Source organism: Rhizobium sp. T1470 (assembly GCF_042140505.1).
GTDB lineage: Bacteria > Pseudomonadota > Alphaproteobacteria > Rhizobiales > Rhizobiaceae > Rhizobium > Rhizobium favelukesii.
Genome location: NZ_CP148092.1, coordinates 57,672 through 115,342, shown reverse-complemented (window position 1 = coordinate 115,342; position 57,671 = coordinate 57,672). Strand labels below are relative to the sequence as shown.

Annotated in this window: 50 protein-coding genes (2 of these 50 cut by a window edge); 15 read left to right on the top strand and 35 right to left on the bottom strand. The window is 60.0% G+C overall.

What is annotated here, in order from left to right; translation table 11 throughout:
• The 4 genes from WGT02_RS21755 to WGT02_RS21740 all read left to right on the top strand — a co-directional run.
• Window positions 1-956, top strand: partial view of a sugar ABC transporter substrate-binding protein gene (locus WGT02_RS21755; protein ID WP_024314405.1) — the 3' portion only. Its footprint begins 283 nt before the window's first position; 956 of the gene's 1,239 nt are visible here — the last part of the coding sequence; its start codon lies beyond the left edge, outside the window; the stop codon is at window positions 954-956.
• A gap of 285 nt (window positions 957-1,241) precedes the next feature.
• A complete protein-coding gene (locus tag WGT02_RS21750; protein ID WP_024314404.1) occupies window positions 1,242-2,144 on the top strand; it encodes a carbohydrate ABC transporter permease in 903 nt (300 codons plus the stop codon).
• Window positions 2,141-2,968, top strand: a complete 828-nt coding sequence (locus WGT02_RS21745; RefSeq protein ID WP_208246782.1) for a carbohydrate ABC transporter permease — start codon at window positions 2,141-2,143, stop codon at window positions 2,966-2,968. The genes WGT02_RS21750 and WGT02_RS21745 overlap by 4 nt, the downstream gene beginning before the upstream one ends.
• Window positions 2,965-4,035 (top strand): ABC transporter ATP-binding protein, encoded by a 1,071-nt coding sequence (locus tag WGT02_RS21740; protein ID WP_024314402.1) that lies wholly within the window; start codon window positions 2,965-2,967, stop codon window positions 4,033-4,035. The genes WGT02_RS21745 and WGT02_RS21740 overlap by 4 nt, the downstream gene beginning before the upstream one ends.
• A gap of 42 nt (window positions 4,036-4,077) precedes the next feature.
• On the opposite strand, the gene WGT02_RS21735 is transcribed toward WGT02_RS21740, so the two are convergent.
• Genes WGT02_RS21735 through WGT02_RS21725 form a run of 3 tightly spaced genes read right to left on the bottom strand, consistent with a single transcriptional unit; the run spans window position 4,078 to window position 8,855 of the window.
• The gene (locus WGT02_RS21735) at window positions 4,078-5,109 is read right to left on the bottom strand and encodes an aldo/keto reductase (protein ID WP_024314401.1); all 1,032 of its coding nucleotides are present in this window, start codon (window positions 5,107-5,109) and stop codon (window positions 4,078-4,080) included.
• Window positions 5,110-5,137: 28 nt separating this feature from the next.
• Window positions 5,138-7,036, bottom strand: a complete 1,899-nt coding sequence (locus WGT02_RS21730; protein ID WP_208246780.1) for an ABC transporter ATP-binding protein — start codon at window positions 7,034-7,036, stop codon at window positions 5,138-5,140.
• Between the two features lie 10 nt (window positions 7,037-7,046).
• A complete protein-coding gene (locus WGT02_RS21725; protein WP_024314399.1) occupies window positions 7,047-8,855 on the bottom strand; it encodes an ABC transporter ATP-binding protein in 1,809 nt (602 codons plus the stop codon).
• A gap of 448 nt (window positions 8,856-9,303) precedes the next feature.
• Here WGT02_RS21725 and WGT02_RS21720 point away from each other — a divergent pair, with 448 nt between their 5' ends.
• Window positions 9,304-10,710, top strand: coding sequence for an FAD/NAD(P)-binding protein (locus WGT02_RS21720; protein WP_208246778.1), 1,407 nt, complete (start codon window positions 9,304-9,306; stop codon window positions 10,708-10,710).
• Here the strand turns inward: WGT02_RS21720 and WGT02_RS21715 are convergent, their stop codons facing one another.
• The 5 genes from WGT02_RS21715 to cyoA are packed head-to-tail and all read right to left on the bottom strand — an operon-like array spanning window position 10,711 to window position 15,751.
• Window positions 10,711-11,466 (bottom strand): SURF1 family protein, encoded by a 756-nt coding sequence (locus tag WGT02_RS21715; RefSeq protein ID WP_024314397.1) that lies wholly within the window; start codon window positions 11,464-11,466, stop codon window positions 10,711-10,713.
• Window positions 11,467-11,511: 45 nt separating this feature from the next.
• Window positions 11,512-11,913 carry a cytochrome o ubiquinol oxidase subunit IV gene (cyoD, locus tag WGT02_RS21710; protein ID WP_024314396.1) on the bottom strand — a complete coding sequence of 134 codons (402 nt, stop codon included), beginning with the start codon at window positions 11,911-11,913 and terminating at the stop codon, window positions 11,512-11,514.
• Window positions 11,910-12,530: a cytochrome o ubiquinol oxidase subunit III gene (gene cyoC / locus WGT02_RS21705; RefSeq protein ID WP_024314395.1), complete on the bottom strand. Its 621-nt coding sequence runs from the start codon at window positions 12,528-12,530 to the stop codon at window positions 11,910-11,912. Before cyoC ends, cyoD begins: the two co-directional genes overlap by 4 nt.
• 4 nt (window positions 12,531-12,534) lie before the next feature.
• Window positions 12,535-14,538 (bottom strand): cytochrome o ubiquinol oxidase subunit I, encoded by a 2,004-nt coding sequence (gene cyoB, locus WGT02_RS21700; protein ID WP_024314394.1) that lies wholly within the window; start codon window positions 14,536-14,538, stop codon window positions 12,535-12,537.
• A gap of 46 nt (window positions 14,539-14,584) precedes the next feature.
• Entirely contained in the window at window positions 14,585-15,751 is a 1,167-nt protein-coding gene (cyoA, locus tag WGT02_RS21695) for a ubiquinol oxidase subunit II (protein ID WP_208246776.1), read from the bottom strand.
• A 380-nt stretch (window positions 15,752-16,131) separates the two neighbouring features.
• Between cyoA and WGT02_RS21690 the strand changes: the two genes are divergently transcribed.
• On the top strand, window positions 16,132-17,463 hold the full coding sequence (locus WGT02_RS21690) for an MFS transporter (RefSeq protein WP_024314392.1): 1,332 nt from the start codon (window positions 16,132-16,134) through the stop codon (window positions 17,461-17,463).
• Between the two features lie 73 nt (window positions 17,464-17,536).
• Here WGT02_RS21690 and WGT02_RS21685 read toward each other — a convergent pair whose 3' ends face one another.
• The 10 genes from WGT02_RS21685 to WGT02_RS21640 form a co-directional block, all read right to left on the bottom strand.
• A complete protein-coding gene (locus tag WGT02_RS21685; protein ID WP_024314391.1) occupies window positions 17,537-18,004 on the bottom strand; it encodes a cyclic nucleotide-binding domain-containing protein in 468 nt (155 codons plus the stop codon).
• A gap of 93 nt (window positions 18,005-18,097) precedes the next feature.
• Window positions 18,098-20,812 (bottom strand): ABC transporter ATP-binding protein, encoded by a 2,715-nt coding sequence (locus tag WGT02_RS21680; RefSeq protein ID WP_208246774.1) that lies wholly within the window; start codon window positions 20,810-20,812, stop codon window positions 18,098-18,100.
• 195 nt (window positions 20,813-21,007) lie between these two features.
• Complete coding sequence (locus WGT02_RS21675) at window positions 21,008-22,156, bottom strand: glycosyltransferase family protein (protein WP_208246765.1); 1,149 nt, start codon at window positions 22,154-22,156, stop codon at window positions 21,008-21,010.
• Window positions 22,138-23,385, bottom strand: a complete 1,248-nt coding sequence (locus tag WGT02_RS21670) for a glycosyltransferase (protein WP_208247891.1) — start codon at window positions 23,383-23,385, stop codon at window positions 22,138-22,140. Before WGT02_RS21670 ends, WGT02_RS21675 begins: the two co-directional genes overlap by 19 nt.
• An 11-nt stretch (window positions 23,386-23,396) precedes the next feature.
• The gene (locus WGT02_RS21665) at window positions 23,397-24,605 is read right to left on the bottom strand and encodes a glycosyltransferase family protein (protein WP_208246763.1); all 1,209 of its coding nucleotides are present in this window, start codon (window positions 24,603-24,605) and stop codon (window positions 23,397-23,399) included.
• An 89-nt stretch (window positions 24,606-24,694) separates the two neighbouring features.
• Window positions 24,695-25,867 (bottom strand): ABC transporter permease, encoded by a 1,173-nt coding sequence (locus tag WGT02_RS21660; RefSeq protein ID WP_208246761.1) that lies wholly within the window; start codon window positions 25,865-25,867, stop codon window positions 24,695-24,697.
• Window positions 25,868-26,866 (bottom strand): ABC transporter permease, encoded by a 999-nt coding sequence (locus WGT02_RS21655; protein WP_208246759.1) that lies wholly within the window; start codon window positions 26,864-26,866, stop codon window positions 25,868-25,870.
• A 3-nt stretch (window positions 26,867-26,869) separates the two neighbouring features.
• On the bottom strand, window positions 26,870-28,780 hold the full coding sequence (locus tag WGT02_RS21650; RefSeq protein WP_208246757.1) for an ABC transporter substrate-binding protein: 1,911 nt from the start codon (window positions 28,778-28,780) through the stop codon (window positions 26,870-26,872).
• Complete coding sequence (locus tag WGT02_RS21645) at window positions 28,774-30,666, bottom strand: ABC transporter ATP-binding protein (protein WP_024314383.1); 1,893 nt, start codon at window positions 30,664-30,666, stop codon at window positions 28,774-28,776. The genes WGT02_RS21650 and WGT02_RS21645 overlap by 7 nt, the downstream gene beginning before the upstream one ends.
• A 154-nt stretch (window positions 30,667-30,820) precedes the next feature.
• Window positions 30,821-32,164, bottom strand: coding sequence for an adenylate/guanylate cyclase domain-containing protein (locus WGT02_RS21640; protein ID WP_024314382.1), 1,344 nt, complete (start codon window positions 32,162-32,164; stop codon window positions 30,821-30,823).
• Window positions 32,165-32,598: 434 nt separating this feature from the next.
• On the opposite strand from WGT02_RS21640, the gene WGT02_RS21635 reads away from it, so the two are divergent.
• Complete coding sequence (locus WGT02_RS21635; RefSeq protein WP_208246755.1) at window positions 32,599-33,951, top strand: nucleotide sugar dehydrogenase; 1,353 nt, start codon at window positions 32,599-32,601, stop codon at window positions 33,949-33,951.
• Here the strand turns inward: WGT02_RS21635 and WGT02_RS21630 are convergent.
• Window positions 33,941-35,119 (bottom strand): DUF3095 domain-containing protein, encoded by a 1,179-nt coding sequence (locus WGT02_RS21630; protein ID WP_024314380.1) that lies wholly within the window; start codon window positions 35,117-35,119, stop codon window positions 33,941-33,943. The two genes, WGT02_RS21635 and WGT02_RS21630, sit on opposite strands and share 11 nt — an antisense overlap.
• A 124-nt stretch (window positions 35,120-35,243) precedes the next feature.
• Here WGT02_RS21630 and WGT02_RS21625 point away from each other — a divergent pair, with 124 nt between their 5' ends.
• Window positions 35,244-35,723, top strand: a complete 480-nt coding sequence (locus WGT02_RS21625) for a class I SAM-dependent methyltransferase (RefSeq protein WP_024314379.1) — start codon at window positions 35,244-35,246, stop codon at window positions 35,721-35,723.
• Here WGT02_RS21625 and WGT02_RS21620 read toward each other — a convergent pair whose 3' ends face one another.
• Together WGT02_RS21620 and WGT02_RS21615 are read right to left on the bottom strand one after the other, a co-directional pair.
• Window positions 35,724-36,602: an FkbM family methyltransferase gene (locus tag WGT02_RS21620; protein WP_024314378.1), complete on the bottom strand. Its 879-nt coding sequence runs from the start codon at window positions 36,600-36,602 to the stop codon at window positions 35,724-35,726.
• Window positions 36,599-38,320, bottom strand: a complete 1,722-nt coding sequence (locus tag WGT02_RS21615) for an adenylate/guanylate cyclase domain-containing protein (protein WP_024314377.1) — start codon at window positions 38,318-38,320, stop codon at window positions 36,599-36,601. The genes WGT02_RS21620 and WGT02_RS21615 overlap by 4 nt, the downstream gene beginning before the upstream one ends.
• A 192-nt stretch (window positions 38,321-38,512) precedes the next feature.
• On the opposite strand from WGT02_RS21615, the gene WGT02_RS21610 reads away from it, so the two are divergent.
• Both WGT02_RS21610 and WGT02_RS21605 read left to right on the top strand, forming a co-directional pair.
• Window positions 38,513-39,601, top strand: coding sequence for a glycosyltransferase family 4 protein (locus WGT02_RS21610; protein WP_208246753.1), 1,089 nt, complete (start codon window positions 38,513-38,515; stop codon window positions 39,599-39,601).
• Window positions 39,598-40,347, top strand: coding sequence for a polysaccharide deacetylase family protein (locus tag WGT02_RS21605; RefSeq protein ID WP_024314375.1), 750 nt, complete (start codon window positions 39,598-39,600; stop codon window positions 40,345-40,347). Before WGT02_RS21610 ends, WGT02_RS21605 begins: the two co-directional genes overlap by 4 nt.
• Here WGT02_RS21605 and WGT02_RS21600 read toward each other — a convergent pair.
• From WGT02_RS21600 to pcaD, 11 genes are all read right to left on the bottom strand, one after another.
• Entirely contained in the window at window positions 40,344-41,174 is an 831-nt protein-coding gene (locus WGT02_RS21600; RefSeq protein ID WP_208246751.1) for an MBL fold metallo-hydrolase, read from the bottom strand. The genes WGT02_RS21605 and WGT02_RS21600 overlap by 4 nt on opposite strands.
• 360 nt (window positions 41,175-41,534) lie before the next feature.
• Window positions 41,535-42,251: an ABC transporter ATP-binding protein gene (locus WGT02_RS21595; RefSeq protein ID WP_208246749.1), complete on the bottom strand. Its 717-nt coding sequence runs from the start codon at window positions 42,249-42,251 to the stop codon at window positions 41,535-41,537.
• Window positions 42,232-42,975 (bottom strand): ABC transporter ATP-binding protein, encoded by a 744-nt coding sequence (locus WGT02_RS21590; RefSeq protein ID WP_208247887.1) that lies wholly within the window; start codon window positions 42,973-42,975, stop codon window positions 42,232-42,234. The genes WGT02_RS21595 and WGT02_RS21590 overlap by 20 nt, the downstream gene beginning before the upstream one ends.
• Window positions 42,930-43,946 (bottom strand): branched-chain amino acid ABC transporter permease, encoded by a 1,017-nt coding sequence (locus WGT02_RS21585; RefSeq protein ID WP_375679629.1) that lies wholly within the window; start codon window positions 43,944-43,946, stop codon window positions 42,930-42,932. Before WGT02_RS21585 ends, WGT02_RS21590 begins: the two co-directional genes overlap by 46 nt.
• A gap of 2 nt (window positions 43,947-43,948) precedes the next feature.
• Window positions 43,949-44,812 carry a branched-chain amino acid ABC transporter permease gene (locus WGT02_RS21580; RefSeq protein WP_208246747.1) on the bottom strand — a complete coding sequence of 288 codons (864 nt, stop codon included), beginning with the start codon at window positions 44,810-44,812 and terminating at the stop codon, window positions 43,949-43,951.
• A gap of 110 nt (window positions 44,813-44,922) precedes the next feature.
• Window positions 44,923-46,095, bottom strand: coding sequence for an ABC transporter substrate-binding protein (locus tag WGT02_RS21575; protein ID WP_208246745.1), 1,173 nt, complete (start codon window positions 46,093-46,095; stop codon window positions 44,923-44,925).
• A gap of 126 nt (window positions 46,096-46,221) precedes the next feature.
• Window positions 46,222-47,274, bottom strand: a complete 1,053-nt coding sequence (locus tag WGT02_RS21570; RefSeq protein WP_208246743.1) for a 3-carboxy-cis,cis-muconate cycloisomerase — start codon at window positions 47,272-47,274, stop codon at window positions 46,222-46,224.
• A gap of 75 nt (window positions 47,275-47,349) precedes the next feature.
• Complete coding sequence (gene pcaG, locus WGT02_RS21565) at window positions 47,350-47,964, bottom strand: protocatechuate 3,4-dioxygenase subunit alpha (protein WP_208246741.1); 615 nt, start codon at window positions 47,962-47,964, stop codon at window positions 47,350-47,352.
• Complete coding sequence (gene pcaH, locus WGT02_RS21560) at window positions 47,964-48,713, bottom strand: protocatechuate 3,4-dioxygenase subunit beta (protein ID WP_208246739.1); 750 nt, start codon at window positions 48,711-48,713, stop codon at window positions 47,964-47,966. The genes pcaG and pcaH overlap by 1 nt, the downstream gene beginning before the upstream one ends.
• A gap of 10 nt (window positions 48,714-48,723) precedes the next feature.
• Window positions 48,724-49,125 carry a 4-carboxymuconolactone decarboxylase gene (gene pcaC / locus WGT02_RS21555; protein WP_024314369.1) on the bottom strand — a complete coding sequence of 134 codons (402 nt, stop codon included), beginning with the start codon at window positions 49,123-49,125 and terminating at the stop codon, window positions 48,724-48,726.
• Window positions 49,122-49,931 (bottom strand): 3-oxoadipate enol-lactonase, encoded by an 810-nt coding sequence (gene pcaD, locus WGT02_RS21550; RefSeq protein ID WP_024314368.1) that lies wholly within the window; start codon window positions 49,929-49,931, stop codon window positions 49,122-49,124. The genes pcaC and pcaD overlap by 4 nt, the downstream gene beginning before the upstream one ends.
• Before the next feature lie 144 nt (window positions 49,932-50,075).
• Between pcaD and pcaQ the strand changes: the two genes are divergently transcribed.
• From pcaQ to WGT02_RS21535, 3 genes are all read left to right on the top strand, one after another.
• A complete protein-coding gene (gene pcaQ, locus WGT02_RS21545) occupies window positions 50,076-50,999 on the top strand; it encodes a pca operon transcription factor PcaQ (RefSeq protein WP_024314367.1) in 924 nt (307 codons plus the stop codon).
• A 61-nt stretch (window positions 51,000-51,060) separates the two neighbouring features.
• Window positions 51,061-51,489, top strand: a complete 429-nt coding sequence (locus WGT02_RS21540) for a lipocalin-like domain-containing protein (RefSeq protein ID WP_024314366.1) — start codon at window positions 51,061-51,063, stop codon at window positions 51,487-51,489.
• Between the two features lie 232 nt (window positions 51,490-51,721).
• Entirely contained in the window at window positions 51,722-53,314 is a 1,593-nt protein-coding gene (locus WGT02_RS21535; RefSeq protein WP_208246736.1) for an adenylate/guanylate cyclase domain-containing protein, read from the top strand.
• Between the two features lie 122 nt (window positions 53,315-53,436).
• Here the strand turns inward: WGT02_RS21535 and WGT02_RS21530 are convergent, their stop codons facing one another.
• Complete coding sequence (locus tag WGT02_RS21530; RefSeq protein ID WP_225039569.1) at window positions 53,437-53,721, bottom strand: LexA family transcriptional regulator; 285 nt, start codon at window positions 53,719-53,721, stop codon at window positions 53,437-53,439.
• Between the two features lie 28 nt (window positions 53,722-53,749).
• On the opposite strand from WGT02_RS21530, the gene WGT02_RS21525 reads away from it, so the two are divergent.
• Entirely contained in the window at window positions 53,750-54,865 is a 1,116-nt protein-coding gene (locus WGT02_RS21525; RefSeq protein WP_208245192.1) for an IS630 family transposase, read from the top strand.
• Between the two features lie 16 nt (window positions 54,866-54,881).
• On the opposite strand, the gene pobA is transcribed toward WGT02_RS21525, so the two are convergent.
• The gene (pobA, locus tag WGT02_RS21520; protein WP_208246734.1) at window positions 54,882-56,054 is read right to left on the bottom strand and encodes a 4-hydroxybenzoate 3-monooxygenase; all 1,173 of its coding nucleotides are present in this window, start codon (window positions 56,052-56,054) and stop codon (window positions 54,882-54,884) included.
• A gap of 115 nt (window positions 56,055-56,169) precedes the next feature.
• Between pobA and WGT02_RS21515 the strand changes: the two genes are divergently transcribed.
• Window positions 56,170-57,057, top strand: a complete 888-nt coding sequence (locus WGT02_RS21515) for a helix-turn-helix domain-containing protein (protein WP_208246733.1) — start codon at window positions 56,170-56,172, stop codon at window positions 57,055-57,057.
• Here WGT02_RS21515 and WGT02_RS21510 read toward each other — a convergent pair.
• A protein-coding gene (locus WGT02_RS21510; protein WP_040680863.1) for an IclR family transcriptional regulator C-terminal domain-containing protein crosses the window boundary here: on the bottom strand, window positions 57,054-57,671 show its 3' portion. It continues 138 nt past the right edge of the window; 618 of the gene's 756 nt are visible here — the last part of the coding sequence; its start codon lies beyond the right edge, outside the window; the stop codon is at window positions 57,054-57,056. The two genes, WGT02_RS21515 and WGT02_RS21510, sit on opposite strands and share 4 nt — an antisense overlap.

The following is a 57,671-nucleotide window of genomic DNA, read 5'->3' as shown; positions in this document are numbered from 1 at the left end:
TGTTCGCCTCGCATGGCGCGTTCCTCGATCTCACCGACATGATCGCCAAGTCCTCGGTGATCAAGAAGGAAAACTATTTTCCTGGTCCGCTGAACTCGGTCACCTGGGACAGCAAGCTCTTCGGCGTGCCGAAAGCAACCAATACGATTGCGCTCTACTACAATGTCGACATGTTCAAGGCCAAGGGCCTCGATCCCGACAAGCCGCCGCACACCTGGGATGAACTGGTGGATACGGCCCGCAAGCTGAACGATCCGGCCAAGAACGTTTATGGTCTGGCTTTCTCGGCCAAGGCGAACGAGGAAGGCACTTTCCAGTTCCTGCCTTGGGCGCAGATGGGCGGGGGTGGCTATGACCACGTCAATACGGCTGGCGCCGTCAAGGCGCTGGAAACCTGGAAGACCATCCTCGACGAGAAGCTTGCTTCGCCTGACACCCTGACCCGCGGACAGTGGGACTCGACGGGTACCTTCAATTCCGGCAATGCGGCGATGGTGATTTCCGGTCCGTGGGAACTCGACCGCATGTCGCAGGAAGCCAAGTTCGACTGGCGCGTGACGCTAATGCCGGTGCCGAAGGACGGCGTCGAGCCGTCTTCCGCGATGGGCGACTTCAACTGGGCGATCTTCGCCAGTACCAAGCATCCGGCCGAGGCCTTCAAGGCGCTCGAATACTTCGCCTCACAGGATGACAAGATGTTCAAAAACTATGGCCAGTTGCCGGCCCGTTCGGACATCGCCATTCCGCCGACCGGCAATGAGAAGAAGGATGCTGCACTCAAGGTATTCCTCGAGCAGCTGAAATATGCCAAGCCGCGTGGTCCGCATCCGCAGTGGCCGAAGATATCCAAGGCGATCCAGGACGCCATCCAGTCCGCGCTGACGGGGCAGGCCACACCGCAGGCTGCTCTCGACCAGGCAGCCCAGACCATCAAGGGTATCCTCGGCGAAGGCTGAGATCGGCCTGACGTGCCGCCGGATTGTCGTCCGGCGGCACCGCCAGGAACACGGATTGTCGTGTTATTGTTCTTCGGACATCTTCCTCTCAAGGGAGAGGGTGGAGACTGTGGTGGCGCTCCCTCCCGGCACTCTCTGCTCTTGCTTGCGCGGCACGGATCTTGACGTCGCGGTTCGGCAAGCATCTGCTCTCTTCCTTGAGAGGAAGGTGCCCGGAGGGGCATTCAGAAAATATGGACATTCGAAGCATATCGCGTCGAATGTATGGGTCAGGAGCCTTGGAGTATGCGCACTGTTGCCAGCGGAATAAGAGACGGAAAGGGGTTTGACGTCACACTTGCGGCGATTCCCTTTGCATTTCTGTTTTTCCTGTCTTTCCTGCCGCTTGTCTACAACGTGCTGATGAGCCTGCAACAGGTCGATATGTTCAGTCTCGCGCAGGTATTCCGCCCCTTTGTCGGCTTGAAGAACTATCAGGAAGTGTTCGCGCGGCCGGAAGCCTGGCTGGTGATGAAGAACACGGTGGTCTTCGTCGTAGCGTCGATCGCCGGACAGTTTCTTATCGGCTTCGGGCTGGCGCTGTTCTTCTGGATCGGTTTTCCCGGATCGTCCTGGCTGCGCGGTCTGTTTCTTGTTTCGTGGGTGATGCCCGGCCTCGTCGTCGGCGCGATCTGGAATCTGATCCTGTCGGGCGATTTCGGCGTGCTGAACTACCTGCTCAAGAGCCTGTCGATCACAGATGCCAACATCTTCTGGCGCTCAGATCCGGCCTATTCGCTGTGGGCGGTGATTATCGCCAATATCTGGCTCGGTGTGTCCTTCAATATGATCCTGCTTTCGGTTGGTCTCTCCTCCATTCCCGGCGACCTCTACGAGGCGGCCGAACTCGACGGCGCCAATGGCTGGCAGCGGTTCTGGACCATCACGCTGCCGATGATGCGTTCAACGATCGGTGCCGTCGTCTCGCTCGGCATGATCTTCACATTGCAGCAATTCGATCTCTTTGCGGTTATCACATCAGGCGGCCCGAACAATTCCTCCAACGTCGCGCAATACTGGGCGTGGCTTTGGTCCTTCAAGGAGTATGATTTCGCCAAGGGCGCAACGATTTCAGTGGTGATGATCATCGTCGTGATGATCGCCTCGGTCATCTATGTACGTTCGACCCGCCATGAGGTGCGCGGATGAGCGAGACCATGAAGTACCGTCTGCTTTTCGTGATTGCCGTGGTGCTGGCAATCATCTACCTCTTTCCGCTCTACTGGATGTATCTGAGCAGCCTCAAGACCACGTCGGACATGTTCGCGACGCCGCCGACTTTCCACGCCAGCAATCCGCAATGGCATGTCTATGGTGACGTCTGGTTGGGCCTGAAGATGGGCCACTACATCTGGAATTCGGTGGTGATCGCCACCGGCAGCGTCGCGCTGGTGACGATACTGGGCACCGGGCTTGCCTATGTGCTGGCGCGCTACCGCAACATCTGGATCGATATCGGTCTTTTCCTCGTGCTGATGCTGCAGGTGTTACCCGCCTCGCTGATGATTACGCCGATTTTCGTCGGGTTTTCGCAGATTGGCGTTCTCGACTTCCCACGCTTTGCTGTAATTTTGGCGACAGCGGCGAAAACCATGCCCTTCTTCGTGGTGCTTGTGCGAGCCACTTTCATGAGCGTGCCCCAGGAACTCGAGGAGGCGGCGCTGGTCGACGGAAATTCGCGTGTCGGCGCCTTCTTCAACATCGTCCTGCCACTGGCGCGCAACGGCATCCTGGTCGCCGCGATCCTGATCTTCATGCAGGCCTTCGGCGAATTCGTCTATTCGAAGTCGATGATCCAGAACATCGAACTCCAGCCGTCGAGTGTCGGCCTTTATTCCTTCATCGGCCCAAATACCAGCGAGTGGAACAAGATCATGGCTTTCGCGGCGATGTATGTGACGCCGATCCTCGCCATCTTCGTTCTTCTACAGCGCCGGATCGTCTCCGGCCTGACTTCCGGAGCTTTGAAATGACCACACAGATCGAATTGACCGGCGTCAACAAGCATTACGGTGCCTACCATGCGCTGAGGGATATCAACCTTACGATCCCAAAAGGCAGTTTCGTGGCACTTGTCGGTCCGTCGGGCTGCGGCAAATCCACGTTGCTCCGGTCGCTGGCGGGGCTGGAGAAGATTTCCGAAGGCACCTTGCAGATCGCCGGCGAGGTAATGAACGACATGCCGCCGCGCAAGCGTGACATCGCCATGGTGTTCCAGTCCTATGCGCTTTATCCACATATGACGGTGGCCGAAAATCTGACCTATTCGTTGCGCATGCGTGGCGTATCCAAGGATGAAGCGAGAAAGAGGGCGCACGAGGTGGCGCAGATAACCGGTCTTACCGGACTGCTCGACCGCTATCCACGTCAGCTTTCCGGCGGCCAGCGCCAGCGCGTCGCCATGGGCCGCGCAATCATCCGGCATCCCAAGGCCTTCCTGTTTGACGAGCCGCTATCCAATCTCGATGCGGCACTGCGCGTGTCGATGCGCAAGGAAATCCGCGCGCTGCACGACCGGCTCGGCGCGACGTCGGTCTATGTCACCCACGACCAGATCGAGGCGATGACCATGGCCGACCATGTCGTCGTCATGCGCGAAGGTATCATCGAGCAGCAGGGCAGGCCGCTGGACCTTTACGACAAGCCCGCCAACAAGTTTGTCGCAGGTTTCATCGGTTCGCCCGCCATGAACTTCATTCCGGCTGTTGTCGCCGACGACGGCAAGAGCCTGACGATCGATCTTGGCAGTGTGAAGCACAAGATCGCGATCGACCATCAAGTCCAAGCCGGCCGCAAGGTCACCGTTGGCCTTCGCCCGGAGCATATCGGGATCACGGCAGCAGGGCAGGGCACGTTCGACGTGCCGGTAGCCGTGGTGGAATCGACCGGTTCATCCACCTTCGTCACGGCGGCGACCACACCCGAACTGACGATCGTCGAGACGGGCCGAGGCATCGCGCGGGCGCGCGAGACGATTGGCGTGACCGTCGATCCGTCGCGGCTACATCTTTTCGACGAGACAAGCGGCGTGCGCCTCTGATCAAAGTGGCAGCCGAAATGCCTTCCGGCCGCCACGACCAATTTACCGTCCGCCTTCGATTTTTCGATACCGCTGGTTCGTGCCGCCGGCACCATAGGGGTAGTCGGCCACATGGGGCTGGCTGACTTCGCTCAGCTTCGTCATCTCCTCTTCGGAAAGCAAAAGCTTTGCCGCAGCGAGATTGTCCGCAAGCTGCTCACTCGTGCGCGCGCCGAGAATGACCGACGTCACCGCTGGTCGCGCCGCCGTCCAGGCAAGCGCCACCTGCGCCATGCTGACGCCACGGGCCTTGGCAATCTCCTCCACCGTGTCGATGATCGCCCAGGTGCGCTCCTGCGCATTGCGCGCGGCGTAAGATTCCATACCCCTGTTCGGGTTCTCGCCGAGACGGGTCGCACCCGTCGGCATCTGGTCACGCCGGTATTTGCCCGTCAGCCAGCCGCCGCCAAGCGGTGACCATGGCAGCAGGCCCATGCCGGCATCCTGGCATGCCGCGATAATCTCCAGCTCGATGTCGCGCACCAGAAGGCTATATTGCGGCTGCAGCGTTACTGGTCGCGTATAGCCGCGCGACTTGGCGATTTCCACGGCTTTGGCGATGTGCCATCCCACATAGTTGGAGAAGCCGTAATAACCGATCTTGCCGGCCGATACGGCATCATCGAGAAAGCGCAACGTCTCCTCGATCGGCGTCAGCGCGTCCCATGCATGCATCTGATAGAGATCGATATGCTCGACACCGAGACGCGAAAGCGAAGCGTCGAGCGCCTGGTTCAGGTGGCGGCGCGAAAGGCCGATGTCGTTTGGACCGGGGCCCATCGGGAAGCGCCCCTTGGTTGCGATCACGGCCTGTTTTGCCTCGGTCGGCCGTGTCTTCAGCCACTGGCCGATGATCTCTTCGGACTTGCCGGCGCTGTAGACATCGGCGGTGTCGACGAAATTGCCGCCCCAGGCGAAATAGTCGTCGAGAAGCTTGTGCGATGCCGCTTCATCAGCCTCGGCGCCGAATGTCATGGTGCCGAGGCAGTAGGCGGCGACGACCGCTCCACTATGGCCAAGCCTGCGATAATCCATGGAAGGTCCTCCTCTTCAATTAGTAACGTTAAGTGGCTGAACCGTTCGCCGCCGTTTCTTCCAAAACCGTGTCGGGAATATCGTCGAACGACGCGTAGTTCAGATTGTAGAGCCTGGAATAGAGCTTGCGGTTTTTCATCAGCTGTTGATGGTTCCCGGTCTCGATCAGTTCGCCGTTCTGCAAGACGATGATGCGATCCGCCTCCCGGATGGTGGCGAGGCGGTGGGCTATGACAAGTCCCGTGCGGTTTTCGAGGAGCTTGACCAGCGCCTTCTGGATCAGCATCTCCGTATAGCTGTCGATATTGGCCGTCGCCTCGTCGAGGACCAGGATTTTCGCGTCAGCCACCAGCGCGCGGGCAAAGCTCAGAAGCTGACGCTGACCAAGAGATAGATTGCCGCCACGCTCGCCAAGCATGCTGTCATAGCCCTGCGGCAAACGCATGATGAAGTCATGGGCGCCGACGGCCTTCGCAGCCTCGATGACCTGCTCGCGGGTTGCCTCCGCCTTGTGGTAGCGAATGTTGTCGAACACCGTGCCGGTAAACAGGAATGGTTCCTGAAGAACCATGGCGATCTGGTTGCCAAGCGAATCCTGTGTCAGATCGCGCACATCGTGCCCGCCGACCAGTACCTGTCCCTGCTGAACGTCGTAAAAGCGATGGATCAGCGACATGCAGCTCGATTTGCCCGAACCTGTCGGGCCGACAAGGGCAACCGTTTCGCCCGGGTTTACCTTGAAGCTGACATGCTTGAGAACCGGGAGCTTGGGATTGTAGCCGAAGACGACGTCACGAAATTCAACCGATCCGTCCATATCGGCGGAAAGCTCCCTGGCATTTGGTGCGTCCCTGATGTCGACCGGCACATCGAGAACTTCCGTCAGTCGCTGACCGGAGGCCATGGCGCGCTGCATCACCGAATACTGCAGCGTCAGCGACCGGATCGGGTCGAAGAACCGCTGGATATAGAACAGGAAAGCGACAAGGACGCCGACATCAAGCGCCTGGTTGAGCACACGTGCACCACCGACGACAATGACAAGCGCCATAGCAACACCGGTCAGCGAGTCCACGATCGGCACCATCACCTGGGCGTAGCGCGCCGCCGTCAGGTGCGTCTTCAGGTTCGCCTTCGCCTTGTCGTCATAGAGCATGAAGTTGACGCCCTGGCGGTCCATACTCTGGACGGCCCGCACGCCATGGATCGCTTCGGCCAGCGCGCCGCTGGCGACGGAATTGGTCTCATGCGCTGCCATGAAGGACTTGCGCGCCAGCGGCAGCCAGAAGAGACGCACGACAAAAAGGATAGGCAGGACGGAAAGTGTCAGAAGGCCGAGCTTGAAGTCGAGATAGAGCATGACGAAGACGATGCCGAACAGCAGTGCGATATCACCGACCGACAGGACGGAGGTTTCCAGAAATTCCTGCATCGAATTGACGTCGCCCTGCAGGCGCGACATCAGGCGCCCGACCTCGGTTTTGTCCATGAAGGAGAGCGAAACCCGCTGCAGGTGCGAAAACATCGCCTTGCGGATGTCGAAGAGAACCTCTTCGGCAACGTTGCCCACCAGCGTCTCCTGCGCGTAGCTGGCACCGTAGTTGATCAAGATCGCGATCACAAAGGCGACCATCGACCACGTCAGCGCTGAATGGCTTCCTCCGGGCTGCATGCCGTGATCGATCGCATAGCGGATGATCAGCGGGATCAGCAACTGCATCGCCGTGAACGTCAAAACGGCGGCCACCGAGAGTACCACCTGCCTCCGATAGGGATGCACAAAGCCCCAGATGCGTTTGACGATGTTGCCGTCGAAGGCCTTGCCGAACATCTCCTCCTCGATGCGGTGGGAGCCGACGACCGCGCGCGGCGGGCGGCGTCCGTCCTCGCGAACGTCGGAGCGTTCGGTTTCCAGTTCCTCGGCCATTCATTCCTCCCTAGGCACTGAGGGCCTCGTCGCCCGGCCGCACCTGTAGATCGAAAAGCGCCTTGTAGCGCCCGCCGGCGGCCAGCAACTCTTCATGTGTGCCCCGCTCGACGATTTCTCCATGCTCGACAAACAGGATCTGGTCGGCATGCATCAAAGAACTCAAGCGATGCGCCACGATGATCGTCACGCGATCAGCCGCATATTTGCGCATTGCTGCACGGATGCGCTGTTCGGTTGCGGCATCGATTGCAGCCGTCGAATCATCGAAGATCATGACGGCAGGCTTCAGCATCAGCGCGCGGGCGATCGACAGACGCTGGCGCTGTCCTCCCGACAGCGACACGCCGCGTTCGCCGACGACCGTTCCATAGCCGGTCGGCAGGCCGAGCACGTAGTTGTGCAGCTGTGCGCTTTCGCTCGCCCGCTCGATCCGGCTTTCCTTTGCCCAGGGGTCTCCATAGGCAATGTTGTTTTCGATCGAGGTCGTGAACAGGAAGGAATCCTGCTGCACGACGGCGACGGCGCGACGCAGCGACTGCAGCGTCGCCTTGCCAATGTCCTGTCCGTCAAGGGTAATCCTGCCCTTGGTGACGTCGTAAAAGCGCGGGATGAGGTGGGCAAGCGTCGACTTACCGCTGCCGGGCGGACCCACGATGCCGATCGTCTCGCCGCGCTTTGCCTCGAAGGAAACATTGCGCAACACCTCGTGTATCGGCGAACTCGGATAGGTAAAGCTTACATTCTCGAGGCGAAGCGTACCGTCATTCAGCGCCAGATCCTTTGCATCCGGCGCATCGCGCACGGCGATCTCGAGGTCGAGCAGGTTGAAGAGGCGGGTGCCGCAGGTCGAAGCACGTGCGAAGGCATTGACCATGAGACCAAGCTGGCGAACCGGCATCTGCAGGATCGTCATGAAGGTCAGGAACGAGGCGAGCGTGCCGACGGTGATCTCGCCTGACATCACCTTGCCGCCGCCGATCCACAGCACCAGTCCCATGGCCGCGAAGAAGGAGAAGGTCATAGCGCTCGTGTTGACAACGCGGATACCGACGCGCTGGTGGGCGAGTGTGAGAGCGCTCTTCGAGGCCTTCTCGAACTTCCTTATCTCGTGCGCCTGCGCGGCAAAGGCGCGGACGACGCGGATGCCCCCGAGATTTTCCTCCATGATGCGCGTCAACACCGATAGCCGCTCCTGCAGCTCGAGCCAGGTTGCACGCAACCGCAACTGCGTGACCGAGGAGCGCCAGCCGACGAATGGCACGAAGCTTAAGGCAAGCAAACCGAGAACGACGTCTGTGGAAAGCAGCATATAGGCGCCGATGCCAATCAGCATCGTCAACAGCACCATGCGCACCAGCGCCGTCGAAAAGTACATGCGCACACCTTCGAGGTCGAGCAACCCGATGGTGATCAGGTCGCCCGAATGGACGCTGTCGTGAAAGCTGAAGGAGAGCCGTTGGATCTTCTCGTAGCAGGCAAGGCGTAGCTCGTAGCCGATATGATGGCCGACGCTTTCGCTGTAATAGTTCTGGATCATCGTAAAGATGCCGCGCAGGACGCTGGCGCCGAGCAGCATCAGCGCGGTCGTCAAAAGCGCATCCTGCGCCAGTTGCCCTGCCTGACCGCCTTGCACCGCGATCTGCGTGTGGTCGACGGCCTGGCCGAGCAGGCGAGGGATCATCAGCTGGAAGGTGGAGGCCACAAGGGTTGCGCCAATGGCGAAACCGGATTGCCAGGGATGGCGAAACGCCATGACGGTGATGCGCACGAGCGTGAAGAGGCCTTTGCCCCAGCCTGCCGCAATCGCCTTCGCCATCGAAGCCGAGGGCTTCGTCGCGCGTGTTAAAGCATCGCTGCTCACGGTAATGTTCCAAAACATAAGGTGTGGCCGGACGCTGGTCCGGAAAGACGGCGAATCCATGAAGGATTGATTAGCGCCCTTACTTTTGCCGATTCCTCTCGGCCCTTCAAGTCAAGAATTCACCAGTTGGTTATTTTATCGTGAGCTTGGCAAGTTGAAGATGCGGGCACCGAGACGGCCCGTTTTCTCCAAAAATATCCAAATGTTTCCTGTACTTATCATATTCCGACAATAGGACTTCGAATAAAATGCTTGCCTAAATCGTCTTTTGGAGCTTTCATACACGACCAGTTTGATAGACTATAGGCGGTTCAAAACCGCGTGAACCTTGTCAACGCGCGAGCAATTTTCCCGCGTTGAAACCAATCGAGACACGATGCGCAAGGGTCGCAGGGGAGTTGAGATGACGGTTCAAGGCCTGTTTTCTTCGAAGTCAGCGGCGGCAGCACAGATCTGCGCCATGCCGCGGTTTGCCATTGTCGGCCGCGGCTTTTCCGGAATGATGAGCGCAATCGCCCTGATGAAGACGGTGCGCATGCCGTTTCATCTGCAGCTTTTCGATCCCAATTCGTCGGTCAGCGGTGGACAGGCACTCTCCTCAACGCGTGCCTCAACGATCCTGAATACGCGTGTGCGCGATCTTTCGGTTTGCGCCGGCGATAGCGACGATTTCAACGACTGGCTCTGTAGCAACGCGGAATTTCGCGCCGCCGTACCTGCGGCGATCCCGGGATTTCGCCAGATCTTCGTGCCGAAAGAGATTTTCAGCGACTACGTCTACCAACGCTTCTCGGAAGCCTTGTCCGCCCGCAAGGACATCACCGTTCAGGTCTGCCACGAACCGGTCGTGGCGATCCGCAGGAGCCACCGCAACCGCTTCCTGCTCGAAAGCGCCAATCCTGCCAATCCGCTGTTCGATGCAGTCATCCTCGCCACCGGCTACGGCTTGCCAGAGATCGAAGAACCGCAGCAAGAGCCGTCGCCGATCAGAGCCCAGCGCCTGATTGCACGACCGCACACGGTCCTGCTTGGCAGCGGCATCAGGGTCGTCGATCAGCTTCTGCAGTTGCGCGATGCCGGCTATGCGGGTCAGGTTACCATTCTTTCCAGGCACGGTTTCCTGCCGCAGAGCCATACGCCGAACTCTGCTGACCCGGTTTTTCCCGCAGATGCTCTGCCATCAAACCTTCCCGACATCCTGCGCTTCATCCGCAGCGCCTGCCGCCAGGCAGAGGAGGAGGGCCGAAGCTGGCAATCCGTCATGAACGGATTGCGCAGGCACGCCCGTTCTTTGTGGCGCGCGCTGCCGGCCCATCAAAAGCATCAATTCAACCGGCATCTACGAGCCATCTACGACAGCCATCGCAACCGCCTGCCGGAGGCCATTTACGCCCGTCTTCAGAGCGAACTGGCCGGTGGCAATACGGTTCTTCGCCGCGGCGTCGTGGGACGTCAGGGCCTGGGCGGCCTCTTCTTCCGGCCTGCCGGCTCGCAGTCCGACGAGATCGTGCATGCCGAGCGCATCCTGGATTGCCGCTGCCGCGGACCGCGCCTGAGCGCACCACTGCTCGCAAGCCTGGTAAGCGAAGGCTTGGCTCTGCCGGACGAATTATCACTGGGCCTGGCCGTCAATCAGCGCGGCCAGCCTTGCCTTGCGGATGGATCAACGGCCGATGGACTGTTTGCCGTCGGACCTCTTGGGCTCGGCAGTCTGCCTGACATCGATCTCGTTCCCGAGATCGTCAGTCAGGCTTTTGCACTGGGAGAGCATGTCGCCCAGCGCTTCTACCCGCAGAGCAAGGCTGTCTGATCAGACCCGACGGGCGCGCAACTCACTGCGGGCAACCAAGGCCAGCAGCCCGGCAGCCATGATCGCCAGCACGAACCAGGTCAGCGCATAGACCAGATGGTTGTTGGGGAAGACGATCTGCGTCAACCCGCCGACCGGCAGGCCGCCGGGATTGGGCGTCGCATCGGCATCGATGAAATAGGGGGCGACGTTAGCGACGTCGCGGCGCTCGGCGATGGCGGCCACATCGCGTGAATACCAGCGATCGTTGGCCGGATCGTTGGACTTGATCAACGTGCCCTTCGGCTCCGTGATCCTCAGCAGCCCGGTGATCTTCACCGGCGTCGGTTTCTGCCCTTCGCTGCGTGTTGAAGGATCGCGCTTGTCGGCTGGTACGAAGCCGCGGTTGATCAGGATAGACGTCCCGCCCGAGAGCGTGAGCGGCGTGATCACCCAATAGCCGGGGCCGAGCGTCGTCGACGCGTAGATCAGCGTTTCCTTGTCGTTCTGCAAGATACCTTCGGCCGTCACATGACGATATTCGTCCATAGCGCGGCTGACCTGTCCCCATGCTGCGCGTGCCGGCGCAGGAACCGGTTCGCCATGAACACGCTGATCGACGCTGGCAATCAGGCCCTTTTTCCAGGAAAGCCGTTCGACCTGCCAGACACCGAGCAAAACCAGCGCGGCAATCAGCAGCACCATGAGGCCGCAGAACGTCGCCAACCCAGCGGCACTATGCTGTCTTTGTGCTTTTTTGGTGGGAGCGTCGGCCATGGCCAGAAACCTTGCGGGCGGCGTGACCGCCACCCGCTCCTGCCCTTAGGGCATGTTCTTCATCATTTCGGGGCTCATCGGCATCATGTTTGTGTTCAGATGATGCATGACCCAGAGGGAGCCGGCGAGCGCGATCGCGACAAGCAAGAGCGTGAAGATCAGCGCCATCATCGTCCAGCCGCCTTCCGAGCGCGGGTTCATATGCAGGAAGAAGATCATATGAACGACGATCTGAACGGCGGCGAGCCCCATGACGCAGACGGCGGTGACGGCCGAGTTGTCGAACACGCCGGCGATAACCAGCCAGAACGGGATCGCCGTCAGGATGACCGACAGCACGAAGCCGATCATATAGCTCTTGAAGGTGCCGTGGGCGGCCTCGTGACCGTGGCTGTGACCGTGATGGGCTTCGTGAGCGTCCTCGGTTGCAGGTGCGTTAGAGGTCATCCGAGAACTCCCATCAGATAGACGAAGGAGAAGACGCCGATCCAGACGACGTCTAGGAAGTGCCAGAACATCGACAGGCACATCAGGCGGCGGCGATTTTCCGGGATCAGACCGCGCATCGACACCTGCACCATCAGCGTCACCAGCCAGACGATGCCGAAGGTGACGTGCAGACCGTGCGTGCCGACCAGCGTGAAGAAGCACGACAGGAAGGCACTGCGCGTCGGGCCGGCACCTTCGTGGATCAGGTGCGCAAACTCGTAGAGTTCGAGGCCGAGGAAGGCCAGGCCGAAGATGCCGGTAATGGCGAGCCAGAAGAGCGTGGCGCCCTTCTCCTTCCGCTCCATCTGCAGCATCGCAAAGCCGTAGGTGATGGAGGACAGAAGCAGCATCGAGGTGTTGATCGCCACCAGCGGCAGATCGAAAAGATCGGCCGGCGACGGCCCGGCCGCATAGTTGCGGCCGAGAACGCCATAGGTTGCAAACAGCACCGCAAAGATGAGGCAGTCGCTCATCAGGTAGAGCCAGAAGCCCAGCATGGTGCTGCCTTCCGGGTGGTGCTCCTCGGTCAGGTAGAATTCAGGCTTGTCGGCCTTGTCGATCACAGTATCGCTCATGGTCTTACACCTGCTCGGCAAGCAGTGCCGTACGCTTGCCTTCCGTTTCCGTGACTTCCTTCGCGGGGATATAGAAGTCGCGCTTGTAGTTAAAGGTATGGCCGATCGCGACGGCAATCATGGCTGCGAACGACAGAACGGCGAGCCACCACATGTACCAGATGAGGGCGAAGGCCAGCACGACGCTGATTGCGCCGAGGATGACACCGGTTCCGGTGTTCTTCGGCATGTGGATCGGCTTGAAGCCTTCCAGCGGGCGGGCATAGCCGCGCGCCTTCATGTCGTAGAAGGAATCATGGTCGTGGACGACCGGCGTGAAGGCGAAGTTGTAGGCCGGAGGAGGCGACGAGGTCGACCATTCCAGCGTCCGGGCATCCCACGGATCACCCGTCGTGTCACGCAGCTCTTCGCGCTTGAAGAAGCTGACGACGAGCTGGATGATGAAGGAGGCGATGCCGATCGCGATCAGGACGGCGCCGAATGCGGCGATGATGAACCAGATCTGCAACGACGGATCCTCGAACTGCGACACGCGGCGGGTCACGCCCATCAGGCCGAGCACGTAAAGCGGCATGAAGGCGAAGTAGAAGCCGATCAGCCAGAACCAGAAGGACATCTTGCCCCAGAACGGATCGAGCTTGTAGCCGAACGCCTTCGGGAACCAATAGGTGACGCCCGCCATCAGACCGAACACCACGCCGCCGATGATGACATTGTGGAAGTGAGCGATCAGGAAGAGCGAGTTGTGCAGGACGAAATCTGCCGGCGGAACGGCGAGCAGAACGCCGGTCATGCCGCCGATGACGAAGGTCACCATGAAGCCGATCGTCCAGAGCATCGGCACTTCGTAGCGAATGCGGCCGCGATACATCGTAAACAGCCAGTTGAACATCTTCGCCCCTGTCGGGATCGAGATGATCATCGTGGTGATGCCGAAGAACGAGTTGACGCTGGCCCCCGAGCCCATCGTGAAGAAATGGTGCAGCCAGACGAGGTAGGACAGGATCATGATCACGCAGGTGGCATAGACCATCGAGGCGTAGCCAAAGAGACGCTTGCCGCAGAAGGTGGCAACGACTTCCGAGAAGATACCGAAGGCCGGCAGCACCAGGATGTAGACTTCCGGGTGCCCCCAGATCCAGATGAGGTTGACGTACATCATCGGATTGCCGCCGAGGTCATTCGTGAAGAAGTTCGTGCCGGCGTAACGGTCGAGCGAGAGCAGCGCCAGCGTCGCCGTCAGGACCGGGAAGGTCGCCACGATCAGGATGTTGGTGCACAGCGACGTCCAGGTGAAGACCGGCATCTTCATAAAACTCATACCGGGTGCGCGCATCTTCACGATGGTCGCAATCAGGTTGATCCCCGATAGCGTCGTGCCGACACCGGCCACCTGCAGACCCCAGATGTAATAGTCGACACCGACGCCCGGGCTGTAGTCGGACCCCGACAGCGGCGGATAGGCCAGCCAGCCGGTCTGGGCGAATTCGCCGATGAAGAGCGAGAGCATGATGATGATCGCGCCGGCCGTCGTCATCCAGAACGAGAAATTGTTTAGGAACGGGAAGGAGACGTCGCGTGCGCCGATCTGCAGCGGCACGACAAGGTTCATCAGGCCCGTGACGAACGGCATCGCCATGAAAAAGATCATGATGACGCCATGGGCGGTGAAGACCTGGTCGTAGTGATGCGGCGGCAGATAGCCACCCGATCCGTTGAAGGCGATTGCCTGCTGCAGGCGCATCATGATCGCGTCGGAGAACCCACGCAGCAGCATGATGAGCGCAAGGATGACATACATGATGCCGATCTTCTTGTGATCGACGCTCGTCAGCCATTCACGCCAGAGATAACCCCAGAGCTTGAAGTAGGTGACAACGCCCAGAAGCGCGATGCCGCCAAGCGCGACGACCGCAAAGGTCACGACCAGGATCGGCTCGTGATAGGGGATCGATTCTAGGGTCAACCGACCGAAGATGAACTTCAGGAGGTCCGGATTGGAAAACATGGAATAAACCCGTTTATTGATGTCGTATCGACGCAAAGCGCCAGGTCTAGTTGCTGTTTGGTTGCGCAGGCGTCGTATCGCCGGTTTTCTGGTCCATGCCGGGCATGGAGTGCCCATCATGCTGCATTCCCGGCATGGTCTGCATGTCGTCGGTCTGGCCGGCGCCGTTGACAGCGTCTGCCGGCCTGGTTTCGATGGCATCGTGGCTCTCATCCGCTGAAGCCCCGTGGCCCGTTTGATCGGCGTGGCGGGTGTCGTAGCTCAGCTTCTCGCGGTTTTCGGCGCTTTCCTTGCCGCCGCCGCCCATCATGTCGATGTGCATCATTTCGTTCATGCACATCTTGCCTGGTGCTGCGCACAGGTTGAGGATCGCATTGAAGAGATCGTTGTCGACCGACGCGAAGTAGCGCACCGGCTCTCTCTCACTTGGCCGCTCGAGCTTGAGATAGGTATCCCGATTAAGCGCCGTCCCCTTCTCCTTGACCTGCGCCACCCACTGATTGAAGCCTTCTTGATTCACGCCATGGAACTTGAAGCGCATGTGCGAGAAGCCGGCGCCACTGTAATTGGCCGAAAAGCCGTCATAGACGCCTTCCTTGTTGATGACCGCGTGCAGATTGGTCTCCATGCCGGGCATCGCATAGATCTGGCCGGCGAGCGCCGGCACGTAGAAGGAGTTCATGACCGACGAGGCGGTGATCCTGAATCTAATCGGAACGTCGACAGGGGCCGCCATCTCATTGACGGTCGCGATGCCGAGTTCGGGATAGAAGAACAGCCATTTCCAGTCGAGGGCGACCACTTCGACGGTCAGCGGCTTGACATCAGCAGGGATGCTGCGTTCGGCATCGAGCCGGTCCAGCGGCCGAAACGGGTCGAGCTTGTGCGTGCTGATCCAGGTAACGGCGCCGAGCGCGATGATGATTGCCAGCGGTGCCGACCAGATGACCACTTCGAGACGTGTGGAATGGTGCCATTCCGGATCATAGGTGGCTGCCGTGTTGGACCGGCGGTAACGCCAGGCAAACAGCAGCGTCAGGAAGAGCACCGGAACGATGATCAGCAGCATCAAAACCGTCGACACAATGATCAGGTCGCGTTGCTGCACAGCGATATCGCCCGAAGGCGACATGACCACCAAATTACATCCTGCCAGCGTCAAAAGCAGTGGCAGAATGAGGAGATGGCGAGAAAACTTTGGCAGTTTTTGCACGTCTCTATGCTCTTGTTGTTTCGTCCGAACCGCGACTAAAGCACTGTACCTGATAGCAACATGAGGTGTTTGGTCGCAGTGCAGCAGAATTGCCGCACTGCGGGATAAGACACGTGGCGCAGGATGTCAAAATCCTGATCAAGATTCGAAGGATTTTTGCGCACAACCCTTTTCGAAGGGCTAATATATCCCCGAGGGCCGATCATGCCAGCCTTTTGCGGGCCGATTTCGCGGCACGGAAAGCGATTTTTCATCCACATCTAATTTTCGGAGCAGGAAGATGAACTATTTACGTCGATCAGACTTGATAAGCGCAGTGGTTTGATCAAGATCGCTGCTGAGGCGCTTTGCCACAGGGTGCCTCGACAGGGAGGCGTTTAATGGCGAATACTACACATTACGGACCATCATCCACATCGATGGAACAGGATGCGCGGCGAATTCATGCCGACAAGCCGGTATCACCCGGCAGCATCGCGATCGGCGTCGTCATTGGGCGCATGTCGGAATTCTTCGATTTCTTCGTCTACGGCCTGGCATCGGTCCTGGTCTTCCCTCAGCTTGTCTTTCCTTTCGCACCCGATCGACTGACGGCAACACTCTATTCCTTTGCGATCTTTTCGCTCGCCTTTCTGGCGCGCCCGGTCGGATCGGTCGTGTTCATGACCATCGACCGTATCTACGGCCGCGGCGCCAAGCTGACGATCGCATTGTTTCTGCTTGGCGGTTCGACGGCGTCGATCGCGTTCCTGCCGGGCTACAACGAGATCGGCGCCTGGTCGATCGCCTTGCTGGCCCTGTTCCGGCTCGGCCAGGGCTTTGCACTCGGCGGCGCATGGGATGGTCTGGCCTCGCTGCTTGCACTCAACGCACCGCCAAACCACCGCGGCTGGTATGCGATGATCCCGCAGATCGGCGCCCCGATCGGCTTTGCGCTGGCAAGCGTGCTGTTTGGTTATTTCATCGCCAATCTGTCCAGTGAGGACTTCCTGAGCTGGGGCTGGCGCTTTCCGTTCTTCGTCGCCTTTGCAATCAACGTGGTTGCGCTCTTTGCGCGTTTGCGTCTCGTCATGACGCCGGATTTCGGCTCGGCGCTGGAACAGCACGAACTCGAAGCAGCACCGATCCGTGATGTGCTGCGCGTCCATGGACGCGACATTCTGCTCGGGGCCTTCGTTCCGCTCGCAAGCTTCGCGATGTTCCACCTCGTGACGATCTTCCCGCTTACCTGGATGTACCTCTACGGAACCCAGCCGATCGGCACGTTCATGGTCGTGCAGATCGTCGGCGCCATGGTCGGTCTCGTCGCGATCGTCGTCTCCGGCATGATCGCAGACCGCATCGGCCGGCGCGCCCAGCTTGGCATCTGTGCCGTGCTGATCGCGATCTTCAGCTTCATCGGGCCGTTCCTGATCGCTGCCGGATCCGAAGGGCTGGATGCCTTTGTCATCATCGGCTTCGGCGTCCTTGGCCTGTCCTTCGGCCAGGCGACCGGCTCGATCTCATCGCGCTTCGGCAGAGGCTACCGCTATACGGGCGCCGCCTTTACCTCCGATCTTGCCTGGCTCGTCGGCGCTGGTTTTGCGCCGCTGGTCGCACTGACACTGTCCAGTCGTTTCGGCCTGCCTTTCGTTGGCTACTACCTGCTGTCGGGCGCCGTTTGCACACTCGCTGCTCTGGCCTTCAGCAAGGCGCTCGAACAGCGCGACTGAATGCGCCAAAACAGAAAAAAGGCCTGCTTCACGATCTGAGGCAGGCCTTTTGCCTTCAAAGACGTTGAAATCGCTACATCGCGACCTGCGGCAGCTTCGCCGCACGGGCTGCAGTCAGTTCCGCCGTTGTATGGTTCAAACGGTCTGCCAACACCCGCATCACCTCGACGGCCATTTCGGGGAAATCGCTGAGCAATTTCAGGAAGTGTTCCTTGCTGATGCGCAGGACTTCCAAAGGCGAGGTGGCGCGAACCGTCGCGGTACGCGAGACGTCACATAGAATGGCGATTTCGCCGACGATCGAATTGAGTTCCACATCGGCGACCTTGATGTCGCCGGCGGGCGAATGGACAAGAATGTCGGCGGTTCCCGACAGAACGACATAAGCGGCATCGGCCGGATCGCCCTGATGGAAGAGGTCCTGTCCGACGTTGTATGTCATGCGATCGGAAGTGAAGGCCAACAATTTGAGTTTCGCAGGTGCTATCCGCGAGAAGATTGGCACCCGCCGCAGCATTTCGACTTCGTCTCTCAACAGCATAAACGTATTATCCCTGTCGCGCTGTTCGGTGCACGACGTTTGACCGTGGCACCTCGCAAGGGGCGCCATCTTTATTGTCCCCTCAGTAGAATATTACGATAACAGTTCCTTGAACATACCGTTTTGTTCGGAAAGCTCCGGAAAGTTTCCTGCTTCGGCCAGCGCGCCGCGGTCAAACAACAGGATTCGATCAAACATTTCCGCGAGTTTTGCGTTCGAAAGCACCCAGATGATGGCCGGCCGTTCGCCTTCCTTGTGCAATCCTTCGACAATGTTGCGCGTGATCTGGTCCTGAACACGCTGGTCGAGCGCTGACATCGGCCGATTGAAGACGAAATAGTCAGATCGTTTGAGAAGCGCGCGGGCAAGATTGAGCTTCTGCCGCTGCACCATTGTCAGGCGTTTGCCGCCTGAGCCAACGTCAAATTCAAGCCCGATCGACAAGACGTCGTCGAACAGGTCGAGCTTGTCGAACAGGTCACCCATGATGGCCCGGATACGATCGGACGCGTCGGCCTGCTGGTAGGCGATACGTCCGAACAGGACGTTGTCCATCAGGCTTGCCGAGGAGATGAAGCGCTCCGGATCGTATCGTTCGATGACGGCGGCGAGATCTTCAGGAATGTTCTCGTGGAACTGCTTGCGGGCATTGACGATCTTTTCCATCAGCTCGTCTGTCAGCAGACCAAAACGATGCCGCGGCTCGATATAGGCAAAGCTTAGCCGAATAATGGCCGAACGCTCGTCGGGAGCTGCGTCGTCAAACCGTCGGCTCTGCAGTTTCTGCAGCAGAGCCTGATAGGTCGGGATATCGTCTGCCGTCATGAAGGTCAGCTGCTGGAAGAACGGGTGATCCGGCGGCAGGTCATGAAAGAGTTCGACGGCGTTTTCCGCGATCTCAAGGCCCATGGCATAGAGATCGTTGCTGAGACCGGTCTCGCGAAACAGCGCCTGGAAATAGGGATGCGCCGCCAACCGGCGATTGTTCATCATCGGCCGCTTCATCGAACCGAAGAGCAGGTTCTCGCCGACCGTGGCCTGCCGATTGTAGGCGTCGAAATCAAACGGCACGACGATGTTGGCGAGCTCGGTTTCCTGCATGCGCTGGCGCAGTGCCGATCGCAGATCGACGATGTGATCGGCGAGCGCCACATGCACGCTTGTGTTGACCGTCGATCGAAGCGCGAGATCGAGAATGTCCTGCGAAATGAGCACGGCATCGAGCACCGGCCGGATCGCCGTTAGGATGTCGTGCGGGCCCGTCGCACCGGCGGCCTGATAGTCCACCCAGTCGCTGTTGATATCCATCGTCGGATTGCCGGCCTTGACGGCCTCTTCAGCATGCCACTTGGCCTCCAGAGCCTCCTTGCCGTCATATTGCGGCTCGCGCAAGGGGGCGTGCTTCAAGCCGTAAAGGAGATTGTCCTGCAGCGTCCCGTGGAAGAAGTAGGTGTCGGCGGATGCGTAGGAAATGCGTCGACCGGTAATGGACTCGGGCAGATCGAGAAGGTCCTTGCCGTCGATGGTCACGCGGCCGGAGTCCGGCCACACCAGCCGACCGAGAGCCTCCGCGAAGGCTTCCGCGCCGCTGGAGTTCGGGCCGACCACCGCGACCGTTTCATTCGGCTTGATCTCGACCGAGACGTGGTCGACCAGCCGCGCGCCGCTATCGTCACTCACACTCAGGTTGGTGATCACGAGCGGGGCCGACAATGCGCCTATCGCCGCATCCGAAATCTCCTGGATCTTGCCATCGATCAACGGCTCCACATTGAACTGCTCGTAGACCTGCTGGTACTTGACCTGCACGTCCTGGCGCATCTGATCCCAATCGATCAGCTCCTTCAGCGGACCGGGCAGGTCCTTGTAGGCGCTGATGACGGCCACAAGCTGACCGATATCCAGACGCCCCTGCAGCGCGAGATAGCCGCCGATCGCATAAAACAGGAACGGCGTCACCTGGGCCAGGAAGTTGTTCAGGAACTTGACCAGAAACTTCCACTGATAGAGATCGTATCGGATCGAGAAGATCAACCCAAGCCGCGTGGCAATGTCGGCACGCTCGAAATTCGACGTGTCGTTACCATGAATTGTGCCTATGCCATCGACGATCTCGCCGACGCGGCCAGACAGTTCGCGCGCTGTGATCTGACGCAGGCGGCCAAGCTCAAGCAGCCGCTTTCTCATGCGCGGGATCACGACCGCCTGGACACCGACGATCGCCGCAGCGATCATCCCGAGCCAGAAGTTCTGAATGATGATAAAGGCGAGTGCCGTCAGCGCCTGACCGCCGAGCAGGGCCGGCGAAACGAAGGCATCGCCCGTGAAGCCGCCCATCGGCTCCACTTCATCCTTGATCATTGTCGCGATCTCAGCCGATTTGACGCGCTTGAAATGCGACGGCGGGAACCGCAGGACCCGGTCTATCAGCTCGAAGCGAATGCGGCGCAGCATCCGCTCGCCAAGCCGCCCCTTGTAGGTGTTGATATAGAATTTGAAGAGTCCGTTCAGAACAACAAGCGCCAGGAAGACGAGGCTCAGCCCCATCAGCATCTGCAGCCGGTCAAGCTGGACACCCTTGAAGAACTCGACTTCGCCGATGACGGGAAACGTATAGACGAGCCGCATGAAGGTTTGTGTTGCGCCCTGGCCCTCGAAGCCCGAACCCTGAATCGGTCCGTTGACGATCTGCTTCGGCAGGTCGAAAGACAGGAAATAGGGGATCATCGAAACTGCAACGACTGTCAAAATCCAGAGCTGCTGCAGCCGCGTGTTTGACCAGATGTAACGCGCGAGGCTTTTTTCCATTGCTAACCGTCAGTTGCCTGGGAAATCTGGGGGCAGTGAACCTGCGGCAAGACAAAGGGGAATGCCGAAAACAGGACCATGCAACCGGACCGCCGGATCTCATAATGAAAACAAGGCGAATCGGCTTGCCGTCGTCATGCCGATTCTCGCCGGGACGTTGTTTATATCACATGACTTTCGCAAAGTGCGAGGGTTTCAGCCAATCATTGAACGAATGATCGCCGCTGTTTTGTGAGCACCGCTCAGATCCAGCGACACCGGCGCCGCGCGCCGCGTCGCAAGTGCAGTCCTGATGGCACCGGCAACGATCTCGGGGGTCAGACCGGCCTGCGGCAGGACATCTGCAAGCCCGAGTGCCTGCAGCCGTTGCGCACGAACCGTCTGCTCCGTTTCTCCGCCAGCAACGAAGGGAACGAGGATCGCCCTGCAATCGGTCTGCAGCAGATCACCAATGGTGTTGTAACCCGCCTGCGAGATGGAAACACGCGCGCCGCGCAGCAGCGAAGGGAAATCCTTGCGAAACCGGACGAGGGTAACATTTTGCGGCGCCGCATCCGCCAAGCTGGCGAAATCGACCTCCGGAAGGTTCGGCCCGCCGATAAGCAGCCACCGCAGGTTCGCCGGCAACAGGGCGGCGGCTTTGTTGGCGGCACCAAGCAGATCAAGGCCGACCGCTCCGCCACCGGCGGATGCAATAATGTCAAAGGTTTCCTTGGGATCGGCCGAGCGTGCGGCCGCCACCATGCCGGTATAGCGAATTTTCGATGCGATCTCGCACGTCAAGGGAAACGTATCTTCCAAACGCACAAAGTCGGGATCCCCGTGCACCAGGACGCCGTCAAAATGGTCCCTGACAAGCCCGACGGTCTCCTCGTCGCGTCCCGGCTTGCGGTTCTGCTGCAGGATATCGCGCACGGAGCTAAAGAGCTTCGGTCGAGGATGCGCCGTTTCGATGGCGTCAAGAAGCGGAAGCAATTCGAACCGCATCTGCCGGCGACCAAAGGGAAAAGCTTCGATGATGACGACATCCGGCGCTGCATCAAAAAAGGCGGCAAGCAGCAGATCGCGACGCCGGCTCAGGAATGCCTCGTCGGCGGCAACGCCATTGCCGTCCGCAAGTCCGGAAAAACCCGCATTGCTCGCCACAACCGGCGGCAGCGTCACCGTCTTGATGCCGCCTGCGGGGAAACCCGGAACCGGCAGACCGCCGGTCACAACGGTGACGTCGAACCCGTCGCTGACGAGCGCGCTGGCGATGCGGCTTGCCCGAGCAATGTGGCCGATGCCAAGCAGGTGTTGGACATAGAAAAAGACCCGGGGCGTCTTCATGAGGCTTTTTGCCATTCGTCTGCAAACAGCCGGCCAAGCTGATCGATACTCGCCTCATGATCGAAATGCTCGCGCACGCGCTTTTCCGCAGCGTTTCCCAACCGCGACCGCAAGGCGGGATGGCGGATCATTTCCTCAAGTGCCACCGCGAGCGCTGCTGGGTCGTCCGGTGGCACCACCATCCCGTTTTCGCCATCGACGAGAAGCTCTGGGACGCCGGATACCGACGTCGAAATGCAAGGCACACGCTGGCTGGACGCCTCCACCAGCACGTTCGGCAAACCGTCGCGATCACCATTGGAAGCAATCCGGCAGGCAAGCGCAAAAACATCGGCCCGGCGATAATGATCGAGTACATCTTCCTGGGCAAGTGCACCCTTCCAGATGATCCGATCCGCCAGATTAAGATCCGCAGCCAGGACCTTCAGCTTCGACAGATTGTCGCCACCACCGATATGTTCGAAACGCCAGTTCAAGTCGCCGGGCAGCAGGGACAGTGCCTTCAACAGCGTGTCGTATCCCTTCTTCTCCACCGCGCGGCCGACGCTGAGAATGAAGGCCGGATCCGCCGGGTCGCTGCCATCGCGCTGCGATCGTTTGCCGCCGAAATGCCCGAAACGTGCCAGATCGAGCCCGTGATAGCTCAAATGCACAGCTTCCTTGCGCGGTGTCAGCGTCCGCATGTGCTCGTATCCGCTTCGCGTGCAGGTCACGGTCCAGCGGGCACTGCCAAGCTTCTCATGCAGTTCCCAATCGGGCGATGTCCAGATGTCCTTGGCATGGGCAGAGCACGTCCACGGCACGCCGGTAAGAATGCTCGTATATTCGGTCACGGAGGCGGGGGTATGGATGAAATGTGCGTGCAGCCATTCGCCATTGTCCGGCCACTCGCGTGCGAGTACCATCGCCTGTCCAAGCCGTCTGAAGCGGTTGCGGGAGAGGTCGCGCGCCAGGTCCTTGAAGAAGCGTTTCCACAGCGCCTTGATGCCGGGCTTGCGAAAGCTCGCCATCAGTCCCTTCAGCACGCGGATCGGCTCCTCGTGGAGATACTCCGGCAGATAGACGACGCGTGCCCTGATCTCGTCATGCACCGGATGCCGCTTCTTGTCGGTGGGGCGGCGCATCGAGATCAAGGTCAGCTCGAAGCCGGCCTTCTCCAGACCGCGCAGTTCCTGGGCGATAAACGTTTCCGAAAGGCGCGGATAGCCCTTCAGAACGACAAGGATCTTACGACGCTGCGACAAGGTCTTGGTCTTCACTCGGCCCCGACGACGGACAGGTGGCGACCGCGGCCATCCAGCCAATGTCCGACCGTCTGCGAGATATGATCCAAGCCTTGCAGCTGCAAGGTACAGCCACTCTTTGACGGCGGTACGCGTTCGGGCAGTCGTTTCAACGCTTCAGACATCACCGTCGGATCTGCGGACTGATCCGGCAGCAATACATCAACGAGCCCGAGCGCACTTGCCCGCCTGGCGCGCAACAACTGCTCCTGCCGCGGCTTCACGCGAGGAACAATAAGGGCAGGCTTGTCGAACGAGAGGATTTCGCAATAGGTATTGTAACCGCCCATGGCCACGACGCCCGTGGCGCCCACCATCAACTCTTCCATGTGGTTATCGAACTCGATCACCTCGATGTAGGGGATGCGTGACCCTTTGGTCACCAGCTTGGAGCGCTCGGCCGCTGGCATGTAAGGGCCCAGCACAACGAGGGCTTTTTGTTGCAAGGTCGGATCATTCTCATAGGCATTCATGACATCGTGGACCAGATCTGACCCATCGCCGCCACCGCCGGTCGTGACCAGAATGTAGTTGTCCGAGCGTGCATTGATCGAGGTCTTGCTCGTGGAGACACTGCGTTGCAAGAATCCCACGAAATCCATCTTTCTGCGCACACTTGCCGGAACGTCCAGACCGACGAGCGGATCGTAGAAATCCGGCGGCCCGTAAACCCAGACGGAATCGTAATAGTGGTCGATCTTTTGCATGATGCCGTTTCGCTTCCATTCGGCATCGAGCAGGTGTGGCGCATCCATGATTTCGCGCAGCCCAAGCACCAGAACGGTGCCGCGCGCCTTGAGATAGGCCAACGTCTCCTCTACCTCACCCTTCAGCCCCATCGGCTCCTTGTCGACGATGAAAATGTCGGGTTGGAACGTTTCGGCCGTGTGGCGAATACTGGCCTCACGCATCTTCAGCGTTTCATGCAGGTCGATATGGCCCGCCATCGAGGTATATTCGCCGTTGCGAAGCTTGATAACGCTCGGGATCTTCACGAAGTCGACGCGCGCTCGATAGTCGAACGCGCCGGCGATCGTGGCACCAGAGATAATGAGAATGTTGAGGCCGCGATAATCCTCGACCAAAGCATGCGCGATCGCGCGGCAGCGGCGCAAATGGCCGAGTCCGAACGTGTCGTGGCTATACATGAGGATACGGGCATCTTCCAGGCGCCGTGCCATGGGCAATCCTTCTGCGCTGTAGACCATACTAGCACCGTCGGTTTCTGCTGGCCGTCAGAAGACAGAGCAGCGCTCCGCCGGGCTGGCCGCTATTTGTAGGGATCTGCCGCATCGCGCAAGCCGTCTCCCAGAAAGTTGAACGCCAAAATCACCAGAACGACCGGTATAATCGGAAAAAGCAACCATGGATAGAATGCGATGACGCTTACGCTCTTTGCTTCTGTCAGCAGAATGCCCCAACTGGTGATCGGCGGACGCAGACCGAGGCCAAGAAAGCTGAGTGCCGTCTCGCCAAGAATCATCCCAGGGATCGAAATCGTGGCAGAGGCGATCAGATGGGACATGAAGCCGGGAACAAGGTGTCGGCCAATGACGCGCGGTGTGCTGGCGCCCATCAGTTGGGCGGCCTGCACATAATCTTCTTCCCGCAGAGCCAAGAGTTTCGAGCGCACCGCTCGCGCCAGCCCGGTCCAATCGATGATCCCCAGGATGACCGTGATCCCGAAATAGATGACGATCGGGCTCCAGGTGGCCGGCATGATCGCCGCCAGCGCCATCCAAAGCGGCAGGCTCGGCAACGACTGCAGCACTTCGATCACGCGCTGAACGATCAAATCGAAGGCGCCGCCCCAATAGCCGGCAAGGCCGCCGATCACGATGCCGAGGCAGAAGCTGATGGTGATGCCGATCAGGCCGATCGTCAGCGAAATGCGCGCGCCGTAGAGAATGCGGGAAAGCACATCGCGACCGAGGCGGTCAGTACCGAGTAGAAACATCTGTCCGCCGATTGCCGGGCAGACCAGATGCAGGTCAGAACTCACCAGCCCCCAGAGCTTGTAGGGATCGCCGCGGCAGAAGAAACGGATCGGCTGCACATCGTTTGGCTTGTCGGTGTAGATCCGGTGCAGCGTGTCGAGATCAAGCGACATGCTTCGCCCGTAGACGAAGGGGCCGACAAACTTGCCATTGTTGAAGAAATGGACGCGCTGTGGCGGCGAGTGGATGAAATCGACATTCCTGGTGTGCAGCCCGTAGGGCGCAATGAATTCGACGACGACAATCATGAGGTAAATGGCAAGCAGGAAGATACCGGAGGCAAGCGCCAGCCGGTGCTGCTTGAATTTCCACCACATCAATTGCTTCTGCGAGGCGAGATGGATGCGCGATTGCGCAGACGTCATCCCTTCGGTCGCCATGGGATCGAAGGGTGCGGTGGAAACATAGTGCGGCAGCGGTGCGCCGGGCGGTGGCAAGGGCGACATCTATTTGGTGCTCCTGCCTTGCAGGCGGATACGCGGATCGAGGAAACCAAGCGCGATGTCGGAGACGAGAACACCGATCACGTTGAGAAAGGCGAGGAACATCAGGAAGGAACCTGCCAGATACATGTCCTGGCTCTGAAGAGCCTTGATGAGCATTGGCCCGGTCGTCTCCAGCGAAAGCACGATCGCAACGATTTCCGCACCTGAGATGATTGAAGGCAGGATCGATCCGATATCGGCAACGAAGAAGTTAAGAGCCATGCGCAGCGGGTATTTCACCAGCGCGCGAAGCGGGTGAAGCCCTTTGGCGCGAGCGGTCACGACATACTGTTTCTGCATCTCGTCGAGCAGGTTGGCGCGAAGCCGCCGAATCATGCCGGCCGTGCCTGCCGTTCCCACGATGATCACCGGTATCCAGAGATGCGAGAGGATCGAACGCGCCTTTTCCCAGCTCATCGGCGCGTTGAGGAACCTCTGATCCATCAAATGCCCGATCGAAACCCCGAACCAGATATTGGCGAAGTACATCAGGATCAACGCCAGCATGAAGTTCGGGACGGCGATGCCCAGGAGACCGAGAAAGGTCAGCCCGTAGTCTCCCCAACTGTACTGATGGGTCGCTGAATAGATCCCGATCGGAAATGCGATGAGCCAGGTCAAAAGGATGGTGGAAAAGGAGACGAGCATCGTCAACCAAAGGCGATCACCGACGACATCGGAAACCGGCAGCTGGTACTCGAACGAATAGCCGAAGTCCCCATGAAGCATGCCGCCAACCCAATAGACGTAGCGGACGATCTCGGATCTGTCGAAACCATACTGCTTGCGAAGCTCTTCGATCTCCTCAAGGTTGGCGCTTTCGCCCTGGGCGCGCAGTTCGGCGATCTGGCTTTCGAAGAAGTCACCTGGCGGCAGTTCGATGATCGTGAAGACCAGTGCCGAGATGATGAACAGCGTCGGCACCATCGCTGCGATGCGCCAAAGAATGTATTTCAGCATCCCTCAAGCCTCCTTGAACCAGAAGGCATCCGGCATATAGAGGCCGAGATAGGACGTTGGATCGAAACCATAGAGGGCCTTCTCAGGCACGTTCTGCAGCTTGGCGGATCTGAGGATCGGCTGCAGGGTGCCGTTGATGAGGCCGATCGAGAAGACCTGTTGGGTATAGAGCCCCAGCATCTGATGCCAGATCACTTCGCGCTCTTTAAACCTTGCGGTCTCGCCCCACTGTTGGAGAAGATCGACCAGCTGCTCCACTTCCGGCAGATCGGGAGCGCTGCCTTCCTGCCCAGCAGACAGGTGGTACATTCCCCAAAGCGGCCATTGCAGCTGATCGTCAAGCGTCGGTGCAAGCTGCCCGGGCGGCATGTCGGCGGTTGCGACGCCGTTCTCGATGCCGAACCAGATCGACATCATGATCGTGCCGCTCATGGCGCGGCTGCGAAAGACATCACGCTGCGAGGTGCGGGTATAGAGGGCGAGACCGACCTCGCGCCAATGGTCACGCACCAGTTCCAGCACGTCAGTGTCGAGATTGCTTTCCCCAGCCGTTTCCACGGTGATTTCGGCGCGGCGCCCGTCAGACAGCAGACGAATGCCGTCGGCGGCACGGTTCGTCAGTCCGAGCTCGTCCAGGAGCTTGTTTGCCTGATCCGGATCGTGGGCAATGAAGGCTTCGGCATATTCCGGCTTGAAAAGGGGGCTATCGGGCAAAACGGTATCAGCACTTGCCCTGCCAAGGCCGTAGAAGGCGACCATGTTGATCTCGTGCCGGTCGATCGCCATCGACAGCGCGCGGCGGAAGCGGGCTTCTCGAAACAGGTTACGCCAGACCTCGTCGGCGCAGTTGAGGTTTGGCAGCAGCGCCACGCGCGATCCGCGCACCTGCTTCCACAGGTTGACCTTCACCGGAAACCGCTTTTCGGCATCCTTAAGGAATGTGTAGTCGTTGAAGTCGACGCCCGTCGCCTGCAGGTCGGATTCACCGGCACCGGCCTTGGCAGCGATGATCGAGGACGAACTGACGTTAAGGATGAACTTGTCGATATAGGGCAGTTGCACGCCGTTCTCGTCGACCCGGTGGAAAAACGGGTTTCGCACGAACACGAACTGGTCGGCCGGCAGTGGCGTGGTGTTGCGCCATGGATCGAGCGTCGGCAGGTTCGGATTTTCAGGGCGTGAGGAGCGCGACATCTTGATGTGCAAGTCCGCCCATTTCTTGACGCGGTTTTCCTTCATCAGCGCCGACAGGCGGAAGTCGTCCTGATATTTCTTGTGGAACTGCTTGAGATAGTGCCCTGGCCCGAAGATTACGAGCGGCAGTGGGCCGGCGAGCGCCGGCATGAACATCGGATTGGGTCGTTCCCAGGTGTAGCGAACCGTCAAAGCGTCGAGCACTTCAAATTTCGGCAGCTTGCCGTGCGGTCGCAACTCAAGCGCGCCTCCCCCAGGCGTCAGATCCTTGCTGAGGATCACATCGTCCCACCAGTAGCGGAAATCGTCCACCGTAAAGGGTGCGCCATCGGACCAGCGGTGACCCTCGCGCAGATAGAAGGTGAAGACCGTGTCATCCTTGGATTCGAAGCCCATGAGAATATCCGGCTGGAACATCAGATGCTTGTCATAACCGACCAGGCGCGAATAGCCGTAGACGGTCATGTAGCGGATGTCCTTCTGGCTGCCGATGATCGTGCGAACCGTGCCGCCATAGACGCCGGGTTGCCGCCCCGCTTCCTTCATGTTGACGATGCGCGGATGCGTCGGCAGGCGATCCACCATCGGAGGAATGCGGCCCGCGCGCAACCAATCCCTGAGAAACTCCGGCTCAATGTCACGATCCGCCGCTGCCTCGACGAGGGAAGGCGCTATTGCCGAACCGATAACACCACCAAGAAATGTGCGCCGCGTTACCATGAGCGAAGCTCCTTTGCGTCAGCACCCTTGCGGGCCCGCACAAGATGGCCGTTGCCGAGATCGGCATAATCGAGCTCGGAAGCATCATCATGTTCCGCCGTAAAGGTAATGCCCCAGTTCTGCTTGTCGGCGGCGCCGTTTTTTCTCAGCGCCTCGAAATCGAGCGGCCGATTGAGGTCGGGGAAGGGGACTGCCGCCAACAGCGACTTCGTGTAGGGATGCACCGGATCACGCAAGATAATCTCGCGCGGGGCGATCTCGACGATGCGCCCCTTGCACATCACTGCGATGCGGTCGGCCATGTAGTCGACGACCGCCAGATTGTGCGAAATGAACAGGTAGGTCAGCCCGAGGTCCTTCTGCAGGTCCTTGAGCAGGTTGAGGATCTGTGCCTGAACGGAAACGTCGAGCGCCGATACCGGCTCGTCGAGAATGACAAGTTTCGGCCCAAGCGCAAGCGCACGGGCAATGCCGATACGCTGGCGCTGTCCGCCGGAGAAACTGTGCGGGTAGCGATTGAGGTAGCGCCGGTCGAGGCCGATCGCGCCCATCAACCCCTCCACCCTCTGCTTACGCTCCGCACCGTTCCCACGATCGTGAATCTCCAGCGGCTCGCTGAGGATATTGCGCACGGTCATGCGTGGCGACAGCGAGGAGACCGGGTCCTGGAAGACCATCTGTATCTTGGTGCGCAGCGCCTGCAGATCGTCACCGGAGACGGACAGGACGTCGATCACGTCCTTGCCATCGTTGAAAATGACCGAGCCGCCGTCCGGCGTCACGGCCCGCATCAATATCTTGCTGACCGTCGTCTTGCCGCATCCCGATTCACCGACGAGCCCCAGGCACTCCCCTCGGCGGATGTCAAAGCTGACATCGTCAACAGCGCGGACAAGGGCAGCTTCGCGCGTTCCAAAGAAGCCGCGGTTGCGGGTCTTGAACACCTTGGAGAGGTTGTTGACGGAAAGGAGGATCTCCGGCCCTTCGGCCTTCACCTTCTTCTTGCCGATTAAGGACTCCAGGTTAACCGGAACATCGCGCAACGCCTTAAGGCGCTCGCCCGGCTTCATGTCGAAATGCGGCACGGCCGCCATCAGGCCCTTGAGGTACGGATGCTGAGGGTTGCGGAAGATCGACTCGACCGGTCCCGCCTCCATGATCTCACCGTGATAGATCACCACCACCTCGTCTGCCATGTTGGCGACGACGCCGAGATCGTGGGTGATCAGCAGCATCGCCATTCCGAGCTTGTGCTGGAGGTCACGCAACAGCTCCAGGATCTGCGCCTGAATTGTCACGTCGAGGGCGGTTGTCGGCTCGTCGGCGATCAGCAGCGCCGGATTGCAGATCAGCGCCATGGCGATCATCGCGCGCTGGCGCATGCCGCCCGAGAGTTCGAAGGGGTACATCTCGAAGGTGCGCTTCGGGTTGGCAAAGCCCACGAGACCCAGCATCTCCTCGGTCTTCTCGCGTGCTTCCTTCTTGTCGGCTTCCGTGTGGATGAGGAGCGCTTCTCCGATCTGATTGCCGACGGTGTGGAGCGGCGACAGCGAGGTCATCGGCTCCTGAAAGATCGTCGTCATACGCCGGCCGCGCAGGTCACGCATCTCAGCGCTGTCGCGCGAATATTGCAGAATATCGGTCGTTTTGCCGTCCAACGGATCGGTGAAGAGAATGCGCCCTTCCGCTCTCGCCGGGTTCGGGAGAATCCCCATTATGCTCTGGCTGATGACCGATTTGCCCGAGCCGGATTCTCCGACGAGCGCGGTGACCTTGCCCGGCAAAATACGAATATTCGCGTTCTTTACGACGCGCAGGCGATCGCCGAAAACCGAGAAGGAAACGTCGAGGTTCTCGATGCGCAAAAGATCCGAGGCGGACGCCATACCAATGAAATTCCCCAGTTTTTCTTTGTTCCCGTTAAGGCACACTATCGTACCGCAATCGGGGTGTCCAGTTGATGACGGACACGGAAAAACTGGCGCATTTCATACGCTGGACAAGTTCAAACCTCGACTGTCTCTGGGGTTGCCAGCACCCCTATTGAATGAACTCCTCCACCGTTGGTTTCTTGGCCTGCTTGCGAGCATCACGATGAAGCAGGATGACCTGCTCCGCCTCAGAAAGTGCGGCTGGTACGACGTCCCGGAAGTTCTCTTCGACATGCAGGACAGACGCCGGCACGTGCGGCTGCAGAACCGTGACCTTCTGGCGGATGCCGCGCAGCTTTTCTTCTCCCAAGGTGCGCCACTCGCCACCGCAGTAGCCGGCGAAAGCCTGGCTTGCGACCACCTCGCTCGAGTATTTCTTCGTCAGCGATTGCAGGCGCTGGACCTCGTTGACAGCAGAGCCGAAGGCCGAAAACGTCAGCCGGTCCTTGAGGCCGACATTGCCGAACATCACATTGCCGACGTGCAGGCCGATCCCGTAGGAAACCTTGCTCAAGCCCGCCTCCAATCGTTCCCGGTTCAATTCCGCAACCCGGGCTTGCGCCTGATGGACCGCAGAAAGGGCGGCCTGACAGGCAATCTTGGAGGGATCCTTGTGCCGGCCGCAGGGATAGACCGCCAGGAAGCCGTCCCCGAGGAAACTTAGGATCTCACCACCATTGCGATTGAACGGCGCCGCGATTGCGTCGAAGAACTGGTTCAGCGTATCGATGTAGGCCTGCCGGCCTTCCTTTTCGGCATACACGGTCGACTGGCGCATATCGCCCATAACGAGAGCGGCACGGATCGTCTCGCCGTCGCCGCGACGGATCTGGCCATTCAACACCCGCTTGCCGGCATCGCCGCCCAGATAGGTGGTCAGCATGTTGTTGGCGAGCTTGCCGAGAACTGCCATCTTGGCCGCAACGGCAAGGTGGTTCTGCATACGCAGCAGCGCATCGATCATGTCGTCGGAAAAACCGGTATGGCTGTCAGTCGACCACGATCCCATCATCCCCTGCACCGAGCCATCGCCGAACGGTTGGACGAACGCCAAATAGTCGGTGATGCGCTCTTCGCGCAGATCGACGAAGACCGGAAACTCGGCTGCCCCGTCGGCTGGGATGCGACGGCGGATGTGCTGGAGGTTATTGTCCAGGAGGTAGTAATACGGGCTCTGCAGAAAGCGGTCTGGTTTCTGCCCTGCGGTATGGCGATATCCTTCGATCGTCACGCCGCTTGCGCGTCGCCATGTGAAGCTCAGCGCATCGTAGAGCGGATGCAGCATGGAAAATGTGAGATGCACGCGCGCGATCGGCAGGCCGGCCGCCGCGATGCGTTCGCAAAATCCGCGAACGACGCTCTCTAGATCATCCCCGGCCAACGAGGAATTGGTCAGCCATTCAGCGACCCGATCCAACAAAATAGAGGAGACGCTGGATTCGATCGTGCCCATTCTCGGTAGTATCCTCATAAAGGACGTCCACTCCTGAAAAGCGTCAGCGACCCAGCCTGCAGCAATGCCGTGCGCAGGGCGGGTAGGAGGATGGACGAGCGGTAATATTGTGTCAACGATCTGCCGGGAGCCCGGCAGCGGCACCTGTCAAACCCTTGATAAAGCGGGCAGGATAGGCAGTCCTTTCTCGCGGTTCGTTATTCAACGTAGATAGGCATGGGGCAAACCCCAAACAATGGCATCTGCACATTTTCTGGCATTGCGATGGCTCTCTTCGGGCACACCGGGTCTTTTTGGTCACACCGGTCAGACCTGCGGGGTGATCGCGGCGCATCCTTGGCGCGAGTTTCACGATTGCGTCGTGGGCAGTGATTTGCGGGCGGGTTTCAATTGCCACGGTCTTCCATTAGATCAGGGTACCGTTCAGCACTCAGATGAGACCTGCCTTGGCCAGTTCCTTTGCCTACGACATCCTTTTAAGCAAGATCGAAACCCGCAGCGCCCGAGCCGGCGTCATAGGCCTCGGCTACGTCGGCCTGCCGCTGGCAATCGCCATTGCCCGCAGCGGTTTTGTCGTTACCGGCTTTGACATCGACGCCAAGAAGATCGTCGCGCTCGAGGCGAGGCGTTCCTACATCGATTCTGTCGGAAGCGACGATCTCGCTGCCGAAATTGACGGCGGGCGCTTTTCTGCCACAACGGACTTTGCCAAGCTTGCGGCCTGCGATGTCATTGTCATCTGCGTGCCGACGCCGCTCACCAAGCACCGCGACCCTGATCTTTCCTTTGTCGAGGAAACGTCCCGCTCGATTGCCGAGCATCTGCGAGCCGGCCAGCTTGTGGTGCTGGAATCGACGACTTATCCGGGCACCACGGACGACATCGTCAAGGTCATCCTTGAGAAGACCGGTCTGAAATCGGGCAGCGACTTCTTCGTCGGCTTTTCGCCCGAACGTGAGGACCCGGGCAATCAGCACTATCACACGGCGACCATTCCAAAGGTCGTCGCCGGCGACGGTGCACAGGCGCTGGCGCTGATGACGAGCTTTTACGGCGCGGCGGTCAAAACCGTCGTTCCGGTGTCTTCCAACGCAACCGCAGAGGCCGTCAAGCTGACGGAAAACATCTTCCGGTCGGTCAACATCGCGCTCGTTAACGAGCTGAAGACCGTCTACGCCGCCATGGGGATCGATGTCTGGGAAGTGATCGACGCTGCAAAGACCAAGCCATTCGGCTACATGCCCTTCTATCCCGGCCCCGGCCTCGGCGGCCACTGCATCCCGATCGATCCCTTCTACCTCACCTGGAAATCCCGCGAATACGAGTTGCCGACGCGCTTCATCGAACTCGCCGGTGAGATCAATTCGGCCATGCCGCGTTACGTCGTCGGCAAGCTTGCCGAAGCACTCGACATCCGCGCCGGCAAGGCCCTTAGCCGCTCACGGGTCCTGGTTCTCGGCCTTGCCTACAAGAAGAACGTCGCCGACATTCGCGAGAGCCCTTCGCTACGCCTGATGGAGCTCATCGAAGAGCGCGGCGGCAAGGCCGATTATCACGATCCCCATGTCGCCGAGATTCCGTCGACACGCGAATACCAGCATCTGAAGGGCCGGACGTCAATGACCCTGACGCGGGAGACTTTGGAAACCTACGACGCCGTTCTCGTGGCAACCGACCATGATCAGCTCGACTATGCGGTCATCGCAAGCAGTGCCGCGCTGATCATCGACACGCGCAACGTTTTCGCGCGTCTCGGGCTGCGCGCCGATCACATCGTCAAGGCGTGATGTTGACTGCAGACAGCTTCTTGCCTGTGATCTGGCTCGCGGCGACGGCGTAGCCGCCGCTGGCGCCATCGATGAAGTGCACGTGATCGCGCGAAAGCGGCGTGGGAACAAAACAGGTCATCAGCGCTGAAGCCTGCCGGTGAAGACCAAAACGAGCAATGCCCTTCGCTTTCGCCTCTTCGAGGAGCGCCTCAATGCGGCCGAGATGTTGCGCGTCGACATCGATCGTCATCTTCAGGCCATCGTCGAACTTGCGAAAGTCAGAGTTTCCGGAAACGTCCTGCGTGTAACGCCGGGCATCGAAGCCGAAGAACTTGGCGCCCAGCCTGTGCAGGACGACCACGAGAACGATTTGAAGCATGATGAACAGCTTCTGCTTCAACCGCTTTCCCGGCATTGCTGTTGCCCGCGCCTCTCGATCGACGCCCCTCATCGAAAAGGCAAATTCGGGGCCGTCCGGAGGAACCGGGTGGCCGCCGCGGCCCTGCTCTGCAGAGATGGCCACCACCTCCATCACGAGCTTGCGGAACGCCGCGCTGGGGCGACCGCCCTCGGCCGGTACGGCGATAATGGAGACAATCTCGCCGTTGTGTGCCGCGATTGGGCTCCATCGGCACGACAGACCGGTCAGATCCGGCCGTGTGCCGGGCGGTGAGGCGTCAACACCATAGCGTCCGCTCTTCATCTGGCGTTCGGCCCAACTGGCTCCACCGCCGGCAAACATCGCATAGGTGACGAACGGGCTGGCAGCATGACGCGCGACGCGAACGTCCAGGCCTTCCTTGCGAATATCGGTGAGAGGCACGACCGCAATGCGCAGCGTCAGGCCCATTTCCTCCTCAACCCATCGCTGCGCCGCCGCCAATGCGCCACGCGCTAAACCCTCCAGTCCTCCCGGCAATGCGACCACGGCGCCATCGCCGCCGAACACGAACGGGTAGTCGCCCTTGTCAACCGCATTCAGCACCGCCGAAATGACGCTGACGCCGGCCATGTTCACGTCCTTGTAGCGGCCGGCCGCGATCGCCTGCGTCGAACCGACGATGTCGGCGAGCGCCAGGAACCAGCCGTCGGGGAGCGGGTGATAGTTGCTGGTATCGGTGACGCGCTCGAAGTCGGTGAAAACCGGCACGTCGGCAAAGAATCTTTCATTTGATACGTCGTTCATGTGAGAAGCCTAGCACAGACCTATGCTGCGACTGCAACGCCATTTTGCATCTACGGCAATCGACTTCATACGGTTTCATGTGTTAGCACCGATGTCGAAAATTAGTGAATGGACAAGGACATAGATGAGCCGCCTGGACAGCTTTATCCGCCGCTTAACGGCTCAGCGCGACATATTGAATGCAATCGTCGCCCTCGTGAACGGCACCGAAGGTCCGGTTCTGGAATTTGGCCTCGGCAATGGCCGCACCTATGATCATCTGCGCGAGCATTTTCCGGATCGTCGCATCATTGCCTTCGATCGCGAGGTCCGCTCCTATTCGTCTTCGACGCCGCCGGCGGAGAACATGGTGACCGGCGATATCCGCAAATCCGGCCAGGCTTTCGTTGGTATCGGGGCAGCACTCGCGCATGCCGATATCGGCACCGGGCACGACGAGATCGACGCCATCACGCTGACGTGGCTGCCGCAACTCATGGTCGGTGTGCTTGCCAGGGATGGTATCGCGGTCAGCGGCCTGCCGCTGGAGCGCCCGGAACTCGAGCCACTGCCCTTGCCCGCCGGCGTCAAGGAAGGCCGCTACTTTCTCTATCGGCGGACGTGATCAGGCAAGAAAGAGCACGTCATACTGCTCGATGCTGCCCGGCAGGTCGATGACTTTCATCTCCTGCTCGTCCTCCTCGAAGAAGACCAGGCAATTCTCGTAGAAGGCGGAAAGCGTCTTGATGAACTCGCGTGTCTGTTCCGGACCGTAAAAAAGCGGCGTGAACTCCATGTAGAGCGGCACGCGGCGTGACAGGAGCGGCGTCATCGAGCGGCAGGCAATCGGTTCATAGCCCTCGATGTCCATCCAGACGAGGCCAATATCGGCAGGATCGATGCAAAGCTCGTCCAGGATCTGCATCACCGGCTTGACCGGGACGCTCGTCTTCCGGTCTGTGGCGCTCTTTCGAAACGCGCTGCTTTTTCCATGATTGTTGGCGTTCATGTAGAAGTCGATCTCGCCCGCTGTCGCCCCGGCGGCGCAGTGGACCAGCGTTACCATTCCCTCGAGCTTGTTCTGGCGGATATTGGTCTGCAACAGCGGGAAGTTGCGCGGGTCGGGCTCGACGCTGACGATGCGCGCATAGGCGCCGCTCAGCGCGAAGTAGACGGTCTGCGTGCCGATGTTGCCGCCGATCTCCAGAAGACAGCCATGTTTGTGCATCAAGCCGCGCTCGCGCAGCACGGTGATCAAACGGTCGACATGCTCGCGCTCAAAGTGTCCCTTTCGAAAAACCTTGCGCCCGATGTAGTCCGACGGCGAAAAGGTCATCAGGTGATCGCCCGCATCGACCGTCATTGCAACGACGCGTGGCCCGAGATTTTCGATCAGCAACCGCCGCCCGGTGCGGGTATTGAAGAACCTTTTGGCAATTGCATTGCGCGCCCTACGCAGGCGCTTCTTCCAGAATTTGGCCCTGAACCAGTCGCGGCTCGTCATGCATCTTTTCCTTCGACCAGTTCGGCGGCTTTGTCACTCGGAATGACATAGACTTTCAAGGGCAGGGCGCGACCGCGCACACTGATTTCACGGCTTTCCACACCGGCCGTATCCGCTCCGGAAAGGTTTGCGACCGTTTCGGAAATGACGATGGCCGCATCGAATTCCTTGGCCGCAGTCTCCAGCCGGCTTGCCACATTCACCGTATCGCCGATTGCGGTGAGGCTGCGCACCCGGCCATAGCCGAGCGTTCCGACGACGGCCGGGCCCGTATGAATGCCGATGGCGATGTGAAGCGGCATGGAAAGTTCGTCCGAAAGTTCGGCGCCGAGCTTTTCGATGTCGCGCACGATGGCCGCCGCCGCGGCAAGCGCCTGGCGACACGCCTCTTGCGGCGAGCTACCGATGCCGAAGAGTGCCATGGCGCCGTCCCCGATGAACTTGTCTATGCGCCCGCCGGACTTCTCTACGGCGTTGCCGACCAACGCAAAATAGCGGTTGAGCAGAAACACGATGTCGAAGGGCAGGCGCGTTTCCGTCAATGAGGTGAAATGGCGGATGTCGCAGAACAGAACGGTGATCTCGCGCTCGCGTCCAGGGCTCGTCTCCTGGGTGTTTGGCGGCAATGTCGTTTCCGTCGCCGCAATGAGCAGCGGCGCGACTGTCACGTCGTGCGTCGGTCGCAGTTGGCAGGCAAGCCGTACGTCGGCGGCGGCTTTGATCCGTTTGAGCGTCGATTGCTCCAGCTTGTCAGGCGGCGGCAGGTCGTCAAACCGGCTCAGAATCTGGACCCGGCAGGTCGAGCATTGCCCCTTTCCGCCGCAGACAGAATAGTGCGGCAGGCCGCCGAGCCGGCTTGCCTCGAGAACGGTAAAGCCACGCGGCACGCTGATGGCCTCACCGCCCGGATAGCGCACCGTGACTTGATTGACCCGCTCGCGCCAACGTCGCCAGGAGCGGGCACCGACGACGATCAGCAGCGCGCCGGAAAAGGACCCGTAAAGTCCCGCACGGACCATGGCGAGTTGACGCTGCGCTTCCGGGTCCGAGTAGTGGCGGGTGTTGAGATTGTCGCGGTAGCGATCGGTGTTGACCATTCCCTCATAAGCGGGTTCTGCGATCGTCCGGCCCATTTCGATGAAGCCGAGGATGGCAAGAACGGGCAGCAGGATCGCAACGGCAAGGAAAAGGGCGGCGATGCTGCCATACCAGGGCCTATAGCGCAGCCAAAAATGCAGACCGATGCAGCCGTGGATCCAGACGGCGAGCAGTGCGGCGACCTGGCGCCATCCGCTCGCCGGCGCCGTGATCCACAAGAGACGAACGATTGTCTCGTAGTCGTCCCGGTAGTGGAAGAGCGTATGGGCGATGCGGGTGCCGATGACATGGTCCATCAACAGCAAGGGGATGGAGATCCCAAGCACGATCTGAGCCATCTCGCCGGCCGGCATCACTAGGCTGCGACGCATATAGACAGCGCGCAGAACCAGCGTGATGTGAACGAGGACGGCCCCGTAAAACACCGTCGTTCCCAAAGGGTTGCGCCAGACCGCCAGAAAAAGCCTTCGCCCATCGTCGGCGGCCGAGACGGAAATAAGACCCAGCGCATGGTTGGACAGATGCAGCAGCACGAAGAAAAACATAACGAGCCCGGAGCCGAGCCGAGCTCGTCTGATCGAGCGCTCTGAAAAAATACTGGTGGCAGCGATCGTCGCCATTCATTCCCGTTCTTGAATATCAAATGACAAATGCAATAGAGATGACGGAATTGAGGTGGAATTGCCGCCACTGCGATTGCGATCGCCTTTCACATGTTATCAGCAAAACTCAAGGAAGCTGACAATAGCGGAATTTCTCGTGGCAAGCCCAGACATCGATTGTAAACAGTGTGTGTCGGCGGAGGTAGGACAATGCGGGTTGCGTTCTTCGCACCGTTGAAATCGCCGGACCACCCTGTTCCGTCCGGCGACCGTCTGATGGCGCGCCTGCTCATGCGGGCCCTGGAGCTTGCCGGGCATTCCGTCGAGATCGTCTCGGCATTCCGCAGCTTTGCCGCGACGCCCGAAGAGGCGACCCGGCGACTGTCAGCCGCACACGTGGAACTGCAGCGCCTGCGCAACGACTGGTCCAGTCAGCAGCGGCTAGATCTGTGGTTCTGCTACCATCCATACTACAAATCGCCCGATCCCTTCGGACCGACACTGTGCCGGGAATTCGCCATTCCCTACGTCACAGCCGAGGCATCCTATTCGGCCAAGCGAGATGCAAGCGAATGGGCGCCGCTGCAGCGGCTGGTGGTGGATGGCGCCCGCGACGCCGCCGTCAACATCGTTTTGACGGAGCGTGACAGGGCGGGTCTGATTAAGGCCCTGCCGACAGGTTCATTCGCCGCGCTTAAGCCTTTCATCGACACTGCGCTTTTCGAGACCGCCTTGCCTCAGGCTAAGCCACAACGCCTGATCGCCGTCGCGATGATGCGCGGCGGCGACAAGATGCAGAGCTACACGATGCTCGCCGAGGCGCTGGGGCTCCTTCGGGATCGTCCCTGGACACTGGCAATCGCCGGGGATGGGCCGATGCGGGCCGACGTGGAGCGGTTGCTTGGCGTGTTCGAACCGGATCGCATCGAATGGCTCAAAGAGCTGAGCGCCGGCGAGATCGCTGATGAGCTCAGCCACTCCGGCATCTATGTGTGGCCGGGTTGCGGAGAAGCCTACGGACTTGCTTACCTGGAGGCCCAGGCGGCGGGGTTGCCGGTGGTCGCCCAGAGGACCGCTGGCGTTCCGGAGGTGGTTATCGACGGCATCACCGGCGATCTGACACCCCAGGCAGATGTGCCGGCCTTCGCAGCGGCAATCGCGGCTTTGCTTGACGATCCCGTCAGGCGCTCGACAATGGGGACACGTGCGCGTCACTTCGTTCTGAAAGAGCGCTCTCTCAAGGTCGCGGCGACAGCGCTCGACACCATTTTGCGGACTTACGTGAGACAAGAAGCATGACCGACGATCAGATCTGGACCCCACTGCGACAGGAGCTGGACCGCTGGCGGGCAGCAGGTTGCCAGGCACGATTTTGGTTGCGCGACGACGATGCCACCGAGCCGACTGACGCACTCGAAACACTGCTGGAGGTCACTCGCCGGGCTTGCCTCCCGCTAACAATTGCGGTCATTCCGGCCTCTACCGGAGAAGCCCTGGCGACACGTCTGTCTGGAGAAGGCCACATCCTTGTGGCCGTGCACGGCTGGTCGCATGCAAACCATGCCGGCCCAGACGAAAAGAAACAGGAACTCGGCCGCCACCGGTCGGCCGACGTCGTGCTCGGGCAATTGCACGATGGACTTGTCGCCCTTCAAGGCCTTTACGGCCCAAGGCTGGTCCCGATGCTGGTGCCGCCCTGGAACAGAATAAGCGAGGCACTGGTCCCCCAACTTGGCGCGCGGGACTTCAAAGCTCTGTCGATATTCGGCAGGGCTGAGGCCGGCGGTCCGATCCGCCTGTTGAACACGCATGTCGACGTTGTCAACAGCCGCAAACAGCGCGGGAACCGGCCGCATGGCGATCTGGTCGCAGACCTGGTCGCGCAATTGCAGGCTCGCTTTGCAAAGGACGATGAGCCGGTCGGCATACTCACCCACCATCTGGTGCATGGCGCGTCGGAATGGGAGTTCCTGACCCGTCTCTTCCAAGAGACCGGGCATCATCCGGGCGCCGCCTGGATGTCGGCGCGCGATCTGCTTGGCTAGATTTCGAGGACCTGATTGTCCCTTGCGGCGAAAGCTCCTCGGAACGAAGCCTGTGCCTCCTGTTCCATCCGCTCCAGCTGGGTATCTGTTCGCGAGGGTGCATGGTGGAACAGGGCAAACTGCTTGGTGCCGGCCATCTTGGCGAGTTCGACACCATGCTGCCATGTGGAATGGCCGAAGCCCTTGAAGCGCTGCATCTCGTCTTCGTTGTAGGTGCAGTCGTAAACGGCAAGATCGACGTCTTTCATCATCTCCAGCGCAACCGGATCATAGACGCCGGGAATATGCTCGATGTCGTAGATCAGCGCCACGGAGCGTCCCTTCCATTCCACACGGTACCCGATCGCCCCGCCGGGGTGGTTCAGCATGAAGGTCTTGATCTTGATGCCGGGCCGTGGCTCCAGCGTCTGACCCGCATGAAAGTCGCGAAAGCTCATCGTCGCCTGGCAGATGTCGGTTTTGACAGGGAACCATGGCGGGCTGATGAACTGCTCGATCATCTCGCGGGTGCTCATCTTTCCGTCAAGATGGCCGGACCAGATCGTCAGGTCGATGGTGGGATAGTAAATCGCCTTGAAGAACGGCAGGCCGATGATGTGGTCGTAGTGACAGTGACTGAAAAACAGGTCGACATTCCGGACGTCCTCATTCAGCATGGCAAGCCCGGCTTCGCGTACGCCTGATCCGGCGTCGAAGATCATCCGGTGTTCACCGCAGCGAATTTCGATGCACGAGGTGTTGCCGCCGTAGCGATCGAATTCGGGGCCCGAGACCGGGATGCTGCCGCGAACGCCCCAAAACTTTACCTGAAACAGATCTTTACTCATCGCGTCTTCAAAATGGGCCGACCCCACAACTCCATCGTAATCATACTTTGATGAACAAGCGAAGCGCTGATTTCCATAGGCTGCCCTGTATCCTTCATACCGTTTCTACCAGCTGCCAGCAGAATGGTAGATATTCCTAAGCAATCGGTTTTCACGTCAGAACGCAACTGCTTATGGTTTGTTTTTGGTGAACGGAGGATGACGCCTGGCAAGACAAAAGCGGCATGTTCCGCATTTCTTGTCTATTAAATGGTTTCTCAACTGCGCGAATACAATTGTCGGCTCCTGCGTCGATAGTATGAGAACGCCAGGCGCGGGCAGGACGCTTCTGTTGGAACCGCAACGCGACCTGGTCGCGAGTTAGTGCAAACCGCCCACGCCCAGCAGACGCTCGACGGCATCCTGGTCGTCGGACAGCGTCTTCGGCGTGCCAGCCCAGGCAAGCCGCCCGCGCTCAAGCACGATCACATGATCGGCAAAGTCGAGCGCGCTTTGGATGCGCTGCTCCACAAGAAGAATGGTCATATCACCGGTCTTTGCAAGTTCGGCGAAGGCCGCCATCAGTTCCTCGCAAATGACGGGCGCCAGCCCCTCGAGTGGCTCGTCCAGCAGAAGTACCGACGGGCGGCCGAGGATCGTGCGCGCCGTGGACAGCATCTGCTGTTCGCCGCCCGAAAGCCGGTTGCCGAGGTTTCGGCGTCGCTCCTTCAAACGCGGAAACATGTCGTAGGCTTCTTCCAGGGCGGTCTTGGCGCGGCCTTTCAGGCCGACGAAGAGGTTTTCCTCCACTGTCAATGTAGGGAAGACGCAGCGCGCCTGCGGCACATAGCCCAATCCCTTGTGAGCGCGTGCAGCACTTGGCATCGCCGTCACATCGGCCGTGCCGATGCGTATCGTGCCATCATAGCGTTTGGTCTGTCCGGCGAGCGTGGCGAGCAGCGTGGTCTTGCCCATGCCGTTGCGGCCGAGCACGGCAAGGCGCGCACCGGCGGGAACAGAGAAGGAAACGCCGTCCAGAACGCGTGTCGGCCCATAGCCGGCAGATAGGTTTTCGACCTCAAGCGGCGTGGCTGGCATTGGCATAGCTCCCGAGATAGGCCTCGCGAACGCGGGCATCCTTGGTGACATCAACAGGCGATCCGTCGAAGATGATCGCTCCTGCAGCAAGAACGACGACGCGCTTGGCGAAGCGGAAGACAAGATCCATGTCGTGCTCGATCATCAGGACGGCGAGGTCGGCGGGCAGGTCGGCAAGCGCCTGCTCGATGCGTCCGGTATCGCTCTGGGGAACACCGGCGGCCGGCTCATCAAGCAATAGTACCTTTGGCCGCAAGGCCATGGCAACGGCAATCTCCAGGAGACGTTGCTGGCCATAGGCGATCTCGTTCACCCTGCGGTGCATCAGATGGGCGATGCCAAGCGTGCCGAGCAGATCGCTCACCTCGTCCATCACATCGGGCATGGCGAGAAAATGTCCGAACATGCGGCCCGTGCGTCCCTGACGCTGGAGGATGGCAAGCGCCACATGCTCGGCCGGCGTCATCTCGAGGAAGAGCCGGGTAACCTGGAAGGATCGCACCAATCCGCGCTTGACGCGGCCGTTGGCTCTGACCTTGGTGACTGTTTCGCCAGCAAGACGAACATCGCCGGAATCGGGCTGTAAGTTGCCGGTCACGAGATTGACGAACGTAGTCTTGCCGGCACCGTTCGGTCCGATCAGCGCCACGCGGTCGCCTGGTGCCATCGACACGGCACTCATTGTTCGGCCTTCCGTTTGCGGGCCAAAAAGGCCGCCGTGGATCCGTAGAGCCCCTTCGGGGCAAAAAGAACAACGGTGATCAACAGCGCGCCGACCATCGTCAGCCAGTGGAATGGGTTTGCAGCCGAGACGTAATCCTCAAAGAGCATGAAGATCACGGTCCCGGAAAGCGCGCCGAACAGCGAGCCTGTGCCGCCAAGCACGAGCATGACCAGCGACTCCGCCGAAAGCGTGAAGGACAGGCTGTCGAGGCCCACGACCTGTGTGGTGACGGCGTTCAGCGCCCCTCCGATGCCGGCGACCGCGCCTGAGATTACATACATCTTCATCAGGGCGACCTTCGGTGACGCGCCCATGGCGCGGATGCGCACATCATCCTCCTTGATGCCGCGACACAGCATGCCGAATGGAGAGCGGACAAGCAGGCGCAGGACCACGAAGACGATCAGCAGCAGGACAATCGCAAAGACATAGGCGGTGTGGCCGTAGAGATCGAATTCGAAGTAGCCGAAGATCGGATCAGCGGAGATGCCCGAAAGCCCGTCGCTGCCGCCCGTCCAGCTCGACGCCTTGTTGGCGAACTCGTGGAACAGGTTGATGAGTGCGATCGACAGCACGAGCTGCGGCAGACCTTGGCCGCGCAGGATGACGGCGCCGCTGACCAGCCCGGCGACAGCGCCTCCGGCGATGCCGGCAAGCGTCATCAGTAGCGGGTCATTGATGCCGTAATGGGCCGAGAGGATGCCGGCCGCATAGGCGCCCGAGCCGAAGAGGGCTGCATGGCCGAGTGTCGCGACGCCGCAATAGCCAGTGACGAGATCGAGTGACAGGACAAGCAGAGCAACGGCAACGATGCGGGTGAGCAGCGCGAGATTGTCCGGAAACAACAGGTAGCCGATGACAGCAACGACTGTAATGGCGGCGACGCCTGCGACATCACGCCCCAGGGAGCGTGAGCGGCGGGGGCGGTCGGAGGTGGAAACTGCTGCTTCGGTGTTCATGACAACAGCCATTTTCATTTCGTCCGTCCTGCAAGACCGCGCGGGAAGATGCAGATGATGGCAATGACGGCGAGGTAGAAGAAGAATTCGCCAAATTCCGGCATGAGATAGCGACCGGTGGTGTCAATTGCGCCGAGCACGAGACAGGCAATCAGTGCTCCTGGGATCGACCCGGCGCCGCCGACCGAAACCACCACGAGGAAAGTCACCATGTAGCGCAGCGCATAATAGGGTTCGACAGGCAGCAGCTCTGCGCCGACCACGCCGCCGAAGGCGGCAAGCCCGACGGCAACGGCAAAACTCAATGCATAGATGATTTCGGTGCGTACGCCGAGCGCTGCCGCCATTGCGGCATTGTCGACCGAGGCGCGCAACTTCACGCCGAAACTCGTCCTTTCGATCGCGTACCAGAGCCCGCCGGCGACGGCGAGCCCGCACAGGATCGCAAAGAGGCGATGCACGGGGATGGTGCGGAAGCCAAGGTCGGCGGAGCCTTGAAGTCCTCCCGGCAGCGGGATCGTCTTCAGGGTCGGACCGAACACGTAATTGGCAATGCCGATAATGCAGAAAGTAATGCCGATCGTCATCAGCACCTGTGTCAATTCAGGCGCCCCATAGATGCGTCGATAGAGGAAGCGTTCGATAGGGGCCGCGATGATCACCGTGCCGACGACCGCCGCTATGACCGCAACGCCATAGCCGAGCCCGAGGTCGCGTGCGGCATAGGAGGCAATATAGCCGCCGATCATGGCGAAGGCGCCGTGCGCGAGATTGACGACGCGCATCAGTCCCATCGTTACCGAGAGGCCGATCGAGATGACGAACAGCACCATGCCATAGGCAAGCGCATCGACGGCTATGCTGAAGACTGTTTGCATGAGGCTATCCCGATGCTGTTGGAGCGGGCCGGCATTTCGAGACTTCTGGCGCGCTTGCGTCGCGCTAGAAGCATTTCTGGTCCGCTGCCGGTATCACAAGAGACAGGCTGTCATTTCGCCGCGGCAAGGCCAGGGTCACCCTGCTTTTCGAACGTGTGGACTTCCTTGTTGTAGTAGGTGCCGTCATCGGCCTTGACGACCTCGCGCAGGTAGATGTTCTGCGTGATGTGGCGGCTTTCCGGATCAATCGAGACGGGGCCACGCGGGCTGACCCAGGAAAGCCCCTTGACGGCCTCGACGGCCTTGGCCGCATCCTGCTTGCCGCCGGTCGCCTCGATCATCTTGTAGATGACATTCATGCCGTCATAGGCGCCGACGGCGGGGAAGGACAATTCCGCCCTGTTGCCGATTGCCTTGGCGGCAGCTTCGACGAACGCCTTGTTCTCGGGCGAGTCGTGCGAGACGGCATAATGGAAAGTCGTCTGGATTCCGAGGGCAGCATCGCCAAGCGCGGGAAGATCGGACTCTTGCGTCAGGTCGCCCGGCGCGAAGAACTTGATGCCGGCATCCTTGAGGCCATTTTCGTTGTAGGCCTTGACGAAGCCGAGGGTGGTCGGACCGGACGGCAGGAAGGCGAAGACCCCTTGCGCACCGGAATCCTTGATGCGCTGCATGATCGGGCTGAAGTCGTTGGTCGACAGCGGCATGCGGATTGCCTCGATCACCTGCCCGCCTTCCTTCTCGAACGCCGCCTTAAAGGCATTCTCGGCATCGACACCGGGGCCGTAGTCGCTGACGACAGAGATCACCTTGGCGACGCCGGCATCATGGGCAACCTTGGCGATCGGGGTGGAGGTCTGCCAGGTCGTGAAGGAGGTGCGCACCACCAGCGGGCTCTTTGTGACAATCGCCGATGTGGCGGCGTTCATGATGACGAGCGGCGTATTCGCCTGCTTGAGGATCGGCGTCACAGCCATGGCGTCAGGCGTGAAATAGAAGCCGGCGAGATACTGCACCTTTTCCTTGACGACCAGTTCCTGCGCCAACGCCTTGGATTGCGCCGGATCGGCGGCGGGAAGGTCGCGATAGATCACCTCCACGGTATTGTCGCCGATCTTGTTGCCGTTGATCGTCATGTAAGCGTCGATGCCGGCCTTGAAGTTCTTGCCCTGCAGGGCGAATGGACCCGAGAACGGCCCGACGACACCGACCTTTATGGTATCGGCATAGGCCGCTGTGCTCATGACGATTGCCGCAACGGCGGCCAGGACAAACCGTTTCATAAATCCTCCCGTTGACGATGGCGCACTCCTACGCCGGATTAGCCCAGAGCTAAAACTTTGGCGATAGTGTCTCATTCAAAACGGTAATGTAAAATGAAATAAAAGGCGAAACTCATAGTTCAGGGGTTATGATTTTGCGGCGCCAATTCGCCGTATATTGCCCGTCAGCTCGAATGCCAGACGCAGCGAAGCGGCCGTCGCCATAACCATTTGCGGTAGAATGAGCCATTCCAGCGTCCAGGCCGCACCGGAGCGCTCCTGCTCGTGCACGAGCGACTGATGAATACCGGAAAGCTGGGTTGCGTTGAAACGCGCAAGGGCAACCAGAGTTTCGGCCGCGACTGGGTTCTGCTTGTGGGACATGGCGGACGAACCACCGCCACCGGCAAGCCCGATCTCATCGCCGGCCTGCGCCAGAAGCGCAATATCCTGGCCAAACTTGCCAAGACTTCCGCTGATGAGGGAAAGCAGACTGGCGAGATCTGCTATTAACCCGCGCTGGCTTTGCCACTGCGGCTCGTCGCCAAGCCCGAGCTCCTGAGCAAGAGCGGCCCGTATGGACGGCGCCTTGTCCTTCAGCGTCTCAAGCGTTCCGGCGGCGCCGCCGAACTGCACAAGAAACCGCTGTTCGGTCAGCCTGTCGCGATAGCCCTCGAGCGGCGCGCGCCAGGCCCGGAGACGATCGGACACGGTGATGGCAATGGCCGCCTGCATGCGTGTGCGCCCCATCAGGCGGGCCTTGCCAAACCTCGCGTCGAGGTCGTCGAATGCTTGTGCGATCTTTGAAAGGCGGTTCGAAAACAGGAACGCGACCGCCTTCAGCCGAACCATCAGGCTGGTGTCGATGACATCCTGGCTGGTGGCGCCGAGGTGAACACAATCCGAAAACGGGCTGCCCACGGCTTTGCGAAGCTGTTTGACGAGATCGGCAACGACAACGCCATCGCAGGCCGTGGCGGCTCTGAGCTGGGAAAGATCCGGTTCAAATGTGGCGCAAACGACACCGATCCGGCGAGCCGCATCAGGCGAAATCAGACCATGGACCGCCTCGGCCTTGGCGAGGGCGGCCTCAAAAGCAAGCATGGCGCGAATATCCGCATCAGCAGAGAAATACGACGCCGTTTCGCCATCGCCGAGCAGGCCGCAGAGGAAGGGGTGATCGAAAGGTGAGATGGTCATCGGCGTCTTTCTTGCAGGGACCGATAACTGCGCCGGGAATCGTCGCGTTTACTAGGTCCCGCACCAGCTTGCGGGTCAGATATCCAGGAACACCGTCTCCCTGTCTCCCTGGAGCCGGATGTCGAAGGTGTAGGTCGATCCTTCACGCGTGGCGATCAGCGTATCGACGCGCTCTTTCTGCTCGATGCGCATGAGGAGCGGATCTGTCTTGTTTGCCTCGGTCTCTTCGGGGAAATACATGCGCGTATGCAGGCCGATGTTGATGCCGCGCGCGACGATCCAGAAAGTGATGTGCGGCGCCATCTTGCGGCCGTCCTTGAAAGGGACGCGGCCGGGCTTGATCGTGTCGAAAACGAAGACGCCGTCGTCGGCGCGTGTCGCACAACGTCCCCAGCCGGAGAAGTTCGGATCGGCCGTACCACGCATGTCAGAGGGGCTATCGTAGAGGCCGGCGCTGTCTGCCTGCCAGATTTCGATAACTGCATCGCGTACCAACGCGCCGGCACCATCAAAGACGCGGCCGCTGACGCTGATGCGCTCGCCAAGCGTTTTGTCGTTGACCATCACCGTGCCAAGGTCGGCCTCGTAGACGCCGTTGATATCGCACACGTTCGGGGTCAGACCAATATGGACATAGGGACCCGCCGTCTGCGAAGGCGTTTCCTTCAGGTAGCCGAGTTGCTGTACCATCAGTTCCCCTCCGGCCGGTTTTCGAACATCGTCGAGCGGCGACCGCGCAGCACGATGTCGAATTTATAGGCGCGTGCATCCATTGGAATTGTGTTGCCCCAGTCGAGCGGCGCAATCAATTGCTCGATGGCGCGCTTGTCGGGGATCGTGCCGACGATTGGACACTTCCAGATCATCGGATCCCCCTCGAAATACATTTGTGTGATCAGGCGCTGGGCAAAGCCGTGGCCGAAGATCGAGAAGTGGATATGGGCCGGTCGCCAGTCATTGACACCGTTCGGCCAGGGATAGGCGCCCGGACGAACGGTACGGAACGCATATTGACCGTCTTCATCGGTGATGGAGCGCCCACAGCCGCCGAAGTTCGGATCGATTGCGGCAAGATAGGTTTCCTTCTTGTGGCGGTAGCGGCCGCCGGCATTGGCCTGCCAGAATTCAACAAGCGCACCGGGCACCGCCCGGCCGCGTTCGTCAAGCACGCGGCCATGAACCACGATGCGCTCGCCGATGGCGCTCTCGCCTGGCTTGGCGAAGTTGTGGATCAGGTCATTGTCGAGTTCGCCGATCATCGAATGGCCAAAGACAGGACCGGTGATCTCCGAGATCGTGCCGTCGAGCGAAAGCAGGGCGCGCTGCGGCGAGCGCAGGACCGACGTCTTGTAGCCGGGGGTGAAGGCGGGCGCGTGCCATGCTCGGTCACGTGCAAAGAAGGCGCCGGTTTCGGGCATGCGGTTAGGGAGGTCGGACATCCTATGCCTTTCAGGCCGCCTTGCCGGCGTCCATCTGTTCGAAAACATGCTTGGCGATCTTGATGGCGTGATTGGCGGCGGGAACGCCGGCATAAATCGCCACATGCAGCAGCGCTTCGCAGATGTCGTCACGAGAGGCGCCGGTGTTGGCGGTGGCGCGAACGTGCATCGCCACCTCGTCGTCCTGGCCGAGCGCGGCTAAGACAGCGATGGTCACGATCGATCGCTCGCGGCGCGTTAGCGTCGGACGCGACCAGACGTGTCCCCAGGCGGCTTCCGTGATCAGGTCTTGAAACGGCTTGTCGAACGGCGTCGAGCTTGCCACGGCGCGGTCGACATGGGCGTCGCCGAGCACGGCACGGCGCGTGGCCATCCCTTGCTCAAAGCGCTCCGATGACGGGAGTTCACTCATGGGTTGTTTTCTCCATGCAATGCGGGTCCGATGAATGCCCTGATGATTGCGGTCAGCACGTCCGGCTGCTCCACGCAAGGGATATGGCCGGCGTCGCGGATAATCTCGAAGGAGGCATTGGGAATGAGCTTGGCGGTCGACTTCACGAGGTCAGGCGGCGTGGAGCCATCCTGGTCTCCGACAATGCAGATCGTCGGAACACTGATCTTGGCAGCCGCCTCCGTATAGTCGGCATCGCGGATCGCCTCGCAGGTGGCGAGATAACCTTCCACCGGCTGGCGCACGAGCATATTGCGATAGCCGTGATAGGCCGTGTTCTCCGGTCGCCGGAAGGCCGGCGTGAACCAGAGCTCCATGACGCCATCGACGATACTGCCGATCCCCTTGCTGGCGACGGTGGCAATCCGGGCATTCCAGCTCTCGGCCGTGCCGATCTTGTGGGCGGTGTCGCACAGGATCAGCCCTTGCACCATGTCTGGACGCGCCCTATAGAGCGCCTGCGCGATCAGCCCGCCCACGGAAAGCCCGCACATGAAAGCCCGCTTCACCGCCAGAAGATCGAGCAGACCGGCAAGGTCTGAGGCATGGTCCTCGATCGAATAGGGGACCTGGCCGACATCGGAAAGCCCGTGGCCGCGCTTGTCGTAGACAACGATCGCATAGTCCCCGGCCAGCCGGACGATGACGTCACGCCAGATGCGGAAGTCCGTCCCGAGTGAGTTGGCAAAGACGATGACTGGCTTGTCGGGGGGACCTCCAATCAGCTGATAGTGGATCGCAATGTCGTTGATGCGGGCAAATTGCACGGCCAATCTCCTCTCCGCGCACATCCAACACGTCGCGGTCGACTGATGAAAGATCCTGCGCAGACCCAGGTTCAAATTGAATGTTTAATCTGGTTAGGTAAAATGATATTTCGTGGCATTTCGATAACTCGGGAGTTATGAAACGTGGTCGACAGTCGCGTAAAGTTTCGTCATCTGCAGACGTTTGTCGAGGTCGCGCGTCAGAAAAGCGTGATGAAGGCTGCCGAACTGCTCAATGTCAGCCAGCCGGCGGTGACAAAGACGATCCGCGAGCTGGAAGACGTGCTGGGCGTCGCGGTCTTCGAGCGCGATGGACGCGGCATCAAGATCACCCGCTATGGCGACGTCTTTCTCCGCCACGCGGGGGCGGCACTGACGGCGCTGCGCCAGGGGCTCGACTCGGTCTCGCAGGAGCGTTTCGGCGAGGCGCCGCCGATCCGAATCGGCGCACTGCCAACGGTGTCGACCCGCATCATGCCACGCGCCATGGAACTCTTCCTCAAGGAGAACACCTGGAGCCGCATCAAGATCGTCACGGGGGAGAACGCAGTGCTTTTGGAGCAGTTGCGGGTCGGGGATCTCGATCTCGTTGTGGGGCGCCTTGCTGGCGCGGAGAAGATGGCAGGCTTCTCCTTTGAACATCTCTATTCCGAGCAGGTCGTCTTTGCGGTTCGTGCCGACCACCCCTTGCTCAAGAGCAAGCAATCGCTCTTTGCCAGCCTCGGCGAATACACCGTCCTGATGCCCACCCGGGCTTCGATCATCCGGCCGTTTGTGGAAAGCTTCCTGATCGCCAACGGCGTCGCCAGCCTGCCAAACCAGATCGAAACAGTTTCGGACTCCTTTGGCCGCGCCTTTGTGCGCACCAGTAACGCCATCTGGATCATTTCCACGGGCGTCGTCGCCACCGACATCGCCGACGGCCTGTTGAAGGTCCTGCCAATCGACACGAGCGAGACGAAGGGACCGGTCGGCCTGACGATGCGGACGGATGCCATCCCCTCGCTGCCGCTATCGATCCTCATGCAGACGTTGCGGGAAGCGGCTGCAGACGTGGCAAAGCCATAGCCTGTTCCATGTGCTGGCCCCATGATATGCTCCGCGAATGCAACGGCGCATGGGGGAGCCTATGGGAAGTGCAGCCGCTTTACATGGAACTTGGCGAATGGTGTCGTGGAAACGCAAGATGGTTTCGTCCGGCGCCGTTTCCGACGCGATGGGCCCGGATCCCGTTGGTTTCCTATCCTATCAACCGGACGGTAGAATGATGGCATTGGTCGTCAGCAGCGAACGGCCAAGAGCCAACGGCAAAATGCCGACAGATTCAGAAAAAGTCGCGCTCTTCGATAGCATGCTCGCCTATGCCGGCAGCTACACGTTCGATAACGGCCGCGTTATCCACCATGTCGATGCCAGCTGGAATCCGGCCTGGGGCGTCAGCGACCTGATCAGGCCATTCTCCATCGACGGCAAGCGGTTGGTCATCAGCGGCGCGCCGGGCGTGGATCCGACGACCGGCGACGAAGTCATATACGAGCTCGAGTTCCGGAAGATCTGAGAGGGCGGGCGGGCATCCCTCTATGCCTCCAACTTTGGCCGGCAGCGAGCAGTTGACGGCATGGATGGACGCGTGCTCCTCCTTCCGAAATGGCAATCTGCGAAGAGGACCCAGTTTCCAAGATGATTGGCAGGATTTTCGACCCAAGCCACTGCATGAACAAACGGGTGGCGACGCCGCTTGCGCAAACCGACTTCGCGCGAACGCGGGTTGATATTCGTCGGAGCCTGCCGTGACCCGTAAGACCGATCGTGGCCGGGCCGCACGAAACACCGGATATTTCATCAGCCTATTGATCCTGGCTTTGCTGGCGGGCTTGCCGATTGCCGTTTGGATGGACGTCAGCACGCTCTCGCAAAGCTCCGTGAAACGTCAGGCGGAGGATATGAGCTCGCTGATCACCAGCATCCGCTCCTACTATGCCAGCAACGTCGTCGGCCGCATTCTTGCAGCACATGCGGCCGGTAGCGACATCGCAACGGTCGTGACACACGATTATGCCAACATACCCGGCGCGATTCCGATCCCGGCAACGCTCTCGCTCGAACTGGGTGATGTCATCCGGCAGCAGCAAGCCAATATTACTTATCGTTTCCTTTCCGATCTGCCGTTCAAGCGGCGCGCGCCGCATCCGCTCGATGCTTTTGAAACGAATGCTCTGGCTGCGCTGCGTGCCGATCCCAAGCAGACGCCGACCAAGATCAACCGCAGCGGCTTTACGAATACATTTCGACTTGTGACGCCGGTCATCATGGCTGAGGCATGTGTCGCCTGCCACAACGCCCATCCGGAGAGCCCGAAGACGGACTGGAAAGTCGGCGATGTGCGCGGCATTCAGGAAGTGATCATCAAGCAACCCTTTGCCCACACCGTATTCGCCTTCAAATACCTGCTGCTCTATTTCTTGTTTATGGCAGGGCTTGGTATCGGCTTCATCGTTTTCCAGCAGCGCCAGACCGCCCTCATTCAGGGCGTCAACCGCGAACTGGAATCGGCCAACGAGTTTCTGGCAAGCATCTCCATGAAGATCTCGCGCTATCTGTCTCCTCAGGTCTACAAGAGCATTTTCAGCGGCCAGAGGGATGTCGTTGTACAGACCGAGCGCAAGCGACTGGCTATCTTCTTTTCAGACATCAAGGATTTCACCGCCACCACCGAGCGGCTGCAGCCGGAAGCGCTGACGCAAATGCTGAACGAATACCTGACCGAGATGTCTGCCATTGCACTCAAGCATGGCGGCACGCTCGATAAGTTCATTGGCGACGCGGTATTGGTATTCTTCGGCGATCCGGAAACGAATGGCGCTGTCGAAGACGCAAAAGCCTGCCTGCGGATGGCCGTCGATATGCAACGCCGCCTTGGCGAACTGAAGGAGAAATGGCGTCTCGACGGCACGGAGGAACCGTTCATGGTGCGAATGGGGATCAACTCAGGCTATTGCAATGTCGGCAATTTCGGCAGCAGCGATCGCATGGATTACACGATCATCGGCGCCGAAGCCAATCTGGCCGCGCGCCTGCAATCCATTGCCGAGGGTGGGAAGATCGTCATCAGCTACGAAACCTACGCACTCGTGAAGGACATCGTCGATGCGACGCCCCTGCCGCCGATCACCATGAAGGGCATTCACCGCCAGGTGGTGCCTTATGCCGTCAACGGACTGTTGGGCGCCGATCAAAATCTGCGCGTGCTGAGTGAGCACTTTGCGGGCCTCGACCTTCATCTCGATGTGGCGCAACTTGACCCGGATGAGCGCGCACGCGTGCGCGCTGCGCTCGCCGAAGCAATGGCTGCGATCGATGCCCAGGCGCCAAGCGCCTCTTGATGCCTTGCCAGAGCGGGCGAGCAGCGGTGGGGACGCATCAACCACCGCCGCTCTCCATGCGCCCTTCCGTGGATGGCGGAAGGGGAGCTAGTACCGCGCCACAGAGATTATGACGGGTTGGGTTATCGTAGAATGGGCAAGTCTTCTGGTGGGATGAGAAGTTGGATGCTGCGTGCTGCGCCTGGCACGCGGGATATAAATCCTGCCTTCTCGAGGGTCAGCACCATCTGGTGAACAGACGGAGCCGTAACGGCGAAGTGGCGACGCATGTCGGCTTCGGCCGGAGGCTGTTTGAAGATGCGGCTGTAGGCGTAGATGAAGGCCAGGTACTGGCCTTGGACTTGCGTAAGGCCATGTCTTGCCGTTGCGGCTTGCGGGTCAAGTGAGGGACTCATTTTCGGATTCATCTGCGTCTCCGCGCTGAAGGAGGTGTCGATGAATATAAAGTTTCACGTAGAGCTTAGCCAATCGGAACGTGATCAACTGGCCGTTTTGTTGAGCGGGGGACGCCATGCGTCGCGCAAGATCAAGCGCGCCCAGATCCTGGTGGCGGCGGACGAAGGCTTCAGCGACGAGGTGATCGCGGCAACCTTGAACGTCAGCGGATCGACGATTTACCGGACCAAGCGCCGGTTTGTGGAAGCCAATCTGGAAGGCGCGCTCAGTGAAGAACCGCGCCCGGGTGTTGAGCGCAAGCTATCGAGCAAGGAGGAGGCGCTGTTGGTGGCGACCGCCTGCTCAAAGCCGCCGCCCGGGCGAGCCCGCTGGACCCTGGAGCTTCTGGCCGATGAGATGGTCCGACTCACCGATCATGACGAGTTGTCCTCGGAGACCGTACGTCGCCGGCTGGCTGAGAATCATCTCAAACCTTGGCGCAAAGACATGTGGTGCATCCCAAAGCTCGATGGGGAATACGTCGCGCGCATGGAGGATGTTCTCGACCTCTACGCAGAGACGCCTGATCCACAAAGGCCCGTGGTCTGCTTCGACGAGAGCCCGACCCAACTCATCGGCGAAGTGCGCGAGCCCATTGCGGCCAAGCCTGGCCAGCTTGAACGCTACGACTGCGAGTATCGCCGAAACGGCACGGTCAATCTGTTTGTCTTCATGGACGCCCACCAGCCCTGGCGCAGGGTGAAGGTCACCGATCGGCGAACCAACCAAGACTTCGCCCAGTGCATGCGCGAACTGGTCGACGTCGATTATCCCGACGCCCCGATCATCCGCGTGGTGATGGACAACCTCTCCACCCATTCCGCCGGGGCGCTTTACGACGCATTTCCAGCCCCGGAGGCTCGAAGGGTGCTGAAGCGACTGGAGTTCCACCACACGCCCAAGCACGCCAGTTGGCTCAACATGGTCGAGATCGAGATCGGTGTCCTGCGCAGCCAATGCCTCGACCGTCGTATCGACAATAAAGACACCATAATCGCCGAAGTCGCAGCCTGGGAGCAGCAACGCAACGCTAATGGCGCAAAGATCCAATGGATGTTCACAACCGAAAAAGCCCGCCAAAAGCTCCGCAAAGCTTACCCCGTCAAAGAGTCATAATCTCTGTGGCGCGGCACTAGTAGGGAAGGCCGACGTAATTTTCCGCAAGCGCAGTCGAGGCTGCGCGCGAATGCGTCAGATAGTCGAGTTCGGCTTCCTGAATCTTTTGGTCGAAGTCACCGGTGTTTGGGAACCGGTGCATCATCGTCGTCATCCACCAGGAGAAACGAACCGCCTTCCAGACCCGAGCAAGCGCCCTTTGCGAGTAGGCGTCGATGCCTGCGTTCGAACGATCCTGGTAATGCTCTATGAGGCCTGAAAACAGATAGTGCACGTCGCTCGCGGCGAGATTGAGGCCTTTGGCGCCGGTTGGCGGAACGATATGGGCGGCATCGCCGACAAGGAACATGCGGCCGAACCGCATCGGCTCGGCAACGAAGGAGCGCAACGGCGCGATCGACTTCTCGAAGGAGGGCGCCGTGACAAGCGCCTCGGCATGGTGCACAGGCAGGCGACGCCGCAACTCGTCCCAGAAACGATCGTCGCTCCAGTCCTCAACCCTTTCGTCCACCGGACACTGGATGTAATAGCGGCTGCGATGTTGCGAACGCATGGAGCAAAGCGCAAATCCGCGCGGGTGGTTGGCATAGATCAACTCGTGGTTGACGGGAGCAACCTCGGACAGAATTCCGAGCCAGCCGAAAGGATAGACCTTCTCGACGGTACGCAGCGACTTTTCCGGCACTGTCTTGCGACAGGCGCCATGGAAGCCGTCGCAGCCGGCGATGAAATCGCAGTCTATGCGGTGGGTGGCGCCGTCCTTCTCGTAGGTCACGTAAGGCACCCCTCCGTCGAAGTCGTGCGGCTCGACGCTCGCCGCCTCGTAGATCGTCTGCGCCCCGCTGATCTCGCGCTGCTTAATCAGATCCCGGGTGACTTCTGTCTGCCCGTAGACCATGACGCGCTTGCCGCCAGTCAGGTCGAAGAGGTCGATGCGGTGATCGCGCCCGTCGAAGGCAAGCGAGAAGCCATCATGCGGCAGCCCCTCGGCATGCATGCGCGCGCCGGCCTTTGCCTTGTCGATGAGACCAACGGTTCCTTCCTCCAGCACTCCGGCGCGCACGCGACCAAGAATGTAGTCCTTTCCAACGCGGTCGAGGATGATGTTGTCGATACCGGCCTGCGATAGCAACTGGCCGAGCAAAAGCCCCGAGGGGCCCGAGCCGATGATGGCTACCTGTGTGCGCATGCTGTCCTCCCGCACTTGTCTTTTGCCAAATTCTGACGTGGCAGGGGGCCGTCAGCAATGGACAATTCCATCATGAAATTGCACTAATCGAACATAGGACAGAGAGGAGGCGACGGTGGCGAGGATCGTTCCGACATATGAGCTCTACGGGGAGAAAACCGGAGGAAAGCCGGATTTCTGGCTGCATTGCGAAACGATTCCATCGAGGAGCAGCCTGCATCATTGGGAGATCCGGCCGCACCGCCATGACAGTTTTTTTCAGATATTGTACATAGATAGCGGCTCTGGGGAGGCGATGTTTTCAAACGTCTGGCACCCGATCGAACCGCAGTCGGTGATCACTGTTCCTCCAAGCCTCGATCACGGATTTCGCTTCTCCAGGGATGTTGGCGGCTTCGTCATCACGGTACTGAGTTCGCATTTGAAGGCCTTTCCCGGCGACCGCAGTCGGCTCGGAGAATGGATGGCATCGCCGCACCTGACGAAACTCGACATGGACGATGAGGACGGCCGCTATGTCGCGGCTTGCCTTCAGCGACTGGGGCACGAATTCGCGCAGCAGCGGGCCGGGCGCAACGACCTGTTGGAGTCCTATCTGACATCGGCCCTGCTCATCGCAGCGCGGCTGTCTTCCGAAAAGCAGGAAGATCAGGGGGCTGCCGATGAGAATGAGCGTCGCATGGAGCTGCTGCACGGGTTGATCCAGCGGCATTTCAAGTCGCATGAGCCGGCTGCCTTCTATGCCAAGGCGCTCGGCATTTCGCCGACGCACCTCAATCGGATCGTGCGCGCGACGACCGGCCACGGAGCGCATGAGCTGATCGCCCGCAAACTCCTCGACGAGGCAAAGCGCGAGCTGGTCTTCACCTTCGGCAGCGTCCAGGAAATCGCCTACCGGCTTGGGTTTTCGGATCCTGCCTATTTCTCGCGCTTCTTCCTCAAACAGGCCGGCCAGACACCGCGCGCATGGCGCGTGGCAGAACGGGCCAAACTTGGCGTCTAGCGCAACACCAGGCGCAGAGCCTTCTGTGTTTCTTTGAGCAGAGGCAGATAGCGGACCGGCATATCGGCGGCCGGCGCGTGGGCGGCCGGTGCGCCAATATTGATGGCCGCCACCGTCTGTCCGCGGTCGTTCTCGACGGGCACGGCAATCGAGCAAAGGCCGATTTCCAACTCCTGGTCGATCACCGCATAGCCCTGTTCGCGCACGCGCCCGAACTCCCGCACCAGTTCTTCCACATCTGTCTTGGTATTTAGCGTGTTGGGCTTGAGGTCGGTGCGGGCGAGGATTGATCTGGCTTCGGCCTCCGTGAGCGCCGCAAGCAGCACCCGACCCATCGAGGCGCAGTAGGCCGGAAGGCGGCTGCCGGGTGTCAGGTTGATCGACATGACGCGGCGCTGCGAGGCGCGGGCGATATAGACGATCTCGGTGCCGTCGAGCACCGAGGCTGACGCGCTCTGCCCAGCCTTCTCCGACAACTGATCGAGATGGGGCTGGATAAGAACAGGCAGGGGCGTTGCAGAGAGATAGGCGTGTCCGAGCCGCAGGATCTTCGGCGTCAGGGCAAAGAACTTGCCGTCATAATCGGCATAGCCAAGTTCGGCGAGCGTCAGCAA

Bases quoted from the DNA above. Each gene is read 5' to 3' on its own strand.
- WGT02_RS21750 (WP_024314404.1), top strand. From the start codon at position 1,242: ATGCGCACTGTTGCCAGCGGAATAAGAGACGGAAAGGGGTTTGACGTC.
- WGT02_RS21745 (WP_208246782.1), top strand. From the start codon at position 2,141: ATGAGCGAGACCATGAAGTACCGTCTGCTTTTCGTGATTGCCGTGGTG.
- WGT02_RS21740 (WP_024314402.1), top strand. From the start codon at position 2,965: ATGACCACACAGATCGAATTGACCGGCGTCAACAAGCATTACGGTGCC.
- WGT02_RS21735 (WP_024314401.1), bottom strand. From the start codon at position 5,109: ATGGATTATCGCAGGCTTGGCCATAGTGGAGCGGTCGTCGCCGCCTAC.
- WGT02_RS21730 (WP_208246780.1), bottom strand. From the start codon at position 7,036: ATGGCCGAGGAACTGGAAACCGAACGCTCCGACGTTCGCGAGGACGGA.
- WGT02_RS21725 (WP_024314399.1), bottom strand. From the start codon at position 8,855: ATGGCGAAGGCGATTGCGGCAGGCTGGGGCAAAGGCCTCTTCACGCTC.
- WGT02_RS21720 (WP_208246778.1), top strand. From the start codon at position 9,304: ATGACGGTTCAAGGCCTGTTTTCTTCGAAGTCAGCGGCGGCAGCACAG.
- WGT02_RS21715 (WP_024314397.1), bottom strand. From the start codon at position 11,466: ATGGCCGACGCTCCCACCAAAAAAGCACAAAGACAGCATAGTGCCGCT.
- cyoD (WP_024314396.1), bottom strand. From the start codon at position 11,913: ATGACCTCTAACGCACCTGCAACCGAGGACGCTCACGAAGCCCATCAC.
- cyoC (WP_024314395.1), bottom strand. From the start codon at position 12,530: ATGAGCGATACTGTGATCGACAAGGCCGACAAGCCTGAATTCTACCTG.
- cyoB (WP_024314394.1), bottom strand. From the start codon at position 14,538: ATGTTTTCCAATCCGGACCTCCTGAAGTTCATCTTCGGTCGGTTGACC.
- WGT02_RS21690 (WP_024314392.1), top strand. From the start codon at position 16,132: ATGGCGAATACTACACATTACGGACCATCATCCACATCGATGGAACAG.
- WGT02_RS21685 (WP_024314391.1), bottom strand. From the start codon at position 18,004: ATGCTGTTGAGAGACGAAGTCGAAATGCTGCGGCGGGTGCCAATCTTC.
- WGT02_RS21680 (WP_208246774.1), bottom strand. From the start codon at position 20,812: ATGGAAAAAAGCCTCGCGCGTTACATCTGGTCAAACACGCGGCTGCAG.
- WGT02_RS21675 (WP_208246765.1), bottom strand. From the start codon at position 22,156: ATGGCAAAAAGCCTCATGAAGACGCCCCGGGTCTTTTTCTATGTCCAA.
- WGT02_RS21665 (WP_208246763.1), bottom strand. From the start codon at position 24,605: ATGGCACGGCGCCTGGAAGATGCCCGTATCCTCATGTATAGCCACGAC.
- WGT02_RS21660 (WP_208246761.1), bottom strand. From the start codon at position 25,867: ATGTCGCCCTTGCCACCGCCCGGCGCACCGCTGCCGCACTATGTTTCC.
- WGT02_RS21655 (WP_208246759.1), bottom strand. From the start codon at position 26,866: ATGCTGAAATACATTCTTTGGCGCATCGCAGCGATGGTGCCGACGCTG.
- WGT02_RS21650 (WP_208246757.1), bottom strand. From the start codon at position 28,780: ATGGTAACGCGGCGCACATTTCTTGGTGGTGTTATCGGTTCGGCAATA.
- WGT02_RS21645 (WP_024314383.1), bottom strand. From the start codon at position 30,666: ATGGCGTCCGCCTCGGATCTTTTGCGCATCGAGAACCTCGACGTTTCC.
- WGT02_RS21640 (WP_024314382.1), bottom strand. From the start codon at position 32,164: ATGGGCACGATCGAATCCAGCGTCTCCTCTATTTTGTTGGATCGGGTC.
- WGT02_RS21635 (WP_208246755.1), top strand. From the start codon at position 32,599: ATGAGACCTGCCTTGGCCAGTTCCTTTGCCTACGACATCCTTTTAAGC.
- WGT02_RS21630 (WP_024314380.1), bottom strand. From the start codon at position 35,119: ATGAACGACGTATCAAATGAAAGATTCTTTGCCGACGTGCCGGTTTTC.
- WGT02_RS21625 (WP_024314379.1), top strand. From the start codon at position 35,244: ATGAGCCGCCTGGACAGCTTTATCCGCCGCTTAACGGCTCAGCGCGAC.
- WGT02_RS21620 (WP_024314378.1), bottom strand. From the start codon at position 36,602: ATGACGAGCCGCGACTGGTTCAGGGCCAAATTCTGGAAGAAGCGCCTG.
- WGT02_RS21615 (WP_024314377.1), bottom strand. From the start codon at position 38,320: ATGGCGACGATCGCTGCCACCAGTATTTTTTCAGAGCGCTCGATCAGA.
- WGT02_RS21610 (WP_208246753.1), top strand. From the start codon at position 38,513: ATGCGGGTTGCGTTCTTCGCACCGTTGAAATCGCCGGACCACCCTGTT.
- WGT02_RS21605 (WP_024314375.1), top strand. From the start codon at position 39,598: ATGACCGACGATCAGATCTGGACCCCACTGCGACAGGAGCTGGACCGC.
- WGT02_RS21600 (WP_208246751.1), bottom strand. From the start codon at position 41,174: ATGAGTAAAGATCTGTTTCAGGTAAAGTTTTGGGGCGTTCGCGGCAGC.
- WGT02_RS21595 (WP_208246749.1), bottom strand. From the start codon at position 42,251: ATGCCAGCCACGCCGCTTGAGGTCGAAAACCTATCTGCCGGCTATGGG.
- WGT02_RS21585 (WP_375679629.1), bottom strand. From the start codon at position 43,946: ATGGCTGTTGTCATGAACACCGAAGCAGCAGTTTCCACCTCCGACCGC.
- WGT02_RS21580 (WP_208246747.1), bottom strand. From the start codon at position 44,812: ATGCAAACAGTCTTCAGCATAGCCGTCGATGCGCTTGCCTATGGCATG.
- WGT02_RS21575 (WP_208246745.1), bottom strand. From the start codon at position 46,095: ATGAAACGGTTTGTCCTGGCCGCCGTTGCGGCAATCGTCATGAGCACA.
- WGT02_RS21570 (WP_208246743.1), bottom strand. From the start codon at position 47,274: ATGACCATCTCACCTTTCGATCACCCCTTCCTCTGCGGCCTGCTCGGC.
- pcaG (WP_208246741.1), bottom strand. From the start codon at position 47,964: ATGGTACAGCAACTCGGCTACCTGAAGGAAACGCCTTCGCAGACGGCG.
- pcaH (WP_208246739.1), bottom strand. From the start codon at position 48,713: ATGTCCGACCTCCCTAACCGCATGCCCGAAACCGGCGCCTTCTTTGCA.
- pcaC (WP_024314369.1), bottom strand. From the start codon at position 49,125: ATGAGTGAACTCCCGTCATCGGAGCGCTTTGAGCAAGGGATGGCCACG.
- WGT02_RS21540 (WP_024314366.1), top strand. From the start codon at position 51,061: ATGGGAAGTGCAGCCGCTTTACATGGAACTTGGCGAATGGTGTCGTGG.
- WGT02_RS21530 (WP_225039569.1), bottom strand. From the start codon at position 53,721: ATGAATCCGAAAATGAGTCCCTCACTTGACCCGCAAGCCGCAACGGCA.
- WGT02_RS21525 (WP_208245192.1), top strand. From the start codon at position 53,750: ATGAATATAAAGTTTCACGTAGAGCTTAGCCAATCGGAACGTGATCAA.
- pobA (WP_208246734.1), bottom strand. From the start codon at position 56,054: ATGCGCACACAGGTAGCCATCATCGGCTCGGGCCCCTCGGGGCTTTTG.